The following is a 48,571-nucleotide window of genomic DNA, read 5'->3' on the forward strand; positions in this document are numbered from 1 at the left end:
CAGTCTTTCTGCATTTCACGGGGAGCTTCAGACCGCATATCATATGTCACAAACTCAACTGATATTCCTTTATGCGAGCCTTTTGGGAGGCGTGGCCATCGCCGCTGTCATCAGTGCATTAGCATATGATAAAGTCGGTCCGGGCATGCTCGGCATAACAGGCTCTGTTATACTGGTGTTCGTGAATTTCCAATGGATGACGGCAGATCATCATATACCGCTTATTCTATTTGCGGGGCTTTTCGTGATGCTGGCGGCCGGGACAGGGCTTATTGTGGCAGCCGGACTGATGGGAGCCGCGTTGGGCGGACCGCTTCCGGAACTGGTGAAACGCATGACGGCAGTTCAGTTTTTGAGGCTTTTCATTTATATGGGCGCACCTGTTTTAATAGGGTATTTTACGAAAAGAGATGCTTCCGGCACGCTTCGGGGCGCGCGCGGCACACAATCGCCGCATGACCTGCTGATGGGGACATACAGCGATTTGTTTCTTATTGCTTTCATCTTAAGCTTGCTTTTAGTGTGTTTATCATTTGTCATGAATGCGACCGGCATGGGACATAAGCTGGCGCATAAACCGCATGCCGTCCGTAAGCAGGCGGCTGAACAGTCTTCGCCGCAGGCTCCTGAACCGATCAGGCATCAGGTCATTCCCGATCATGAATACAGAAGTGCGGTCAGACAGTTTCAGCGTCATCATATAAGCAAAAACAGTATGTAACTATTTCTATCAGCAAACCCTTTTCCCGGTGAAAAGGGTTTGTTTTTTCCCATAATGGCAGAATGGTATATTGCATGTTTCATCCTTTTTTAATATAATTTGTTAGAATATTCATAATTTAATATCGAAATTTTAAGTAAAAAAGGAGGCATTACATGAAACTGTATCTATCTGTGGATATGGAAGGGATTTCCGGACTGCCTGATGAAACATTTGTCAATTCCCGCATGCACAATTATGAGCGCGGCAGGGTTCTGATGACCGAAGAAGCAAACTGGTGCATCGCAGAAGCGTTTAATAACGGATGCACGGAAGTGACCGTGAATGACAGCCACTCAAAGATGAATAATCTGCTCGCGGAAAAACTTCACCCTGAGGCAGAGCTGATTACGGGGGATGTCAAGCCGTTTTCCATGATGCAGGGGCTTGATGAATCGTATTCGGGCGTGATGTTTATCGGCTATCATGCGAGAGCGTCGATGCCGGGCGTGATGTCGCACAGCATGATATTCGGCGTCCGCCACTTTTACATAAATGATAAGCCGGTCGGTGAACTGGGGTTAAATGCCTATCTCGCCGGATTTTACGATGTCCCTGTCATCATGGCTGCCGGAGATGATTGCGCCGCAAAAGAAGCGGAGGAGCTGATCCCGAATGTGACGACTGCCGCCGTCAAACAAACCATTTCAAGAACTGCGGTCAAATGCCTGTCCCCTCAAAAAGCCGGACGGCTCCTGACGGAAAAAACAGCCTATGCGCTCAAAAATAAAGATAAGGTCAAACCGCTGACTCCGCCTGAAAGACCTGTATTAGGCATTGAATTTGCCAACTACGGACAGGCTGAATGGGCCCATTTAATGCCGGGCACAGAAATCATCCCGGGAACGACAATCGTTCAATTTCAGGCAAAAGACATGCCGGAAGCCTATCAGGCCATGCTCGTCATGACAGAACTCGCCATGAGAACAACATTCTGTTAAAGGGGTGAACGGCATTGCTGCGGTATTTTATTAAACGTTTTATCGCCATGATTATGACCGTCCTCGTCATTACCACTCTGACATTTGTCATGATGAAAGTAATCCCCGGCTCGCCTTTTAACGAAGAGCGGGGCACAAACGAAGCGGTCCAGCGAAATCTCGAATCCTACTACCATCTGAACGAACCTCTTATCACTCAATACGCCATCTATCTAAAATCCATTCTTACCTTTGATTTCGGTCCTTCAATTAAAAAACCGTCAGACAGTGTAAACGCTATGCTTGAACGCGGGTTTCCGGTCTCATTTGAGCTTGGGATAACGGCGATCATCATCGCTGTTATTTCCGGACTCGCGCTCGGCATAATGGCCGCTCTCAGGCGCGGCGGCTTTCTCGATTATGCGGCCATGAGCCTTGCGGTGCTCGGGATTTCCATTCCAAATTTTATTATGGCTACGCTGCTGATTCAGCAATTTGCGGTTCATCTGAAATGGTTTCCGGCAGCTACCTGGACGAGTCCCGTTCACATGGTCCTGCCGACTGTTGCGCTTGCCGTCGGTCCCATGGCCATTATCGCGAGGCTGACAAGATCAAGCATGGCCGAAGTGCTGACTCAGGATTACATCCGCACGGCAAAAGCAAAGGGGCTTTCTCCCGTCAAAATTGTGATCAAACACGCATTGAAAAATGCTCTTATGCCTGTTGTGACAGTACTCGGGACGCTTGCCGCAAGTATTTTAACGGGCAGTTTCGTCATCGAGAAAATTTTTGCCATACCGGGAATGGGCAAATATTTCGTAGAAAGCATCAATCAGCGTGATTACCCGGTCATCATGGGAACGACCGTATTTTACAGTGTGATTCTGATCGTCCTGCTGTTTCTGGTTGATTTGGCATACGGCCTGTTAGACCCGCGCATAAAACTTCATAAGAAAGGGTGATCCTGATGAATCTCCCGCAAGAAACGGTAAAACACACAGAAGTGCCTGATGACTGGTTTCAGCCGGGCGCGGAAAGAAAGGGTGAAACCGAGTCGGTCAAGCGTCCGAGCCTGTCTTACAGTCAGGATGCGTGGCGGCGGCTTAAAAAGAACAAATTGGCGATGGCCGGGCTTGTGATATTATGCTGCCTGTTTCTATCGGCTGCGTTCGGTCCGCTGATATCACCGCACAGCGTGACAAGGCAGACGCTCGCCGAGCAGAATCTTCCGCCGTCTTTTTCACACTGGTTCGGAACCGATGAACTTGGCCGGGACGTGTTTACAAGAACGTGGTACGGAGCGAGGATCTCTTTATTTGTCGGTGTGATGGCGGCGCTGATCGACTTTTTGATCGGCGTCATCTACGGAGGCGTCGCCGGCTACAAAGGGGGCCGGACAGACAGCGCTATGATGAGAATCATCGAGGTTCTCTACGGATTGCCGTATCTGCTCGTTGTCATTTTGTTAATGGTGCTGATGGGGCCGGGGCTCAGTTCCATTATCGTCGCTCTGACCGTGACGGGATGGGTCGGCATGGCGCGGATTGTCAGAGGGCAGGTGCTGAGGATGAAGCATGATGAACACGTATTGGCTTCGAAAACGTTTGGAGCGAAAACATTTCGGATCATTAAGAAAAATCTGCTGCCGAATACGATGGGAGCCATTATTGTCCAAATGACGCTTACGGTGCCGGCGGCGATTTTTGCGGAATCATTTTTAAGTTTTCTCGGACTCGGCATTCAGGCGCCGTTTGCAAGCTGGGGAGTCATGGCAAACGACGGGCTGCCGGCGATTTTATCAGGCCATTGGTGGCGGCTGTTTTTCCCCGCTTTTTTCATTTCCTTGACGATGTACGCGTTTAACGTACTTGGAGACGGCTTGCAGGACGCGTTAGACCCGAAACTGAGGAGGTAGGAAAAATGGCGCAGCAAGTTCTTTCCGTTCAAAATCTGCATGTTACTTTTTCAACATACGGAGGCACTGTAAAAGCCGTCAGAGGCGTCAGCTTCGATTTATATAAAGGTGAAACGTTTGCGATCGTCGGTGAATCGGGCTGCGGAAAAAGCGTGACGTCACAAGCCGTGATGGGTCTTCTTCCGAAACATTCGGCAAAGATTGAATCCGGAAGCATACAATTTAAACAGAAAGACCTTTGCCAAATGTCGGATCGGGAAATGCGGGGAATCCGGGGGCGCGATATTTCTATGATCTTTCAGGACCCGATGACGGCGCTCAATCCGACTTTGACCATAGGGAATCAGCTCTCAGAAGCGCTGTTGGAACACCGCGCCATGGCAAGAAAACAAGCTGAATCCGAAGTTCTCGCCATGCTGGATCTGGTCGGTATCCCGGACTCGAAATCCCGCCTGAAGCAGTACCCCCACCAATTAAGCGGGGGCATGCGGCAGCGGATCGTGATTGCGATGGCTCTGATCTGCGAGCCGGAAATTATGATCGCCGATGAACCGACAACGGCTCTTGATGTAACGATTCAAGCACAAATCCTTGAATTATTTAAGAAGATTCAAAGAAAAACAGGCGTGTCTATTATTCTGATCACACACGATCTCGGCGTCGTCGCTCAGACCGCCGACAGAGTCGCCGTCATGTATGCGGGGAAAATCGCCGAAATCGGCACGAGGCATGATATTTTTTACCGTCCGGCTCATCCATACACAAAGGGGCTGCTTCGTTCAGTGCCGCGGCTGGATATGGAGGATAGTGAGCTGTCGCCGATTGACGGGACGCCGCCTGATTTATTCGATCCGCCGCCGGGCTGCCCGTTTGCCGCCCGCTGCCCGGACAGGATGATCGTCTGTGAAAAGGTATACCCGGCAACAACCGTGAAATCCAAAAGCCATATCGTCAACTGCTGGCTTCAGGATCACCGTGCAGAGCGGCTGAAGCAGCAGCTGACGGCAGCAGAGGAAAAAGGGGGATTGAAATGAAAAAGAGATGGGCGATCGGTGTGATTGCTGTTGTTTCGTTTGCTCTGATGGGCTGTACAGCCAATGAACAGGCGGGGACAGAACCCGGCAAAGCAAAAGAACAGGGGGGTGAAACGGTGCTGCGGCTCAATAACGAAAATGAGCCGACCTCACTTGATCCGCCGATCGGATTTAATAATGTTTCCTGGCAGCCGCTGAATAACATCATGGAAGGATTGACGAGGCTCGGAAAAGATAATAAGCCCGAACCGGCCATGGCGGAAAGCTGGAAGGTGTCCGCTGATAAGCTGACATATACCTTCAATATCCGGGATAACGCCGAATGGACAAATGGCGATCCCGTTACGGCGGAAGACTTCGTGTACGCCTGGAAACGGATGCTCGATCCGAAAACGGGCGCATCTTCCGCTTTTCTCGGCTATATGATCAAAGGCGGGGAAGAATTTAACAGCGGAAAAGGCAAACAAGAAGACGTGAAAGTCACGGCAAAAGATAAAAAAACGCTTGTCGTCACACTGGCGGCACCGCAGGATTATTTTCTGAGCGTCGTGTCCAATCCGGCGTATTTCCCGATTAATGAGAAGGTCGCCAAGGCTGATCCGAAATGGTTCACTGAAGCAAAAACCTTTGTCGGCAACGGGCCGTTCAAACTGACGGAATGGAAGCATGACGACAGCATGACGATGGTCAAAAACGAGACGTATTGGGATAAAAAGACAGTAAAACTGGATAAAGTCACATGGGCGATGGTCAGTGACCGGAATACCGATTATCAGATGTTCCAGTCGGGGGATTTGGATACCGCCTTTGTGCCGGCAGAGCTGAGCGAGCAGCTGATGGGAGGGAAAAATGTCCGCACGTGGGATCAGGCCGGACTCTATTTCTATCGTTTTAACGTAAAAATGGAGCCGTTTCAAAATGAAAAGATCAGAAAAGCGTTCGCGGCAGCGATTGATCAGAAAGAAATCACGGATTATGTGACCAAAAACAGTGAAAAGCCGGCACATGCCTTTGTGTCCCCGGGATTTACTCAGCCTGACGGGAAAGATTTCCGCGAAGCGGGCGGCAGTTTATTAAATCCGGATGAATCAGAAGCCAAAAAACTGCTGGAAAAAGGCATGGCAGAAGAGCATTATGACAAGCTGCCCGCCGTTACATTGACATACAGCACAAAACCGGAGCATAAGAAAATAGCGGAAGCGATTCAGCAGAAGCTCAAAAGTGTGCTCGGTATAGACGTTAAGCTCGCCAATATGGAATGGAACGTCTTTTTAGAAGAGCAGAAAGGACTGAAGTTCCAGTTCTCTCAAAGCTCATTTTTACCGGATTACGCAGATCCGATCAGTTTTCTAGAGGCTTTCCAGACGGATAATTCCATGAACCGCACCGGCTGGGGCAGCGCGGCATACGACGGCTACATCAAGCAGGCAAAACAGGAAGCCGATGCCAAAAAACGTTTTGCGCTCATGCATAAAGCGGAAAAACTGCTCATGAACGAGGCTCCGATCATTCCGATTTACTTTTACAATCAGGTGCATCTGCAGAACAGCGGCGTGAAGGGCATTGTCCGGCACCCCGTCGGTTACATTGATCTGAAGTGGGCGGAAAAGTCCTGATCTTACAGCGGAAACATACGCCGCTCTTTTGCCGATAAAGGAGCGGCGTGTTTCACTTTTCAATCCGGAAAGGAGATTGAAAAAGTCATGAACCATAAACCGAAAGCACTGCAAAAAGGCGACACGGTCGGTGTGATTGCGCCCGCAAGCCCGCCTGAGAGCGGGACGCTGCAAACCGCGCTGCTGTTTTTAGAGAATGAGCTTGGCCTTCAAGTGAAACTCGGCCGGGCGCTGAAGACCCGTCACGGCTATTTGGCGGGAGAGGACCGGGCGCGCCTCGATGATCTCCATGACATGTTTAGTGATCAGAATGTCAAAGCGGTGATATGCGCGTGCGGAGGATTCGGCACGGGCCGCATTGCCGCCGACATCGATTTCGGCTTAATCCGCCGCAATCCGAAAATTTTCTGGGGATACAGTGATATCACGTTTTTACATACCGCCATTCATCAAAATACGGGGCTCGTCACATTTCACGGCCCGATGCTGAGCACGGATGTCGGGCTTGAAGATGCTGATCCCCTGACAAAAGCGTCGTATCATCAGCTTTTTACAGAAACGGAATTCACCTATACGGAGGACATCTCTCCCTTAGAGGTGCTGACAGGCGGAAGGGCCGAGGGAGAGCTTGCGGGAGGCAACTTGTCGCTCATTACGTCCACACTCGGCACGCCATTTGAAATTGATACAAAAGACAAATTGCTGTTTATCGAGGATATTGATGAGGAGCCGTATCAAATCGACAGAATGCTGAATCAATTAAAGATGGCCGGAAAACTGTCAGACGCAGCCGGAATCCTGGTCTGTGATTTTCACCAATGCGAACCGAAGCATAAAGAAAAGTCGCTTACTTTAGAGCAAGTGCTGAACGATTACATTGTCAAATCAGGGAAGCCCGCGCTCAAAGGCTTTAAAATCGGCCATTGTTCACCGAGCTTCGCCGTTCCGATCGGAGCCCGCGCGGTTATGGATACGGCGGCCAAAGCGGTAACGATTGAATCGGGGGTTTCCGGAAGGGAGTGATCAGGCGTGAGGATTACAGATATTCAAACGGGACGGATGTCCGTGCCGCTGAAAAAGCCGTTTAAGACCGCTTTACGCACGGTTTACAATGCTGAATCGGTCATTGTGAAGCTCACTTTTGACAACGGTCTGACCGGCTGGGGGGAGGCGCCGCCGACGGTTGTCATTACAGGCGACAGCGCGGACGGTATTGAAAGCGCCGTCCACGATGTGCTGAAGCCCGCTCTCTTGGGGCGGGGCATTTCCGGCATGGAAGCCGTTTTGTTTGATATCAGCCGGCTGTTGGAAAGAAATCAAAGCGCAAAAGCCGCGGTGGATATGGCTGTATATGACGGATGGGCGCAAATGCACGGACAGCCGCTTTACCGGCTTCTCGGCGGCTATCGGAATACACTGGAAACAGATTTTACCGTCAGCGTTAACTCTCCTGAGGAGATGGCGGGGGATGCAGACCGTTATGTGAACAAAGGATTTCATATTTTAAAAATAAAAGTCGGCATAGGTGACATATCAGACGATGTTGCCCGGATTCAGGCGATCAGATCACGTGTCGGCGGAAACGTCAAACTGAGATTGGACGCCAACCAAGGCTGGACTTCGAAAGAAGCCGTGACTGCGATCCGAAAGATGGAAGACGCCGGACTGGGCATTGAGCTTGTCGAGCAGCCTGTTCACAAAGACGATATCGCCGGGCTGAAGCAGGTCACCGATGCCGTAGACACGCCGATTATGGCGGATGAGAGCGTCTTTACCCCCCGTCAGGCCTTTCACGTGCTGCAGACGAGAAGCGCCGATTTAATTAATATTAAGCTGATGAAAGCGGGCGGCATAAAGCAGGCGGAAACAATCAATGCGATGGCGGAAACGTGCGGCGTGGAGTGCATGGTCGGCAGCATGATTGAGACCAAACTCGGCATCACCGCCGCGGCCCATTTTGCCGCGGGCAAACGGAATGTGACGAGGTTTGATTTTGATGCGCCGCTTATGCTGAAAGATGATTTGATTCAAGGCGGCATCATATACAGCGGCAGTCAGATTGCGATTCCCGACGAACCGGGTCTCGGCATTACCGGTGTGTCGATACAAGAGGGGGCGAAAAGATGAGAGCAGCCGTTACAGCGGCGGCAGCCAACGTATGGACGCTGCCGTCATCTCCCCGTTCGTATGATGCGCCGATGCTTGAAAACCCGCCGCAGATCAGAAAATGGTTAGCGTCTATGGGATATGAAGAGCGGCTGCAATTATGCACAGACAACCTTGTCCAAACGCAAGCGCTTTTCGGGGAAGAGGTGATCATTCTCAAAGAGGAAGGGGAATGGACTTTTGTCGCCGTTCCCGGCCAGCCTTCAAACAAGGATGTGCGCGGATATCCGGGGTGGATGAAAAAAAGCCAGCTTTCAAAAGACGGCTTTCATACATCTTCCCCCGCCGTATGGATTACCAAACCGACAGCTTTTTTATATCACACAAATGGCGAACCGGACTTGGAAGTAAGTTTCTTAACGCGTCTTCCGGCATCAGGACGTGAGAAAGGCTTTTTCCGGGTGGTGACGCCGCTCGGAGAAAGGTTCGTAAATGAAGCTGACGCAGACGAGTGCCGGCATACGGAAGGACGGGCGGCCGATGTCATCGAAACGGGCATGATGTTTCTCGGGCTTCCGTATTTATGGGGAGGACTGAGCGGTTTCGGGTTTGACTGTTCCGGGTTTATGTATTCGATATTTAAAGCAAACGGCTATACCCTTCCCCGTGATGCAACTGACCAAGCAAAAGCCGGATGCGGCGCGGCGGTAAACGATATCCTGCCGGCTGACCTTTTGTTTTTCGCCTATGAAGAAGGAAAAGGCGCGATCCACCATGTCGGTTTGGCGCTGGGAGACGGCCGAATGCTGCACTCCCCGAAAACGGGAAAAACAATCGAAGTGCTGTCTTTGGAAGGAACCGTCTATGAAAAAGAATTATGCACCGTACGCCGCTGTATAAGCGAAAAGGGGGAATAGAAAATGACGGCATCTCCGCTCCTTGAAGTCAGCGGGCTGAAAATGCATTTTGACGCAGGAAGAAAGAAAGCCGTAAAAGCAGTCGACGGTGTCAGCTTTCACATTAACAGAGGGGAAACATTCGGACTTGTCGGAGAATCGGGATGCGGTAAATCGACGCTCGGAAGGGTTATTCTCCGTCTGTATGACCCGACGGCCGGTTCGGTATCATATGAAGGGACGGATATACACCGTGCCGCGGCAGAACAGCGGTCGGTCTTCTTCCGCAAGCTGCAGATGATTTTCCAGGACCCTTACGCCTCGTTAAATCCGCGCCTGACCGTAAGGGAAATTATTATGGAGCCGATGGAAATCCACAATCTTTACAATACAAGAAAAGCCCGTCTGATGATGGCGGATGAACTGCTTGAAGCTGTCGGGCTCCATCCGGATTTCGGCAGCCGGTATCCCCACGAATTCAGCGGCGGACAGAGGCAGAGAATCGGGATTGCCAGAGCGCTCTCTCTGCATCCCGAATTTATCGTGGCGGATGAGCCGATTTCCGCGCTGGATGTGTCGGTACAGGCTCAGGTCGTCAACCTTTTAAAAAGGCTTCAGAAAGAGAAAGGGCTGACATTTTTATTTATCGCCCACGATTTATCAATGGTCAAGCATATCAGCGACCGGATCGGCGTGATGTATTTGGGCCGCATGATGGAAATTACAGAAAGCGCTGCGCTTTACCGGGAACCGCTTCACCCATATACGAAGGCGCTTTTATCCTCAATCCCGATTCCTGACCCGCTTCTTGAGGACAAGCGTGAACGGATTATTCTGAAAGGGGAGCTGCCGAGCCCCCTTAACCCGCCGAGCGGCTGTGTATTCAGGACGCGGTGTCCTGAAGCGATGGAGCTCTGCGGTAAGATAACGCCTGAGCTTGAAGAAGTGAAGGCGGGGCGTTTTGTCGCCTGCCATTTATACAAAAAAGAAAGCTGACAATATAAAGTCAGCTTTCTTTTTTAATTAAACCTGATGCAGAAATGACACGCAGACCGGATACGGAACCGGAATGTCAGATTGAAGCAGAGTCAATTTGCCCGTTTCCGTATCACGTTCAAACAAAACCAGATTTCCCGTTTCTTCGTTTGACGCGACAAGGAATGTCTCGGAAGGGTCAAACGCGAAATCACGCGGCCAGTTTCCTTCTGTCGGCACCCATTCAATAAGAGACAATTCGCCGGAATATTGGTTGATCTTAAAGATGGCGATGCTGTCATGTCCGCGGTTGGCGGCATAAAGAAATCTGCCGTCTTTAGATATGCGGATCGCGCTGCCTTGCGATTTGTCCGTAAAGCCTTCAGGCAAAGCGGAAATGACCTGCAGCTCTCTGAATTCACCTAAGGTCGGGTTGTATTCAAGCGCGATGACTTCATTACTGATTTCCGTCATGACATAGGCGTATTTTTCCGCCGGATGGAAAACGATGTGGCGCGGCCCTGAACCCGGTGCGAAAGAGTGAGTTTTCACCTCTGTGAGCGAACCGTTTTTCATTTGGTAAGTATAAAGCGTATCCGTCCCTAAATCGACGGCTGCAATGTAGTTATGCTCAGGTGTATAGCCTGCGAAATGGGTATGCGGTTTCTCTTGTCTTTCATGAGGACCTGTTCCCGTATGAGCGGCTTCGGCAGCCGGCTCCCGCAGACTTCCGTCTTCATTGACGGGAAAGGCGTGCACTTTTCCGCTGTGGTAATTAGCGGTTAACACATATTCATGTTTATCATCAATGCTGACGTGGCATGGAGACGGGCCTTCAATCAGCTGGTGGTTCACAAAAGTTAATTTCCCGCTGTTCTGATGAATCTGATAGGCTGCGACGCCGCCTTTTCCGTCTGCCTTTTCAATGGAATACAGCATGCTGTTATCAGAATTCGGAGTGACGTATGTCGGGTTGCCGAGCTTTGCTGCCAGCTTCGGACGGCTGAGCCGTTTCGCTTCTGTATCAAGTTCAAAACAATAAATGCCTTCGCTTCCGCCTTTTGTATATGTTCCCGCGTATCCTATGTACTTAGCCATTCGGTTTCCCCCTTTAGAGTCTTGTCTTCTCTATATTAACGTATCTTGAAGGAAACTGCCTTGTAAATGTTTAAGATGTTCTGACAAGCGGCAAGGTGCAGCAGCGGAAGGAACCGCCTGATTTAATAATTTCGGAAAACTCGGTTTCAATGACTGTATAACCTCTTTTTCTGAGCTCGCGGTTCGTATGACGGTGCTGCGGCAGGCTGATAATTGTCTGATTGCCGATTGACAAGATATTAGGACCGAGCGTGAATTGCTCTTCTTCAGGCACTTCTATCATCTCAAAACGTTCGGCGAGAAGATCAATTTCTTTCTGCCGCAAGCCATTTTTGCAGTATAGCGCCTCCGTTTCTGAGATCATATTAAATACACAGTCCAAATGTAAGAAATCCTCCTTGAGAGGGATCGGCACAACCGTCATCTCCGGCAGCGCCTCCTGCAGCTCCCGGACAGCCGCTTTATCCGTGCGCTTGCTCAGCCCGGCGTAAACGGTGCCGTCTGCGATCAAGATGTCGCCGCCTTCAATGTTCGCTTTTTTCAGTCGCGTATAGGGGATTTTCTTATTGTCAAGCAGGTTTTGAAACACTTTTTCTTCTCCCTGCCGGACTGAAGCCGCCATGTTTGAAATAAACGCCGTCTCGCCTAAGACAAATCCGATATCCCGGGTGAATACCTGCTCAGGCAATGCGGGATCGGCAGGCAGCAGGACGACTTCAATCTGATGAGATCTTAAAATGTCAATAAACTCACTATGCTGTTTGAGGGCAACGGGTATGTTAATATTTTCTTGTTTGAAATGTTTCTGCGTTCCGTTAATAATATCCTTGATGGCCATGTGTTCCGGCCGGCATAAGATGACTGTCTGCAAAGCATCAAACTCACTGCGGCAAGCCGATTTCCGCGTGGATTTGGGAATGGATACGTCCATGTGATATCCTCCTATCGGTATTTTGCGTTTATTATTCCCGGATGTGATGAATAATGAAACATTTATGAGAGAATATCTAACCAACTTAATATTTAAAATTTTAGACAAAACGGTCAAAGTATTGTTTAATAGGGTACAGATGAATGAGTCAAAACGACCAGACACCAAAGGGGAGTTTAAATAATATGAAGTTGCCAGAATCAAGATTTTGCAAAGAAACAAGGGTTGTTAAAACAAGCAGGGTTTTTCCGCTTGATACGAATAATCACAATACGCTGTTTGGCGGAAAGCTGATGAGCTACATTGATGATATCGCTTCAATTTCCGCGGCCCGCCACTGCCGGTGTGAAACAGTCACGGCCTCAATGGATTCTGTAGATTTTTTGCGCCCCATCGGCCAACAGGATTCCGTATGCCTTGAATCTTACGTCACATGGGTCGGCACATCGTCTATGGAGGTGTTTGTCAAAGTCATTAAAGAACATCTGATGACGGGCGAACGCGAGCTTGCGGCAACGTCGTTTCTGACCTTTGTCGCGCTTGATTCAAACGGGAAATCGGTACCCGTTCCGCGGATCGTGCCGGAAACCGAGGAAGAAATCATGCTTCACAATACGGCCGTTCAGCGCGCCGGAGAACGAAAAAACCGCTTAAAACACAGCAAGGCCCTGGCCGAGGCGCTCGGAACAGATAAACCTTGGTAATCATCAAACCGCTTTTTTAAAAAGCGGTTTTTTTATGCTGAGAAAGGACTTTTCCTGCCGGATCCATAATCTATTACAGGGAAAGGAGACGTGGCGTGCATGATGAAACATAAGTCTTCCGGCACCATCCTGACAACCGGGCGTATCCGTCTGCGGACTATGCGGGATGACGATGAAGAAAATTTGTACGGGCTGTTTACCGACAGAGAGGTCATGAAATATTATCCTTCTCTTAAAAGCAGACGGGAAACGAAGGAATGGATTGCCTGGAACAAACGATTGGCCGCAGGATACGGCGTCAGTCTTTGGATCGCAGAGGATAAAGAGACGGGCGCATTTCTCGGTCAATGCGGAATCGTTCCGCAGACGGTAAACGGAAACACTTTGATGGAAATCGGCTATATGTTTGCCCGCCGCCGCTGGGGCTGCGGCTATGCGACAGAGGCGGCGAACGCCTGTCTGGACTACGGTTTTCATACGCAGCAATACGGACGCATAGCGGCGCTGATTGATCCGGAAAACGCTGCCTCCGTCCGTGTCGCGGAAAAAATCGGTATGGTGCCCGGTGAGACCGTTACCAAATGGGAGAGGCAGCTGACGGTTTTTGACATCACATCTGACGTTGAACGTTTCGGCGAAATGTAGTATGATACGAACAGACATGTTTTCTAGGGTTCCGCATGTTCATACATGGCCTGGTCCGAGAGAAAACACATATGCGGACATATCCCGCATATGCACACGGAGGGAAAAAAGCCCGGGAGAGTCAATCTCATGTGAGACGACTATCCGGGCTTTTTTGTATTGTCCGGATACAGAAAGGGTGAAGAACATGAAATGGGGTTTAGTGGTCATAGCGGCCGTATTTGAAGTGGTATGGGTCACCGGCCTGAAACATGCTGATTCGGCACTGGCGTGGAGCGGCACGATTACGGGAATCATCATCAGTTTTTATCTATTAATCAAGGCGACAGACAGCCTGCCCGTAGGAACGGTATATGCGGTCTTTACCGGACTCGGGACAGCGGGCACCGTGCTCAGTGAAATCCTGCTTTTCAAAGAGCAGGCCGATCCGGTGAAAATCGTGCTGATCGGCGTTTTGCTGATCGGTGTCATCGGATTAAAGCTGGTCACACAGGATAAGCCTGAGACGAAGGAGGAGAAGGCGTAATGCATTGGATCAGCCTGATAGCCGCGGGTCTTTGTGAAATGCTCGGGGTCATTTTAATGAATCAATTTCAAAAAGAAAAGAAAGTCCAATGGATTCTTTTCATTATCGCCGGATTTGCGGCTTCTTTTTCCCTGCTTTCTTATGCGATGGAGACGATCGCGATGGGCACGGCCTATGCGATCTGGACCGGTATCGGCACGGCGGGCGGCGCATTAGCCGGCATTCTTTTCTACGGCGAGCAGAAGGATGCGAAGCGCATCTTTTTCATTGCGCTTATTTTATGCGCTGCCGTAGGGCTGAAAATTCTTTCGTAAATTGATTTTTATCAAATCTTCAGTATAATTTATTAGTAAGTTACGAATTATGAAGATACGAGGGATTAAAACAGATGAATTCATATATGACACAGCGGCTGAAAGAATACCGCCGCGGGAATGAGGAAAAAGGGCGCCTGCTTGTCAGCTGCCCCGACCAGCCGGGAATTGTATCGGCCGTGTCGGCGTTTTTGTTTGAACATGGTGCAAACATTATTGAATCAAATCAATACACGACTGACCCTGAAGGCGGACGGTTTTTTCTTAGGATCGAATTCGACTGCAAGGGCATTCGTGAGAAAAAAGAGGACTTACAGCAGGCGTTCGCCTCAATCGCCCAGACATTCGGCATGACATGGAGCCTGTCTCTGGCAAGTGAGCTGAAGCGGGTGGCGATCTTTGTATCGAAGGAGCTGCACTGCCTTCATGAACTGATTTGGGAATGGCAAAGCGGCAATATGATGGCCGAAATTGCGGTCGTCATCAGCAACCACGAAGAGGCCAAAGAAGTGGTCGAACCGCTGAATATTCCGTTCCATTACATGAAAGCTAACAAAGACATCCGCGCCGAAGTGGAGCGGCGCCAGCTTGAGCTGCTGGAGCGGTATAAGATTGATGTGATCGTTCTTGCCCGCTACATGCAGATTTTGACGTCTGATTTTGTATCTGCCCATCCGAATCGGATTATTAACATCCACCATTCATTTCTGCCGGCCTTTATCGGCGCTAACCCGTATAAACGGGCTTATGAGCGCGGAGTGAAATTAATCGGCGCGACCTCTCACTATGTGACGGACGATCTTGATGAAGGGCCTATTATTGAACAGGATATTGAACGCGTCGATCACAGAGATCACGCAGAGGATCTGAAGAATATCGGCAGAACGATTGAGCGGAGCGTGTTGGCAAGAGCCGTAAAATGGCATCTGGAAGACCGCGTCATCGTTCACGGAAACAAAACGATCGTATTTAATTAATGGCGGTCCGCCGGGGAGGCGGACTGTTTTTTATGGATGAAAATGTCTTGACAAGAACCTGTTTTCTTTGCATAATATAAAAAAATCATTGAGCGTTGAAGAGGATCAGTACGCAGAACTTTCTGTGACAGAGAGCAAAATGGCCCGCTGAAACATTTTGCCGCATGAAACCTGCCGAACCTGCCTTGGAGTCCTGAGGGGAAAACTCAGGCGCGATAACCTGGCGTTACAGGAAAGCGGGACGCGTGAAAAACGCGTTCAAACAAGGTGGTACCACGGAAAGCCCATTTCGTCCTTATTTTTCAGGACGGAATGGGCTTTTTTTATTGAAGAGAGCCGGTTTGGATTGATTGCCACGGAGGAGAAACGATGAAAAAACAAAGAATTGTTGTGAAAATCGGGAGCAGCTCGCTCACCAACAGTAACGGAAGCATTGATGAAGCAAAAATCAAGGAACATACGGAAGCCATTTCTTTATTAAAAGAAAACGGGCATGAAGTGATCCTCATTACCTCAGGCGCGGTGGCAGCGGGTTTTTCCGCTCTCGGCTATCCGTCGCGACCCGTTACGATAAAAGGAAAGCAGGCATCTGCCGCAGTCGGCCAGACGCTTTTAATGCAGCAATATATGGACCATTTAAAAAGATACGGTCTGACGCCGGCACAAATTTTATTAACAAGAAATGATTTCTCAAAAAGAGAGCGGTACAGAAATGCCTATGCCACTGTAATGGAACTGTTGGAGCGTGGCGTCGTGCCGATTATTAATGAGAATGATTCCACATCAGTCGAAGAGCTGACGTTCGGTGATAACGACATGCTGTCGGCGCTTGTAAGCGGTTTGATTCATGCAGACCAATTAATGATTCTCACAGACATTAACGGGCTGTACGATGCCAATCCGAATGAAAACCCGGACGCAAAGCGGTTCGACTATCTGAATGACATCACACCAGAATTGCTCGGATATGCCGGATCAGCAGGCTCAAAGGTCGGCACCGGAGGCATGAAGTCAAAACTTCTCGCCGCCCAGACCGCATTGTCGCTCGGGGTGAAGGTATTTATCGGAACCGGCTCCGGACGGGAAAAACTGATGGGAATTTTAGACGGAAAAGGCGACGGCACTTATATCGGCGATAAAGACCTGTCCTCAGTAAATAATACACGGCAATGGATCATGTTTCATTCTCCGATATCAGGGGAAATCATCATTGATGGGGGAGCGGAGCAGGCGATGATCCATAACGGGTCAAGTCTCCTCCCGGCCGGCGTCGCTGATGTCTGCGGCAGTTTTCCGAAAGGGGCCGTAGTGGAAGTCAAAGGGCCCGGCGGCATTATCGGCAAAGGGCAGACGCAGTACTCATCCGATGAAATTTTAGAAGCCAAAGGGAAGCGGAGCGACCAGCTTTCAGGAACGAAGCAGGTGGAAGTGATTCACAGAGATGATTGGGTGAATTTATTTGACGAGGGGGAACACAAATGAGTGAAGTATTGCAAAAAGCAGCCTTGGCAAAAGAAGCGGCTGCCGAAATGGTCATGAAAACGACGGCTGAAAAAAACGAAGCGCTTCAATGTATTGCAGACGGACTCAGAAACGAACGCCGGCTGATTTTAACAGAGAATCAGAAAGATATTGAAGCGGGACGGAACAGAGGACTGACACCTGACATTATTGACAGGCTGACTCTTGATGAAAAACGCCTGCTCGATATCGCGGACGCCGTGGAACTATTAATCGGTCTTGAAGATCCCGTCGGTGAATCGCTGGAGACCATTCAAAAAGAGAATGGATTATCCATTGAAAAAATCCGCGTGCCCCTTGGAGTAGTGGGCATGATCTATGAGGCCAGACCGAACGTTACCGTAGACGCGGCCACACTCTGCCTGAAAACCGGAAACGCGGTTGTGCTCAGAGGAAGTTCTTCCGCCATCCACAGCAACATAGCGCTTGTCAGTGTGATGAAACGCGCACTGGGGCTGTCAAAGCTTCCGATTGATGCCGTTCAGCTCATAGAAGATACAAGCAAAGAAACCGCCAAACAGCTCTTTACATTAAATGACGGGCTGGATGTATTGATCCCGCGCGGCGGTAAAAATTTAATTGATCTAGTGGTCAGGGAATCAACCGTACCCGTTTTAGAAACCGGAGCGGGCAATTGCCACGTGTACATAGATGAGTCAGCAGATCCTCAAATGGCAAGCGAGGTCGTCATCAATGCCAAAACACAGCGTCCTTCGGTCTGCAACGCGATTGAATCTCTTTTGATTCATGAAAAATGGGCCGAAGAACACGGACGAAAGCTGCTGAATCAGCTGACAGAAAAAGGGGTGGAGCTCCGAGGAGACCAGGTAATTTGCAAACTGGAGCCTCAAGCGAAACAAGCAGAAGAAGCCGATTGGGGAGCGGAGTACCTGGCGCCGATTCTCAGTGTGAAAACGGTGCAGGACGTACAGGAGGCGGTCCGCCACATTCAGCAGTACGGCACAAACCATTCAGAAGCCATTCTGACGGAGAACGCCGAGCATGCGGCTTACTTCCAGACCGCCGTTGACGCCGCCGCCGTGTATCATAATGCTTCAACCCGGTTTACGGACGGCTTTGAATTCGGATACGGAGCCGAAATCGGCATCAGCACGCAAAAGCTTCACGCGAGAGGGCCGATGGGGCTTCCGGCGTTAACATCTACAAAAATCATCATCAAAGGAAACGGACAAATCCGCGTATAATCTTTTAAGCTTATCCTTCAAAAAGGGTAGGCTTTTTTTATGCGGAAAGATTGACGGTTCTTATTATATTGTGTAAAATTAAATTGTACACAATATAATAGAGGTGAATTCACATGACAAAACCATTATTTACTGCAACCGTATCAGCCGCCGGCGGACGTGAAGGGAAAGTCACGTCTTCTGACGGAGTGCTGAATCTTGATGTTGCTATGCCGGGAACGCCAAGAGCAAAAAAGCTCGAACATGCCACAAACCCTGAACAGCTGTTTGCCGCAGGATATTCAGCCTGCTTTGACAGCGCTCTTCAGCTCGTAGCGAGAAAAGAGCGTCTGAGTATTGAAACAGAGGTCACTGCGCATGTCAGTCTGCTGAAAGATGAAGCAGACCAAGGATATAAACTAGGCGTTACGCTTGAGGTCAAAGCATCCGGCATTGATAAACAGGAGCTTGAAGCCCTTATCCAAAAAGCGCACGGTGTCTGCCCGTATTCAAAAGCGACAGCGGGAAATATTGAAGTGAAGCTTCTGGCAGCAGAATAAAAATAAGGATGCCCATTCGGGGCATCCTTATTTTTTGCCGTGCAGCGTATTCAAAACCTCATAAAGCGACTGTTTTAACTGCTTTAATTCCTCTTTTGACCGTCCCGTCTGTTCCAGCATGGCAATGGGGATATCCGCCGCTGTCTTCTGCAAGGCCCGTCCTTCATCTGTGAGCCTGATCGTCACGGATCGCTCGTCTACAGCCGACCGCTTTCTCATGATGATTCCGTGCTGCTCCATCCGTTTCAGCATCGGTGTCAGCGTTCCGGAATCCAGGTACAAAAGCTCACCCATCCGTTTCACATTCAGTTCTTCGTGCTCCCATAATAAAAGCAGCGCCAAATATTGGGGATAAGTTACGTTGAGCTTATCAAGCAGCGGTTTGTACCGTTTCGTCATTTCCCTTGAGCTTGCGTACAGCAAAAAACAAAGCTGATTCTCCAGTTTCATATGTTCAAAATCTTTTTCTGCCATTACTTCTTTCACCAACTCTTTGTTTGTTAACGTTACCCCTATTGTAGCCGAAAAACGGCCCATTTCCTATTCCTCATGTTTAAAAATATGAGCAGGGGCAATATATACAGTAAGTACAATGAGGAGGCTGATAATAATGGCATTATTTACTTCAAAAGCGACCGCAGTCGGCGGACGAGCAGGACATATTAAATCCGAAGACGGGGTGCTGGATTTTGACATCATCATGCCGAATGCAAAAAAAGACGGAGAAACCGGCACAAACCCTGAACAGCTCTTTGCGGCAGGATATGCTGCCTGCTTCGGGGGAGCGCTTGAGCTCGCCGCCCAAAAACAAAAAATCGACATGACCTCTGAAATTGAAGGACAGGTCAGCCTTTTAAAAGATGAGAGTGACGGAGGTTACAAAATCGGCGTAACGCTCGTCATTGATACAAAAGATCTTGACAAAGAAACGGCGGAGAAGCTAGTGCATGCCGCTCACGAGTTCTGTCCGTATTCAAAAGCAACAAGAGGAAATGTAGACGTCAAACTTGAATTAAAATAAATAACCGAACGAATATCCCGGATTTTATATCCGGGATATTTTATTAACGAAAACATCAGTAATGATCTCTTCTCTCCCGGAATAAGAATACGATATAGCACTTTTGCATAATAACACCAAGAGAAAAGAGGGAGAAATCGATGTCTCTTCCAAACATACCGAACATCACCCCCGACATTACACTCTCCAGATGTGAGACCCTGAACCTCCTTCTTTCATCCGTGGCTATGGAAGAAATCGGACTATCCCATATTCTGCAGGCGGAAGCGGAAAGGATTCAAATGTTTCTCGGCGCTTCCGGCGATCCCTCCTTGGAGGAATTGTCATCAATCAATAGAAGCACTGAACGGCTCCTGCGCACCGTCATGAAATCACAACTCCTTTTGCAGACGAAGCTTGAGGACATTATCTTCTTACAGGATTCTGAAGCCTGTATGGACCAGGACGACCCAAGCAATCCGAGTAATCCGGGCGATCCTGATGACCCGTGGAATCCGGATGATCCAAGTAATCCGAGTGATCCGGGCGATCCTGATGACCCGTGGAATCCGGACGACCCGAGCAATCCGAGTGATCCGGGCGATCCTGATGACCCGTGGAATCCAGACGATCCCAGTGATCCGGAAGATCCGTGTGACGGCCTGTTTTACGGCCGCATTGGCTGCTGTGAGTGCGGGGATTGTGAGGACTGCGGTTGGAAGAAAAAAGGCGGGGAGCGTTCATAAAAAAAGAGACGGGTGAAGCATATGCCGTATCCAAGCATCTCAAAAGCGAAACAGGCATCTTTTGAAGCCATGCATTGTCTCACGATTGCGCTGTTACATATATTATCTGTGACCGTGGATAAAAGAAGGGGTTCAAATTACAAAGAAGAAATCAGGCTGTTCTCCGCATTGTGCCGCTGGCAGATGGAAACAGGCGGCCGTCTGTTTTTAATGATCAGCTTGGAAGAAGAGCAGAAGCAGATGTATGAGCGGCACTTTCTTGAAATGAAGACAGTTACGGAACGAACGAAAAAATTCATTTCTGAAAGCCCGCGCGAATTCCGGGCGCATCCGATTACGAAGCGGGCTGTCAGGCAGCTTCAGGAATGGAATACGGAAACTGCCGAACCTGCCGTCAGATGGGTGCGGCCTGTCATCATCACGATGAACGGCACTCCTGAACGGCCTTGGTTCAATCAACAACTCCAAAATCGGGAAAGGTGAGAAAATGAGCGGAAATGCTGAATGTAAACTGACTCTTTGCATGATTGTGAAAAACGAGGAGAGATACATCTCCCGTTGTTTATCAAGTGTACAAGACATCGCTGATGAGATCGTCATCGCAGACACCGGATCACAAGATAATACAAAAGATATATGCAAAAGCTTTCAGGCAAGAGTGTTTGATTTCGAATGGGAGAATGATTTCGCAAAGGCCAGAAATTACGCCCTGCAGCATGCCGAAGGAGATTGGATTTTAGTGCTTGACGCGGATGAAGAGCTCGATCAGGAGACGGGCCGTTTTTTAACTTCGCTGCTTCATGACGGATTACCGAGCCGGGGTCTTATGAAAATCATCAATTATACGGGGAAGCAGCTCGATGAAAACGAAGCGTTTGAAAGCATGCAGCCGAGACTGTTCCGCAATCATAAAGGCCTTCTGTATCAAGGCAGAATTCACGAGAATATCTCGGCTTCCAATGAGGAAGAAAACAATGCTTTTTTCACGCTCCCATGTGTGATTCATCACTACGGCTACTTGGAGCAGGAAGAAAAGATCAAGCAAAAACATAAACGGAATATCAGCATTTTAAATGAAGAGCTTTCAGAGGAAAATCCTGATCCGTGGCTTGTCTATCATTTGGCAAGTGAATGCTACAGAATCAAAGACTATGAAAAAGCATTACATCTTGTCAACGGCTCAATTTTTCAATTTTTAAGCGAAAAACGAATGCCTCCGTCTCTCCTGTATTATTTGAAATATACAATATTGCTTGAGCTCAAACGGTATGAAGAAGCCGAACAAGGGATTGAAAAAGTGCTCAAGCTATATCCTGATTACAGCAATCTTCATTATTATAAAGGCCTTGTATTATATCATTTGGAAAAGTACAGAGCGGCAATCAAAGCATTTGAAAACGGAACGCAGGTTGAAGGAGAAAACGCTGATCACTTCATTTTAAAAGGTGCCGCCGATTTCAGAGCCTTTTATTATATGGCGAAATGCCATGCTGCATTAAACCATGATATGACGGCCATCGCTTACGCCAAAAAATCGGTGAAGTTCAATCCTCAATTTAAACCCGCGAAAGAACTTCTGTCTCAATTAAAAAAGGATCAGCGGACAAACGCCTGATCCTTTTTTTGCATGTTCCATTAAGATAATCGAATAATGTTTAAAGCTGCACCGGTGCTTCCTCCAAGCAATGTGGCCGCACCCAATAATCCGAACAGCTGAAGCTGGATGGTGCTGCCTGCTGGCAAAGTCACAATAAAGGAGTTATTAAAGTTTGCCAAAGACGCGACCGGGGCGATAATCGAACTTGCAGGAGGAGTGCCGTTGATTAAAATACGCGAACTTACAAGCAAGCCGGCCGTTAAATTAATATGGTAGGAAATATAGTACCGTCCCGCCGGAGCAACGGTAAATATGGTATTTGCGGCATTAGCCGTAATATCTGCCGAAAGGTTTTGTTCATTCGGTAAGGAAATGGTCGTGCCGCCGACAATAACTGCGACAACACCGCCGCCCGTATTGCTCGCATAGCCGGAAGTTGCTGTCAGACTTGTTCCAGTGCTTCCGGTCGGCCCGGTACCGCCAGTAGCGCCAGTGCTTCCAGTCGGTCCGGTGTCGCCAGTAACGCCGGTGCTTCCGATCGGTCCAGTAGCGCCAGTAGCGCCGGTGATCCCGGTCGGCCCGGTACCGCCAGTAGCACCGGTAATTCCAGTCGGTCCTGTGTCGCCAGTAGCGCCGGTGATTCCGGTCGGTCCGGTAGCGCCAGTAGCGCCGGTGATTCCCGCCGCAGCTAAAAGTGTATAGTCAGCTGAGGCTCCAGGGGTTCCCGCCGGGCTGTTTACGTTTGCGACGTAAGAGCTTCCGTTATACAAGACAACCTGTCCGGTTGTGTAAGTGGGAGCAATCAGCGGATTAAAAGCAACAATCCCTTGAAGGCCCGCACCGGTGACCCCCGTCGGTCCGATCGATCCGGTTGGCCCCGTCGCTCCGGCCGGTCCGATTGCTCCCGTAGGTCCCGTCGGCCCCGTAGCACCAGTCGGTCCCGCCAGTGTAGGGATATTTGAGATACTGTCCAATTTTGAACCGAGAAGAAGCTCCTGTTTCATTAAGCTGTCAAGCGTATCACGGACGCTCTCATTCAGGTTAAGAATATCCGCAAGACTTGACGGGGGCCCTGTTAATCCGGGAATCGTTCCGAGCGCGTATTGGATTTTTTCCCCTTCCGCATTCAGAATATGTGCCATTCCCAGCTCTTCCATAGCAATTGACGAAAGAAGAAGGTTAATGGTATCGTCTCTGGAAAGTGTAACGACAGGGGTGATATTGGGCAAATTAGGCTGTGACACAATGTCCCTCCTTATGAGTTGGCTGAAAATCATTTTATTACGAACAAAGTTCCCCGAAATGAGCGTAAGCAGTACTGTATCAGTATATTCACTGATTCTGTCCAAGTTTCTGAATGGATTCCCTTTATAAACCAATTGAGCGGGTTATACCACTGTTTTTGATTTCATCATATATGAAGGAAATACTTTAAATATAGAGAAAATACATCGCACAGCATTCGCAAATCGGTCAAAATGACAGCGGGACATGTGATCGTCTATAAAGCGATGGCTATATATCTTGTGCGTTTCCTGCAAAAACTCTCTTTTTCATTTCAAGTTTTCTGTATAAAAGGGCGAGTAGCATGGATGGGATCGTACAAACAATCATTCCGATAAAGGCATACCGGGGTTCAATTTCATATAAAAAACCTCCGAAAATAGTAAATACCGCAGTGCTCCAGCTGAGAGCAAGCGCTGAATATATGCCTTGGGCTTTCGGGATTTGCGCGGGTGAAATATTTTTAATTAAGTATTTCATAAATGCATAGTGTCCCATCGCGAATGAACAGGCATGCAGCGTCTGCGCAATACAGAAAATGATGACATGCGGAAATGCAAATACGAGTATCCAGCGTACGGTAGCACCAAGCGCCGCCAAGGCGAGCAAAGAGCCTGCTGTAAATTGATGAAAGTATCGGTCAGCGATTGCAAAGAAGATAATCTCCGCGATAACGGCGATGTTGATAATGATTCCGATGGCATATGCGGGGGCATCGATTTCCTGCAAAAAGAGATAACCGTAATTGTAGTAAGATGCATGTGCCGCCTGCAGTAAGATAACGATTGCGAGCACCAGACCGAAATATTTGATGCGGAATAAGGCAAACATGCCCTCTTTTCTTGCGCGGTCTGTTTCCGGCCGTTTTGAAAGAACAGCTGGCGCATGCATAAAGCTGAGGCATGCGAATATCAGGGTGCCCAAAAGCAGTGCCCATAAAATCGCTTGATCTCCGAATATACCTGTAAAGACGGACAGGATGACGCCGGCTGAAACAAAACCCGCGGACCCCCACTGTCGGCTTGTCCCATAGGCCTTTAATTCGTTATGCTGTACAAGGACGCCGCAAGCGCTGTCTAAAGCAGGCATTAAAGCAGGGTAAAACACATGCAGCACTAATGTGACAAGAAGCAGGCTTTGAAAAGAATCAGCGGGAATATAACATAAAAGTGCGAGAAGCGTCCCGATTCTGGCGCCGTTTAATAAGGCTTTGCTGCTGAATTTTCCTGATAAATAAGGGAAGAATAATAATGTGGAAATCCCTCTTGCCGCCAAGCCCAGGCTCATAATGAAACTGGCTTCGGATACGGAAACCCCTTTTATATGCACCATCCATCCCGTCCAATAGGGCAGAAAAACACCCCATGTCATAAAAAAACTAAAAAAATGCAGACTCATCCAGCGATATGCTTTCATTCCCGTTCCTCCTTTAATTGGCATGTTATCATGTAAAGACATAAAGACAATATGAGATATCTCATATTTTTGGGGTGGACGATGGAAGTTTATAAAGGCGAGAAAAAGCGGCATCAGTTAGAAAAACACTCAATCGCGCATTTATTCTCTTTCCCCGCTGAAGAGTTTATGGAAGTGCGCGAATATGAGCGGGACGAATGGATTATTCAAGAGGGCAGGAGGCCTGACTTCCTGTTTTACGTGATTGAAGGAAAAGCGAAAATATATGTAACCCACCAAAACGGGAAAGTTTCTTTAATTAATTTTATCAACAAAGATGATTACATCGGAGAGATGGAACTATTACATGAAGTGTATTACACAAAAGGAATTCAAGCCTCAGTGAAGACTGTTTGTTTTGCTCTGCCTATTTACCGCTGCCGCGCGCAATTGCTGCAAGATGCGAAATTCCTGCGTGAATTGGCTAAGTTTTTAAGTGCTAAGGCAACGCTTATGGCTTCGAAATATTCACAAAGTCTGGCGTTCCCGCTTGAAAACCGGCTGGCCGATTTTATTTTGCAGACGGCTTATGAAGGGGTTTATAAAGAGAAGCACGTAACGGTCTGTGATTATTTGGGTGTATCTTACCGTCATCTCTTGCATGTGCTGACGCAATTCTGCCAAAAAGGGTATTTGCAAAAAGAAGGGCGGTGCTATCAAATTAAGCAGCATGATTCACTAAGTGAACTTGCGAAGGCGCTGAAGAATAAGTAGCACGCCCAGAAAAAACAGCCACCCGCGATTTGCGGATGGCTGTTTTTTTATACAAGCTGAGCTTGTTTTTTTCGTGCCTGTTTCGCGGCGTCGACCATATTTTTTAATGCCGCAACGGTTTCTTCCTGCTGTCTTGTTTTCAGTCCGCAGTCCGGGTTTACCCAGAAGCGGTCAGTCGGACACACTTCAAGCGCGTCATCAATAATTTGATAGATTTCTTCAGTTGCCGGCACACGCGGGCTGTGAATGTCGTATACACCGAGTCCGAGGCCTTTCACGTAAGGATGTTCTTTCAAATATTCTAAAAATCCTCCGTGGCTTCTGCTGTGTTCGATTGTAATGACATCCGCGTCAAGATCATTGATCGTATCTACGATATCTTCAAAGTTGCTGTAACACATATGCGTATGAATCTGCGTCTCATTTTGCACAGAAGACGTCGTTAACCGGAATGCTTCTGCGGCCCAAGTTAAATATTCATCCCAATCCTGCGTTTTTAACGGCAGTCCTTCGCGGAGCGCGGGTTCATCCACTTGGATAATCTGAATACCGGCATCTTCAAGCGCTTTTACTTCTTTTCTGAGGGCAAGCCCGATCTGGAAGGCGATTTCTTTTCTTGAAATATCCACACGCGGGAATGACCAGTTTAAGATGGTGACAGGTCCCGTCAGCATGCCTTTCATGTGTTTTTCCGTCAGCGATTGGGCGTAGACCGTATCTTTTACCGTCATCGGTTCGATAAATTCGACATCTCCGAAAATGACAGGCGGACGTACGCAGCGTGAACCGTAAGACTGCACCCATGCATATTTCGTAAAGGCGAATCCGGCCAGTTTTTCACCGAAGTATTCGACCATGTCCGTCCGCTCGAATTCTCCGTGAACGAGCACGTCTAAGCCGATTTCTTCCTGAATGTCAACCCAGCGCTTCGTTTCCGCATTAATAAAGGCTTGGTACTGTTCATCCGTCCAATCTTTTTTCCGCCATTTTTGCCGTGCGCTCCGCACCTCGGCAGATTGAGGGAAGCTTCCGATTGTCGTCGTCGGCAGAAGAGGAAGACCGAGTGATTCATTCTGCAGCGCCAATCGTTCTTCAAAGCTTGCCGGACGGGAGAAATCTTTTTCCGTCAGCTGATTCAGCTCTTCTTTTTGAGCTGAGTTCGCTCCTGTTGCGAATGCTTTTAAAGCCTTAAGTGCCGCTTTTGATTCTTCGATCTGCTCACTGACGGCCGCTTTGCCGGACAGAAGCCCTTCTTTTAAGACGCCGAGTTCCGCCAGTTTTTCTTTAGCGTATGACAGGCCGTTCAGCAAATCCTTTTCAAGATGCTCGTCAGGGTGTTTCGCCACCGGCACGTGCAGAAGGCTGCTTGAAGGCTGAATCCATAACTCCTCAACATCAGCGTGGCTGAGGATATCCAGAGCTGCATCAAGGCGTTCTTCAACATCGATTTTCCAAATGTTGCGGCCGTCGACCACACCGGCTGCCAGCACTTTATCTTTCGGGAAGCCGTGCTTTTTCAGCTGATCAAGGTTTCTGCCTTTATCATGCACGAAGTCAAGCCCGATTCCCTGTACGGGATAAGAAACGAGTTCTTCATATGCATCAACCGAATCGAAGTATGTCTGCAGGAGGACATTCAGCCCTGAAAGCTCTTTTGTAATAGATTCATAGAGTTCTTTTGCGGCACGGACGTCTTCAGAAGAAGCTGTCACAAGGGCCGGCTCATCGATCTGAACCCATTTTACGCCTTCAGCTTCAAGTTCTTTCAGCAGCTGAACATAAAGAGGAACAAGGCGTTTTTGAATCGCTTTCGCTTCTGATTCTTCGTATCCTTTCGCAAGCGTGACAAATGTATACGGACCGACGATGACAGGTTTCGTTTCCGCTCCGAATTCTTCTTTGATCCGGCGGTAGTCGTCAAGCTGTTTGTTTCTCGTCAGACGGAATTCAATGCTTTCGTCATATTCAGGAACGATGTAATGGTAGTTGGTATTAAACCATTTCGTCATTTCACTGGAAACGGCGTCTTTTACACCGCGGGCAATCGCAAAGTATGTATCAACGGGATCCGTGATGCTGCGGAATCTTTCCGGAATCCAGTTAAAGCTGACGGCTGTATCAAGCACATGGTCATAATGGGTGAAATCAGAGACCGGCACGATATCGATATGTTGGTCAAGCTGTGTTTTGACAGCTGATAAGAATAAACCGTCAAGTTCTTTAAGAAACGTTTCTTTGTCAGTGTTACCTTTCCAATAAGCCTCAAGCGTTTTTTTCCATTCTCTGTTCAAGCCGATTCTCGGAAAACCGAGGTTCGAAGTTTTGATTGTTGTCATTAAGTTTCCTCCTTTAAGTGAGATGTAACAAAAAAGCCTCTTTCTCATGAGAGAAAGAGGCTTTAACTTCAAAATGCAAGCCTCTCTTATCTCTCAGATCACGTCTGATGGAATTAGCACCGTGCCTTATGAGACAGTCGTCTCGGCGCAAAAATCACGCGCCCCATTTCACAATGGAATTACGGTCGGTTGCTGTTGGGGTCAAAAGGCCAATCCCTCGCCCAACTCTCGATAAGAGAAAATATTTCAATTTTTTTGAAAAGTTACATCATTTGTTGGTTATCTTATCAGCTTATTCAGATCACTGTCAATAGAAAATCTCACATTTTAAAAATTGGTGATGTGACAAGCTGATTAATCATTATATGAGAAAAATATCAGAAAGACAGCAGCTGTGCCTGTTCGGCTCTTTCCATCAGTACTTCAGGCGCGTCTAAATACAGAAATCCGTTCCCGGCCAATGTTTTGGCGATGTCCAAAGGAAGGGTCCGCCGCACGAGCTGGGCGTAGACTTCAGCCTCAGAAAGCGTCCGCTGAAACGCGTCCTGTTCAAGCCCTTTTATTAAGGCAAGCGCTCCGCTCACATGCGGGGCGGCCATTGAAGTGCCCGTCAGCTTCCCGTATTTATGGTTGGGAAGGGTGGAGAGAATATTTTCTCCCGGAGCCACCAGGTCAATCTCTTTATTAGCGTTTGAAAATTCAGACGATTTACGGGCGATTGAGACTGATCCGACTGCGATCACCTCGTTGTAAGCGGCCGGATACGACAGTTCCTCTGTACGCTCGTCTCCGTCGCCTTCGTTTCCTGCCGCGCAAACGACCAGAACACCGCTTTTTACCGCATTTGTGACGGCTTCTTTCAATTCAGGCACATCGCTTGGCCCGCCGAGTGACATGGAAATGATATCGGCCTTTTGTTCAACGGCGTAGTTGATGCCGTTAATGATCCATTCGTATTTGCCGCTGCCATTTTGACCGCCGAGAACTTTAACGATTAAAAGGCTTGCTTCCGGCGCGACACCCGAAATTCCGCCGTTTGAATCATTGGCGGCAATCGTTCCGGAAACGTGTGTCCCGTGTCCGTTATAATCGGAAATCGCGTCTTCTTTGCCTCCGTCATCATCGGTGAAGTTTTTCCCGCCGACAATTCGGTCTTTCAAATCAGGATGATTGATGTCGCAGCCTGTGTCAAGCACCGCGATTTTAATATCCTTGCCTTTAAACCCTTTTGCCCACAACTCTGGCGCCTTAATCACTTTAATCCCCTCTGGAAGCTCGTTCACCTCCATGATCTGTTCATCCGTGACATAAGGAATCAAATGCATTTCACCATTCATAAAAAAGCCCTCCTTTTTTATGCTTGCGAGTGGATACAAGGGTGTTGCTACTATTTTATGGCAGATCATGCCGGCCGGAAAGAGTCATTTGAAGCATTTTCATAAAAAAGGCGTAATCTATCGCACTAAAAAACTTCAAATAAATGGATAGTTTAACAGCTTTTATTTTCATTCATGATCCGCTGACGGTATAATTGGAAATGGGAAAGGAGAAGAGATATGAAGATAAGTGAAGCATTATACAACTATTTTTCAGAACAAGTGGATCAAATTGCGAAAGAGTGGATCGAAACGATGGAAGATTCGGATCCGAATTCGATTTATTCTTTGACAAATCCCGTCATCACAGAAGAACTGACGGAGCAGGATAAAGAATTTTACCGGCATATTAATAAAATGTATATCATGCCGAAAAAAGAATTTTTAGAAGAGTTCGAGCAGTGGGTGATTGAGCTTGCGAAAGACCAGAAGCATCTGGATACTCCCGTACAGTATGTGGTCCGTGAATTCATGAGAAACCGGAGACTATACATCAGTTATTATGATGCGTTTGCCGATAAACATGAATCTTCGTTTGCACAGGGAGAAAGGAAGAAATGGGAGAATTTAATTGTACAAGTATTTGATTTTACGATTTACACGTTTGTCGATCATGCCGAGCATAACTCAAAAATGCAGCTGAATGCGCAAAGAGAAATGATTTTGGAGTTAAGCTCGCCGGTTATCACGCTGAGCAAACGGACGGCGCTGCTGCCGCTTGTCGGCGATATTGACACGGAGCGCGCCAAATTCATTCTTGAAAATACGCTGAGCACATGTGCAAAACGGCTGATTGAACATCTGTTAATTGACCTGTCGGGTGTAGTGGTTGTCGATACGATGGTGGCGCATCAGATTTTTAAATTAGTTGAGGCGCTGAAATTGATCGGCGTCACGTCCACTTTATCCGGAATCAGGCCGGAAATCGCTCAAACCGCCGTACAGCTCGGCATTAATTTCTCAGATATTACGATCAAGTCCAATCTCGCTCAGGCTCTCAATTATCATCAATAACATACATAACAAAACAGGCTGCCGAATCACTCCGGCGGCCTGTTTTTATACAAACAACAATGAAATGAGCCAGCTTGCGCCGAATAACAGAAGCACGAGCAGGAAAAAGCACCAGTCGGCGCGGCGCACGGTAACAGTTCTGTAAAACGTGCGGTTTCGGCTCCCCGTAAAGCCTTTAGATTCCATCGCGATCGCCGTGCGTTCCGCCTTTCTGATTGCGCCTGCCAATAGCGGAATGGTGAAGCGCCTGAAGGCGGAGAGCTTTCCTTTCAGCCCGGAATCAGACGCCGCGCCCCTGATTCTGTGCGCCTGCCGGATGATCAGGATTTCATCTTTCAGAAGAGGGAGAAACCGGAACCCCGCGATAACGCCGTATGCAAGCTTGGGCGGCAGCTTACACTGCTGAATCAGACTGAGCATGAACAGAATCGGATCAGTTGTGAAAAGAAACATCATCGACAAAGCGGAAAAACATAAAATGCGAAAGGCGATAGAAATCCCAAGCGCCGCGTTATCACTGTTGACGGCAATCGGCCCGAGCTTAAACAGCAGGTTGCTTCCGGTTGTCGGGATGTTTCCGAATACGGCGGCTGTCCATAAAGAACCGAAGGCCAGAATGACAAATGGAATCGTGAACAGCAGCCATTTTTTCAGCGGCACACGCCCCGCCGAGAGGACGCCTCCCGCAATGATGATATAAAACAAAGCAGGGGTGTACGGATTATAAATAAACGACAGCATAATGACGCATAACAATACAGCCGCCGCCTTTATTGACGGGTTAACAGCCTCCAGCCGCAAGTTCATTTCTCCGCCTCCTGTCGTGTCTCATCCATTCATACCGCAGCGGCAAAGCCAAATGCGCCTGCTCGGCGATCCCGGTGTTATCAGAAAATAAAGCGTCGGGAGTTCCCCGGAATACCAGTTTCGTGCCGCAGAGCACAAGGATCGTGTCGGCATAATCTGAGACGAGTTCCATATCGTGTGTCACCATCAAAACAGCCGTTCCTTCCTTTTGAATCTCACGGAGCATTTGCATACACTCCCGCGCCGTTTTGGCATCCTGTCCGAAAGTCGGTTCATCAAGCATCAAAACGTTCACATTGTGCATAAGCATCGTTGCGACGCTGAGCCGGCGTTTTTGTCCTTGGCTTAAAGAAAACGGATGCTGTGAGGCATGGCGTCTCAGGCCGAATCGGGTTAACAGCTGAAGAGCTTTCTCCTTTGCGGCTCTGCTGCTTTCAAAACCGAATATCAGCTCTTGAATGACGGAATCTGTGACAAACTGGTGTTCAGGATTTTGGAAAACATATCCGATCAGCCGCCGCAGCTCTTTTTCAGAATAGGAATCAATCGGTCTGCCGTCTATTTTGATGTCTCCGCCCAGCGGACGGATGAGCTTGGCCGCGGCAGACAGGAGCGTGGATTTTCCTGTTCCGTTAGGACCGGCAATCGCGGTGATTGAACCTTTTTTTACGGAAAAGCTCACATCCTGAAAAATGACGTCTGCCCCTCTTGAGAATGACAGCTCGTGAACGCTCAGCGCGTCTTCTGCCGAAAGCGCGGCGGGCCGGGGTTCGGGCAGAGACGGTACAGATTCTTGAAACAGCTTTTCTTTACACAATGTAAAAGGAATGCTGACGTGCTCCTGCAATGAGATCACACGCGGAATCGGAATGCCGAGCTGCATCAGCTCTTCAATCTTTGTCTCAAAGATAACGTCCGTCTCTCCGTCCATCACCTTCTGACCCGTTTCGTCAAGGACAATCGTCCTATCCATCCACGGCGCCCAATGATCAAGCTGATGTTCGATAACGAGAAGGCCGAAGCCTTTTTTTGCTTGAAGATCTTTGATCAGCCGCACTAATTCACGTGCGGAATATGGATCAAGCTGTGCCGTCGGTTCGTCCAAAATAATGAGTTCCGGTTCCATCGCAATGATACAGGCAAGCGCCACTTTTTGTTTTGAACCGCCTGACAGCGAAGCGATCGTTCGCGTTTTCAGATGAGTGATCTCTAATTTTGCCAAAACGTCATCGATGATTGCGTCCATATCTTCTTTTGTATATTGCAAATTTTCCAGGCCGAAGGCGATTTCATCTTCAACCGTCAGCATGCAAAACTGCTGGTCCGGATCTTGAAACACGACGCCGATGGATCTGGCGGCGGGTTCTGTCAGATGTGAAAGAGGTGTTCCGTATAAAGAAACGGTTCCCGATTGAACCCCATCGCATGCTTCCGGGTACAGACCGTTTAAACAGAGAGCGAGCGAGCTTTTGCCGCATCCGCTCGGCCCGAGCAATAAAGCCCGCTCTCCTTTGCGGAGCTGAAAGGACACGTTTTGAAGAATCGGCTTTTCATCCTGATCATAAGAAAAGGTAAGACGGCCGGCCGATAGAAGGGGCTCAGATGCCTGCATCTTGGTTCACCTGTTTCTTTTTCTTCTTGAATTGTTTTCCGAGCGCCATGCCGTTCAGCACTCCTGTGTAAGCCAGCGCATCACTGATTGCTTTGCCGAGAAGGCCGGCAAGAAGCGCACCTGAGATCAGACGGATGAGAAGCATGACGGCTAATAAACCCGGATTCAAAACAGAGTATCCGGAAACGAACAAGTCATAAATGAAGCTCGTCACAGAAGACCCCATACCGGATAAAAGAAGCACGGGCAGGGTATACACCCGCCAGCGTGTCGCAAAAAAGACCGCTTCCGCACCGATTCCCTGTGCGATCCCGATCAGAATCACCATCGGTCCTGACGGATTTCCGAGTAAGCACTCCACAAACGCGGCGATGATTTCAGAAACAAGAGCCACTCCCGGTTTTTGAATAATGTACGCGGCAATCACCGAGACGATAAACCAGATACCGTAAATCGGTTCGTAGCTCATCCGGCCGAAAAATCCTGCCGCTATATTGCTTGCATGAGTTGATACTAAATAAATGACAGCAAATACAACACTGATGACGGACATGACGACAATTTCTCTCATTTTCCAATTTTTCATTCTGATCTCCTGCTTTCTTATCGGATAGTCGTATGTATGAAAGAGTTGATTTTACAGGCGGTTTATATTCAGTTTCATATTGCGGTGTCCTCCCCCGTTTTTTAATGAAAAATAAAAAACTGCATATCCGAGGGAATATGCAGCAGCAGAACGAAAACGCATGGGGAAAAACCCTGCGCTCCGGTCAATCTGCACTTCCCCACGCTGGTATTATCCAGATCGGGTTATAAGGGATCAAAACACGCCTGCCGCATGTTTTATCTCAGCCGATAACAGCACCCCTAGTGCGTTTCCTATACAGTTTTTTATGATGACATCATCATAGTTGATCATGTCTGATTTGTAAACAGCCTTTCTCCAACAGAGTTTGGAATCGGACCGGATGATCATTCATAAAGATAAGAAGAGCCCTTTTGATCAAAAGGAAACGGAGGACATCTATGTTTGTTCATACAGTGCAGTCTGGTGACTCGTTATTTTCCATCAGCAGAAAGTACGGATACCCTGTTGACAGCATCAGAAGCGTCAACGGGCTTGAGGAAACGAATATCGTTCCGGGGCAGGCGCTTTTAATCCCTCTTAATGAATATACGGTTCAGCCGAATGATACGTATGCCGTTATCGCAGGTAAGGCTTATGTGCCGCAGATGCAGCTGATGCAGGCAAACCCGGATATTCCGCCGAACCGGCTGCGGGCGGGTATGAAAGTGAAGATTCCTGATATCTCTAACTATCTTGCGGGAACCCTGCAATTTTATGTCATTCGGACGCCTGAAGCGGATAGAGAGCTAATTAATGATTTTGCGCCGTATTCTTCGGCGATTTCTTTGTTTGAATATCATTTTGGCCCGAATGGAGATATCATTAACGATTTAAACGACAGAACCGCAATAGAAACCACATGGCAGAACAGAGTGCGTCCGCTTGCCGTCATTACGAATCTGACAGAAGGGGGATTCAGTCCGGAATTAGCCCATCAAGTGCTGCAAAATCCGACGGCAAGAACGAATCTCGTCAACAATATCGTCTCCTTAACCGTAAGAAAGGGGTACGGCGGTGTAAATATCGATTTTGAACGGGTCAGAGAAGCTGACAGGGACCTCTTCACAGGATTTCTCCGGCAGTTAAAAACCCGGCTTTCAGAGCATCAGCTCGCGTTAACGATATCGGTTCCGGCGAAAACAAGTGATGCAGTGCCGTGGCTGAGGGGATATGATTACGGCGGAATCGGAACCGTCGTCGATTATATGTTCATTATGGCGTACGACTGGCACCACGCCGGCAGTGAGCCGGGACCCGTGGCGCCTTTGACAGAGGTCAGGCAAACGATCAATTTTGCCATCAGCAGGGTGCCGAGAAGAAAAGTGATTCTCGGTGTTCCGCTGTACGGGTATGATTGGGTGATTCCGTACCGTCCCGGAACGATCGGATCCGCCATCTCCAATCAGCGCGCCATGGAAACGGCAATGAAGCATCAATCAGTGATCCGTTATTCCCAGCAGGAGCGTTCCCCTTACTTCCGGTATACTGATGAAAATGGAAGAACGCATGAAGTGTGGTTTGAGGATGTGCGGAGCATGAGTGAAAAAATGGTTCTCGTTCGGGAGTTCGGACTGCAGGCGATCGGCGCGTGGCAATTAACGCTCGGTTTCAAACCGGGCCCGTGGCTGCTTAGGAACTTTTTCACGATCCGAAAAATATAGCTGCATGTCCCGCTCCGCAAGTGATTTTTTTCCTATGATAACGGGTCTTCTTTTGGACAATCTAAAATTGAACAGGAGGTCTGTCATATGAAGAAAAGGGAAGAGCAGTATATCAACGAGGCTGAGTATGTACCGCATCCGACAAAAGAAGGGGAGTACGCGCTCATGCTGCATGAATCCTATCATTTCCTTTCAGAAGAGGATGAAAGCGATTTGCCGGAATAAGGGCTTTATGCCTTTATTCCGATTATTTTATAGGCATGTGCTGAAATCACAAATTTAAGGTTGACACATTCCTTTTTTTTCTGTAATCTCAGTGTGTCAATTCAAATAAGAACTTCGTTAGGTGAGGCTCCTGTATGGAGATACGCTGCTGCCCAAAAATGTCCAAAGACGCCAATGGGTCAACAGGAATCATCGACATAAGGTGATTCTTAACGCAGCTGGATGGCTGTCCTATGCCATACAGTGCTAAAGCTCTACGATTGGAGGCCCCGCACGTTTATTTGCCGTGCTTGTTTTCGCCTTCATATCAGAAGGTTTTTTTTATGCCTCAAAACGTACACGACTGAGCATGATAAGGAGGTGCGGAGTATGGATTCTCCCCATTCGAGTATGTCAGAAGAAGTACCCATATACAGCCAGATAACCAGTGACGACATGATGAGGAGACAAACCGCCGCACTTCCCTTGACGGACGGCGCGTCTCCGTAAAGGAGGTACGAGTCCCGATGGTCCAAAACATGACCTATGACGAACTCATATTACGCATTATCATTTTATTGCGGGACGGAAAAATAAAAGAATTCCGAAACATGATAGATGAGCTTCAGCCCTATGACATGGCATTTTTGTTTAAAGAAATGCCGGAAAAGCACCGGGCCCGCTATCTGTCATATATGACGGTTGATGACATCACCGACATGATCGGAGAGCTGGAGCGGGAATTTCAGCTTGCCGTTTTGCATAAAGTCGGTAAAACGAAAGCCACTCTCGCAATGAATAAAATGGATAACGACGATCTCGCCGCATTGCTGGAAGAGATGGATGAAGAACTGAAAGAACAGCTTTTATCCAGCATGGAGGCTGAGGAATCAAAGGCCGTGCAGCTTTTGATGAACTATCCGCAAGAATCGGCGGGACGGATGATGACGAACCGCTTCGTCTGGATTCCGCAGCATTATACAGTAAAAGATGCGGTTGTGAAGCTGAAAAGCTTTGCAGAAATCGCAGAATCAATAAATTATTTGTACGTAATTAATGACAGCAAGCAGCTTGTCGGAGTGCTCTCTTACAGAGATTTAATTCTCGGCGAGCCTGAGGATAAAGTGCAGGATCTCATGTTTACGCGTGTCATCTCGGCCGGGGTGCTCCAAGACCAGGAAGAAGTCGCCCGGCTGATCCAGCGGTATGACTTTTTAGCCATTCCGATCGTGGAAGAAAATCATGTGCTTGTCGGTATTGTCACTGTCGATGATATTATTGACGTCGTGATTAAAGAAGCCGATGAAGATTACGAAAAATTCGCAGCCTCCGGTAAGGCGATTACATTTGATACGAAAGCGTACGTTGCGGCGTACCGCCGTTTGCCGTGGCTCATTCTGCTTTTGTTTATCGGATTGATTTCCGGAAGCATTCTGAATTATTTTGAAGATACATTGCAAAAAGTCGTCGCCCTCGCGTTTTTCATGCCAATGATTGCGGGAACGACGGGTAATACAGGCACACAGTCACTCGCCGTCGTCATCAGAGGACTGGCTAAAGAAGAAATGAATAAAAAAACCATCTTTAAACTGATTTTCCGTGAATTAAGAACCGGTATCTACATCGGCATCGTCTGTGCGATCGCGATTACGATTGTCGCAACCGTCTGGCAGAAAGACTTAACGCTCGGTTTTGTCGTCGGTTCATCGCTGCTTGCAACGTTGATTATCGGTACGATGGCCGGAACGATCGTCCCTATTATTCTTCATAAACTGAACATTGACCCGGCGATTGCATCAGGACCGCTGATTACGACGCTGAACGATATTTTGTCCTTATTAATTTATTTCGGCATTGCAACTGCATTTCTTCATGCTTTATAAAAAAAGTCCGTCTCACAGGAGGCGGACTTTTTTGATCAGCGGTTTTTATACTTAAAATGAGCATTAAGCTGTCCTTCCAGCATTTTTTTGCGGAGCTGCGGGTCGTTTTTGAGAGCCTGTTCTTTTTTTCGCATGTCTTTTAAAATCTCAGCCGTCTGCACGCCGTCTTCCCGCTTGTTGGCAATATCCATCAGCCGCTCAACGTCCGCGAAGGAATACTTTCTCGTTCCCCGTGATGAACGCTGCGGATAGATTAATTTCCGTTCTTCATAGTATCTGATCTGTCTGACTGACAATCCGGTTAATTCGCTTACAATGCCGATCGAGATTACTTTTTTATCTTTGTAAGATTGTTCGTCTGTCGTCATTTTTCCACCCCTGGATGTCTTTTACTCATATTATATAAGAAAAAAAGAGAAAAAACCTGACGCTTGTCAGGTTTTCTGACGCGGAATAGAAAATTTTAGAAAAAAAGCGGCAGAAAAATTGACAAGGTTAATGCATGGTCCTGTGCCCCGTTTTATGCTTACTGTACAGACACAATGAGGAGGAAGGATAGGAATGGAGAAAGAAAAAGCGGTTTCGCTGGCAAAAGAAATCATTGAATTAGATATGAAACGTGATGAAATGCTGGAGGCGTTCATGCAGATTGCCGGGGAACACGCTTTTCCGCTGCTCAGAGCCGTTCAGAACGGACTTTACCGAAAAACATCATAATCTACAGAAGTTTTACAATGGCTTTATACGTCTTTGATATAAAAGCGTTATTCTGATCATAGAATAACGGAAAACAAAGGAGGCTGCCATGAGTCGTTTGCTTCAAAATGCATTGGACAAAGAGAGAAACCATTATTCCAAAAAGCTTCTGCAGATCGGAGTCTATACGAAAGAAATACTCAATTCCATGACAATTACGGAGCTGAGAAAGGAATACGCGTATTTTTTTCGGAACATTCCCTATAAAGAACGGAACCCTTATACAAATTAAATGATGTATAAGGGTATTTTTTTATATAAAAAAGAAGGAATTCTGAAAAACGGCACGAATAGAATATAAAACAAAGAACGACTCTTATGAATTGTAAGGGTTTACATTATTTTTTTATAAAAATCTTAAATACGGGGTAGATATGATGAGATTATCATTTAACGAAGAAGAAGTGATGCGTTCGATGAATTTGTACAAAGTTTTTGCAAGGGCTTTCAAGAGTGTGTCTGAACACAGCATCCGCGACAGTAAAGAACACGGTTTTAATCCGACTGAATTTGCCGTTTTGGAGCTGCTCTATACGAGAGGACCGCAAAAGCTTCAGCAAATCGGGTCGCGTCTTTTGCTTGTCAGCGGGAATGTTACCTATGTCATCGACAAGCTTGAAAGAAACGGGTTTTTGGTCAGAGAACAAGACCCTAAGGACAAACGGTCTGTTTACGCCCATTTAACTGATAAAGGAAACGAGTATTTGGATAAAATTTATCCGATTCATTCATTGAGAATTGCGAGAGCGTTTTCAGGACTTATGCCTGAGGAACAGGAACAGCTGATAGCCTTACTGAAAAAAGCGGGAATTCACAGCCAGCATTTGCTTTTCCGTTAAAAGAAAGCGGATACAGACACTCTTCTTCACGAAGAGTGTTTTTTTCTGTTCCGGACAGTAGAGCCTGAAGCGGTTTTTGCATAAGCTGATACAGGTCGGCATCATTATTTACCAATCATAATGTGACATGCCCCATGCCAAAATATGAGGGTGCTTTGAATATAAAGAAGGTGAACATGTGAGAAGCTGTCTGCTGTCTATATGGTACTTACTTGATCCGCTTTATTTCTTCTTTACCCGGCTGACGCTGATTGATAAACGGCAATCGAATGTATTCCGCGTCCGTTTGACTAGATATAAAGGAAAAGATGTCATCCTGAGCGACGGAACCAGAATTAAAAAAAACGACGTGTTAGTTAAGATTCATCTTCATAATGTCAAACTCCTGAAAGAGCTGCAGCCTATTGAAAGCGCGGTCAGAAGGGGGATTATGCTATATCAGAAGGTATATCAATCCATGCCTCATTTAGCGGATTATATTAACCAGCATAAACGGAAAGACGAGATTAAGGGAGTCGTCGGCATTACAATGCTTCATAAAGGAGCGGCGAGACTCGGTTTTGATGTGATAAAACCGTCCAGCGGCTGCTACAGGCTGTTTAAGAAAGCGGCCCATATTCCCATTTTATACTTTACTGCAAAACAGCTCACCCTCAGAAACATTCCTTACTCCTGCTATTTATTTATTTCCAAAGAAAAATTGATGTGCACGTATCAGACTGAAAAGAGCTGACAAAAAGCGTCAGCTCTTTCTCTTGATTTGCTCAAGCACGATTGAAAGCGGGCCGTCCTGCGGATTCCGGTAAAAATCATAAAACGGATCTCCCTCTGTCCTGACGCGGTTCACTACTGTATCGATCGTATAATCATCAGGTGTTAAAGAGGAGTTGACTTCGCTCCAATAAAGGGGAGCCGCAACCGTTCCCAATTCGTTGCCCCGGGTCGAATAGGGGGCGATAATGGTTTTCCCTTCGGCATGCTGCAAGTAATCTAGGTAGAGCCTGCCGTTTCGGTTTTTGATAAACCGCTCTGTCGTAAAAAGATCCGGCCGCGTCCTGACGCAATAATCGGCGATGAGCATTGTGAACGCACGGGTTTCTTCATAGGTGAATGCTTCCGGTGAAAGCGGGATGTAGAGCTGAATGCCTTTATTTCCGGAGAGCTTCGGGAATGACGTAATGCTGAATGAGTCAAACAGCTGTTTCAGCACATGCGCAGCCTCCACTGCCATAGGAAAATCATTCCTTGACGGAGGATCAAGATCAATGACGATTTCTGCGGGCCTTTCAGAATGCACTGTCTGAAACGGAACGTGAAATTCAAGCGCCAGCTGATTAGCCAGCCATAAAAGTGACGGTATGCTGCTGCATACGATGTGCTCGTGGCTCCCGTCAAACACGCTTGAGACAAAGTCCGGCGTGTAGTCCGGTTTGTTTTTTTGAAAAAAAGATTCGCCAGGCGCGCCGTGCGGATAACGGATCACCGTGACGGCCCGATCTTTAAGAAAGGGCATAAGAAAATCGCTCATTTTCACCATATAACTAAGGAAATCTGCTTTCGTTTTTTCACGTTTTTTAAAAACAATCTTATCCAGGCTTGTGAACTGCAGCTTCGGCGGCAGCGTTTTAGAGCGGAGGATAAGCTGCTGATACGTGCATTCCGTCCAATCCATTTCAAACTGAAAAGACACAAAAGATACTTCACGCAGCGTGTCCTGCAATATGGTTAAATACTGCACGGTCATGCAGATAGAAGGCTCAAGTGTATACTCGCCGCTTTTTTGTTTTTTTCCGTGGGTCTCCATAATGGTTCTGACGGCGTTTTTTTCTTCCGCCTGCATGCCGTGGGAAACGGACGCGATCGGGACGGCGGTGCCGTCTTTTAAAACAGAGGCCGTTATATACCCGTTCTTCGGATTAAACCCGGTTAATAGCACATGTGCCGTTTTCATATGTTTATACTTTTGCCAGTCGGGAGACCGTTTATTTTCCGCCCAGCCGCTGGAAGCCCTTTTTGCTACGATACCTTCTCCGTCATGGCGGACGACCTTGTCCCAAAGCGCATCAAATTCAGTGTGTTCCGGAATGTATTGAATCGCTTCTTCCGCTAAGTGATGAGGGCAGGCGGGAAGATTTGCTTCTTTAAGCAGTTTGGAAAGGGCGCGTTTCCGTTTCACATACGGTAATGAGACGGTGCCGGCGCCTTCCAGAACGAGGAGATCAAATGCCAGAAAGCGGCACGGCCGTCTATCAGCGGTGCGTTCAATTGCTTCCGTCCGTTTTAAACGTCCGCGGATTTGAAGATGCTCAAAGTCCGCTCTGTACGGATTGATTAAATAGACAAGCTCTCCGTCAAGCGTAATGGGGAACCTGTCTTTCATGTGCTGAAAACACCGGGCCGCAAAAACCGTGATTTCCGGAAATTGATTCGTCAGCGTCTGTCCGTTTCTGCTGGTTAATGTAACGCCGCTTTCGTCTATGCGGAGAAGACAGCGGAATCCGTCATACTTTACCTCATAGCGCCACTCACTGCCTTCAGGCGGTACAGAGGTCAAAATCGGCTGCATCGTCAGCACCATGATTAAGACGTTCCGGCTTTTTGTCTGGTCGTCTTCTGCTTTTTGCCTCCGCCGCCTGCTGACGCGGCGTCTTTTGGCCGCGCCGGTGCAGCCTGTTCGCGATCCGGCCGCTTCGTCCGGTCAATGCTTGCCTGAAGCGCGCTGACAAGATCGATGACATCTTCGCGCGGGCCGGCAGCAGCCGGTGTCACGCCCGCTTCTTCATGTTCGAGCTTATCGTTAATTTTAGCGAGAAGGGCTTTCCGGTACGTATCTTCGTATTGTTCCGGGTCAAACTCGGTTGTCAGCTCATTAATTAACGTAATCGCCGTCTGCAGCTCTTTTTCATTAACGGCTGTCTGCTCGGGAACGCCCGGCACATGTCCGGCATTTCTGACTTCATCCGGATAATGAATGGATTCCATCACGATGCAGTTGTCATACACGCGAAGAATCGCAAGCTGCTGTTTAGAGCGGATCGTAATGGAGGCAATCCCGATTTTACCCGTCGTCCTCAGCGCTTCCCGCAGAAGTGTATAGGCTTTTGTGCCGTTATCTCCCGGCCCGACATAATACGACCGGTTAAAATAAATCGGATCAATTTCCTGCAGCTGGACAAAGTCAACAATCTCAACCGCTTTTTCTTCATGTTCCTGTTTTACGTCTTTCAAGTCTTCGTCTGTCATAATGACGTATTTCCCTTTTACATACTCATAGCCTTTCACGATTTCATCAGGTTCCAGACTCTTTTCACATCCGGTGCAGATTTTTTCGTATTTAATCGGCGCATGGTCTTCTTTATGAAGACTGCGGAATTTTATATCTTTATCTTCAGTGGCCGCGAAGAGCTTGACCGGGATATTGACGAGGCCGAAACTGATCGAACCCTTCCACATCGTGTGCATGAATAAAAACTCCTTTTTGTCTTTATTGTGGATAAACGGGTCCGTTCCATGTGTAGCAACTTATGGGTGATGCGGCGCTTCATGGAGCGTATGCTGTTCCATTTCCTCAGGCGGAAATGGTCGGCTGAAAAGGAAATGAATTCTTTATTTACAATTAGTGAATCGGTAAGTTCTTTAAAGCGCTGAAGTCCCTGAAAACCATCAGTGGTAATCAAAAAGATTATACAAAATCATTCCCCGGGAAATGCCCCGCATTCCCATGTAGTGACTGAGAAAATTTCCCGCTCCCATATGAACTGAATCCGCGGTCAGCCGCCGCTTACCGCGAAGGGTAATTTTTCCGGAGAACTTAAGTGATATAACCGCCGCCAGACAAGCAATCAGGAGACAGGCGGGACGTTGTATTGCGCATGTCATTCCCTCCCGCTATACCGATCTGAAACGACTCACATTTATAACGGGCATGTCTAAAAGATATTTCAGACTCAAGGTTTTGTGTTAAAATCATTCTTAAGTTTCGGAATATAGACGTAAGCCGGGAGTGATAGATCATCGAAGATTTCATCATATCAATAATTGAAGCGTTTAAAAGCTTATCTTACGCCGGAATTTTTTTGGCGCTCAGTATAGAATTCATCCCGGCGGAAATTGTTCTTCCGCTTGCGGGCTATTGGGTCTCAAAAGGGGATATGACGCTTGCCGGGACCGTGTTTGCCGGTTCGCTCGGCGGTGTTTCAGGTCCGCTTGTCTTATATGGAATCGGCAGGCTGGGCGGTCGGCCGTTTTTGCTGAAATATGGAAAGTATATATGGATAAAACCCGAATCCCTGCAGAAATCAGATGATTTCTTTCAGAAGCACGGAGGTTTGGTCGCGTTCAGCGGCCGTTTTATACCGGGGGTCAGGACGCTGATTTCTTTACCGTGCGGCATTGCGAAGATGAATGTCTGGGTGTTCTCTCTATATACATATGCAGCGATGCTGCCGATTACATTTGCTTACGTATACCTCGGAATGAAACTCGGGGAAAATTGGAAAAGCGTCGGTTCCATTCTCGATCAATATATGCTGCCGCTCGGTATATTCATTGTGTTGCTTCTCATTCTTTGGATGTTTTTAAAGAGAAGAAAACAGCGGGCCAAAACAGAAAAAATTTCTCAATTTGTTAAAAAAGTTAAGCGTTGACAAATGATGAAACAGGCTTTATCATGAGCGTATAAACAAATATTTCTTGAAATCCCAAAGGGGAGTAGCGTCCGGATATTCCGGAAACAAAGTCGTCAATTCATGGATCATATCCATCGGCTTTGTTGGCATGCCAATCATTCATGTCTAGCAAGACCTTTGCCTTATATCGGCAAAGGTCTTTTTTGCGTAAAAAACCGCCGGTATAAGCTCGGATGATAGAAAAAAGAAACGGAGGGAATGGATTGGACTTTGCATTATTATTGGAGTATGGATGGGTTCTTCTCGTTTTAATCGGGCTGGAAGGGATTTTGGCGGCGGATAACGCGCTGGTGATGGCTGTGATGGTGAAGCATCTTCCTGAAAAACAAAGGAAGAAGGCTTTATTTTACGGATTGGCGGGCGCATTTATTTTGCGTTTCGGGTCGCTGTTCGCCATTTCTTTTCTGGTGAATGTTTGGCAGGTCCAGGCCGTCGGCGCTTTATATCTGTTTTACATTGCGGTCAGCCATTTGCTGAAGCGGTATGTATTTAAAGATAACGCCGGTCAAAAAATGCAGAAAGAAAGCGGGTTTTGGCAGACAGTCTTGAAAGTGGAGCTCGCGGACATCGCTTTTGCCGTTGACTCCATTTTAGCGGCGGTCGCGCTTGCCGTAACGCTCCCGGGAACTCAGCTTCCTGCCATCGGCGGCTTGGACGGCGGTCAGTTTCTCGTTATTTTAGCCGGCGGCGTAATCGGTTTAATCATTATGCGTTTTGCTGCATCAATGTTCGTATCCTTACTAAAAACCAAGCCGGGCCTTGAAACGGCGGCATTTGTGATTGTCGGATGGGTAGGCGTGAAGCTCGCTCTTTATACATTGGCCCATGAGGAACTCGGTATCATTCCGGCAGATGTCATCCATTCGGCGGCCTGGAAAATCATTTTCTGGGCGGTTCTGGCTACCATTGCGGTTTGCGGATGGTTTATGTCAGGAGCAAAACAAATAGAGTCTGGCGCGGAATCGGAAAAAAGAGAACACGCGTAAAATGATCAAAAAGGGAGTCTGGCTTTTTAAAAAGCAGGTTCCCTTTTTTGTTTGAAACGCTTACATTTAAGACATATGATAACAATTTTATAACAGCATTGTTACAAAAAACACAGAGAAAACCCCCTTAATTCTGCATGGGGGCACGAAATCATGTATAGTACGTCTTATTGGCTTGTCATAATTGAGACAAATGAAATCGATTTCTCTTTTTCTTCCTTTGCGAATCCCTACTAAATTAGCTATGATTATGAGTAGTTATAGGGAGGAACTGAGGTGAAACCAGTGCTTAGCCTTTTGTTTAAATTGGGAAAAAAGAAGCAAACGCTTGAAACATCTGTTGAAAAAATACAAAAAGGCGACAAAGATCTGCAGAACGATTTAATACAGCAATATAAGCCTTTTATCGCGAAGACGGTTTCATCCGTTTGTAAACGATATATAGATGAAAAAGACGACGAATTCAGCATCGGGCTGATCGCGTTTAACGAAGCCATTGAAAAATATTCGGCTGAAAAAGGTAATTCGCTGCTTGCATTTGCAGAGCTGATTATAAAAAGAAAAGTGATAGATTATATCAGAAAAGAAGCAAGAACCGCTCAGCATATCAATATGGATGTGCAGGAAGGCGACGACCAGGAATCTTCGCAGAGCCTTATCGAAGCGGAGCTTTCCATTGATGAATACCGCAAACAGATAGAACAGGAACAGCGCCGGGAAGAAATTCTTTTTTTTCAGAAGCAGCTGAAAGAATACGGCCTGTCTTTTAAAGAGCTGCTGGAACAATCGCCGAAGCATACAGATGCGAGGCAGAATGCGATTAAGGTAGCCTACACGCTTGTTGAAAATGAAGAGCTGGCGTCCATTTTGCACCAGAAAAAACAGCTTCCTGTCAAGCAGCTGGAGCAGCTCGTGTCGGTCAGCAGAAAAACGATCGAACGGAACCGAAAATATATCATCGCCATGAGTATTATTATTACCGGTGATTATATTTATTTAAAAGATTATCTTAAAGGGGTGTTGCACTCATGAGAAGAGGGATCATAGTAGAGAAAAATAAAAAATTCGTCACGTTGCTAACCCCTGACGGACAATTTTTAAAAACAAAAAATGATCACCGCACTTGTGAAATCGGAGAGGAAATTACGTTCGAAGGCGAAACGCGTATGGGAAGAAGGGCCAGCTTTTTTGATTTTCTGAAACTGCGCCCTTTTAAATTGGGAGTATTTACGATGACTGCTATTATTTTGTTTATTTTAATTTTGCTCCCGGTTTTTTCTGATAACAAAGCTTACGCGTATATGACGCTTGACATTAATCCCAGCATTGAAATGGCTTTAAACAGCAAATATGAAGTCATTGAACTGACACCGCTGAACCATGACGCCAAACAGGTCATCAGTGACATCGGAGATTGGAAAAGCAGCGATTTTAAGGAAGTCATCAGTAATATTATTACCGATTGCAGCAAGCATGGATATGTAAAGGAATCAAAAGAGATTTTAATTTCCACGGTTTATGAAAATACAGATGACAATACATATAAAAAAGGCGTTAAAAAACAGCTGGACGACATGACTGAAAAATATAAGGGCACCTACCAGGTCCAATCGCTTGAATCTGATATGGAAACAAGAGAAAAAGCAAAACAGGAAGGGATGTCAACAGGCAGCTACATAAGAAGAAACGAAAAGAAAACAGAAGAAAAACAGCCTGAAAAGCAGACCGACGGCAATGAAACAGATCAAAAAGATACCGAAACAGACGCTGATCAAAGCGAGCAGCCGGACACAGACAAGCCGGCGGTTGATGAAAAGACAGCTCCTGATGAAGAAAAGGCAGCAGAGAAGCCGGGAAACAATGAAACAACGCCCGGTACGGAAGAAGCGAAGCCGGACAGTCAGGACGGCAATCAGCAAACCGAAAAAAATGCAGCTTCCGGATCAGAGGAAAACACACAGAAGGAACAAGATGGGGAAACAGAGCAGCCCCCAACACAAAATCCTCAGGAAAACGGAAATGACAAAGAGCCTAAGCAAAAGTATTACAATCATTACTGGAATCATGATCGCAATGAACATTGGGAATCCTATCGGCATCATGAAGATTCGTCAGACCGAAGGAATCCGAACGGCTACCGGCACGGAAAGGAGAATGCCGATAAATATCAAAATTCGCCGAGAAGTCCCGGCGAATAAGCTGCATTATTGATTTTTCCCGTTTAATTGTGATTGAGCCTGCTGTACAAGACGTTTTGTCATTTCCCCGCCTACAGAGCCGTTTGCGCGTGCTGCTGTATCAGAGCTAAGGTTCACGCCGAATTCTTGAGCCACTTCGTATTTAAATTGGTCAAGTGCCTGCTCAGCCCCTGGAACTAAGAGTTTATTTCTGCTCGCCATCTTTTTCATCTCCTTTTCTCTGGCAAGATGTGTTTTCGCGTTTTAGTTTCAAACGGAACGGTATTGATTATGCTGGCAATTGTTGTACAACAAAAAAACCCCGGCGCAGACACCGGGGCGAAGAAGCGTTATGAATTATAATAAATGGCTGGTCATTTTGTAGGCTGAGGCTTGAATATGGAAAGTCAAAACGGAGAGCACCGTGACGGCGATTATGGATCTGATATTGTTCCATTGTCCGCTTCCGAGTTCTTTAAAGCAGCCTTTGAGCTTGTCCGTCTGCTCTTCGACGAGCTCCTGCAGGCTCGTTTCCTTCATCGGCGGGTTTGCCTTATGATGAAGATAATCAATCACTTGGGCGCAGCTTTCATAGTAGCTGATCGGGCTGATGACGTCGTCTGATCTGTCTGTGATCGTGTTAAAAGCGATTTTTAATATGCCGCGTATATGTTCGAAGTCATAAATTGATTTTAAATCACGTACAATGAGAAGGATGACAGCTTGTTCAATTGTATATTTTTTGCCGAGTAAGGGGTGGCCGATTAAATCTTTAATATCGCGCTTCACCCAGTTTTGGACGGCGGTTGATTTTAAAGACGTCAGCTCGCACAGATTTCCCAGCTCGACAATCTCGTTAGTTGAAAGCCCGTACTCCTTTTTCTCTTTTTTTCGTTCGAATCTCGTCAGAAATTCAGGGATATGCAGACGGCTTTCCGCTTCATCCAAGGTCATATCCGCTGATTGCAATAAGATTTGGAGAGGGGTTGCGTCTCCTTGGCCTTTTAGCGCGTAAAGAAGCCGGACCATATCAGTTCGGGTCAGTTTAAACGTGTTCATGGTTCACCTCTGATTGATTACGTGTTCACTTTTTTTAATATCACTGAGAATTACATTAACATCATACGTCGAAATTGTTGCATTTTCAAACAGATCATTTATAATTTAAGTAAATAAGTTCTTTTGATCTTAAAAAAGACGGAGGTAATTATGGCGAAAAGAATATTTCTGTTTATTTTAACGAACCTTTTGGTCATTACGACAATCGGAATTGTGCTTACGATTATTACAAGCGTTACCGGTGTCGGCTCGTATATACAAAATGGCCGCATTGATCTGATGGCATTGCTCGTGTTCAGTCTTGTCGTCGGTTTTGTCGGTTCTTTTATTTCACTCGGAATGTCCAGATGGATGGCCAAAACGATGATGGGCGTCCGGGTGTTAAATCCGAAGAAACAGTCGCTCAACTATGAAGAACAGCAATTGGTTGACCGCGTGCACAGATTGTCCCGTGCCGCAGGGATGACGAAAATGCCTGAAGTCGGCATTTATCATTCCCCGGAGGTCAATGCTTTTGCGACCGGACCTTCTAAGCGCCGTTCGCTTGTCGCGGTTTCTTCAGGTTTATTGCAGCAGATGGATGATGCTGCGGTGGAAGGGGTCCTTGCCCATGAAGTCGCACACATCACAAACGGTGATATGGTCACGATGACGCTGCTGCAGGGAATCGTCAATACGTTCGTCGTATTCCTTTCCCGAATCGCGGCATGGGTTGCAAGCCGCTTTGTCAAAGAAGACCTCGCGCCGGTCGTTCATTTTATCGCGATGATCGTGTTTCAGATTATCTTTTCCATTCTCGGCAGTCTTGTCGTCTTCGCCTACTCGCGCCATAGAGAGTTTCACGCTGACCGCGGCGGTGCAGACCTTGCCGGCAAGGATAAAATGATTCACGCCCTGCGTACGCTGAAGTCTTATACAGGACATGTGAATGAAGAGGACCAGACGGCGGTGCAGACGTTAAAAATTAACGGCAAGAAGCATTCGTCACTGTTCTCCACACACCCTGATCTCGATGAGCGCATCCGCAGGCTGGAAGCAAAATAATCAACAAAACCTCTGACAATCGT

The 48,571-nt window shown here is 47.4% G+C and carries 51 protein-coding genes, 4 riboswitches and 1 other annotated feature (1 of these 56 running past the window's edge); of the genes, 36 read left to right on the forward strand and 15 right to left on the reverse strand.

Features of this window, described 5'->3' with window-relative positions; genetic code table 11:
- From V7728_RS16695 to V7728_RS16740, 10 genes are all read left to right on the forward strand, one after another.
- Positions 1-721: the final stretch of an MFS transporter gene (locus tag V7728_RS16695; protein WP_099566675.1), read on the forward strand. It extends 839 nt beyond the left edge of the window; the window shows 721 of its 1,560 coding nt (coding positions 840-1,560); its start codon lies off the left edge, out of view; it ends in the stop codon at positions 719-721.
- Between the two features lie 155 nt (positions 722-876).
- A complete protein-coding gene (locus V7728_RS16700; RefSeq protein WP_007407248.1) occupies positions 877-1,701 on the forward strand; it encodes a M55 family metallopeptidase in 825 nt (274 codons plus the stop codon).
- Positions 1,702-1,715: 14 nt separating this feature from the next.
- Complete coding sequence (locus V7728_RS16705; RefSeq protein WP_007610853.1) at positions 1,716-2,642, forward strand: ABC transporter permease; 927 nt, start codon at positions 1,716-1,718, stop codon at positions 2,640-2,642.
- A gap of 5 nt (positions 2,643-2,647) precedes the next feature.
- Positions 2,648-3,595, forward strand: coding sequence for an ABC transporter permease (locus V7728_RS16710; protein WP_025284618.1), 948 nt, complete (start codon positions 2,648-2,650; stop codon positions 3,593-3,595).
- 5 nt (positions 3,596-3,600) lie between these two features.
- A complete protein-coding gene (locus tag V7728_RS16715) occupies positions 3,601-4,629 on the forward strand; it encodes an ABC transporter ATP-binding protein (protein ID WP_076423982.1) in 1,029 nt (342 codons plus the stop codon).
- Complete coding sequence (locus V7728_RS16720; RefSeq protein ID WP_012117375.1) at positions 4,626-6,245, forward strand: peptide ABC transporter substrate-binding protein; 1,620 nt, start codon at positions 4,626-4,628, stop codon at positions 6,243-6,245. The genes V7728_RS16715 and V7728_RS16720 overlap by 4 nt, the downstream gene beginning before the upstream one ends.
- Before the next feature lie 87 nt (positions 6,246-6,332).
- On the forward strand, positions 6,333-7,268 hold the full coding sequence (locus V7728_RS16725; RefSeq protein WP_007407244.1) for a S66 peptidase family protein: 936 nt from the start codon (positions 6,333-6,335) through the stop codon (positions 7,266-7,268).
- A gap of 36 nt (positions 7,269-7,304) precedes the next feature.
- The gene (locus V7728_RS16730) at positions 7,305-8,372 is read left to right on the forward strand and encodes a dipeptide epimerase (protein ID WP_442893527.1); all 1,068 of its coding nucleotides are present in this window, start codon (positions 7,305-7,307) and stop codon (positions 8,370-8,372) included.
- Positions 8,369-9,268, forward strand: coding sequence for a C40 family peptidase (locus V7728_RS16735; protein WP_015239704.1), 900 nt, complete (start codon positions 8,369-8,371; stop codon positions 9,266-9,268). The genes V7728_RS16730 and V7728_RS16735 overlap by 4 nt, the downstream gene beginning before the upstream one ends.
- A 3-nt stretch (positions 9,269-9,271) precedes the next feature.
- Positions 9,272-10,243, forward strand: a complete 972-nt coding sequence (locus V7728_RS16740) for an ABC transporter ATP-binding protein (protein WP_012117379.1) — start codon at positions 9,272-9,274, stop codon at positions 10,241-10,243.
- Between the two features lie 27 nt (positions 10,244-10,270).
- On the opposite strand, the gene V7728_RS16745 is transcribed toward V7728_RS16740, so the two are convergent.
- Positions 10,271-11,320, reverse strand: coding sequence for a lactonase family protein (locus V7728_RS16745; protein WP_099566676.1), 1,050 nt, complete (start codon positions 11,318-11,320; stop codon positions 10,271-10,273).
- A 70-nt stretch (positions 11,321-11,390) separates the two neighbouring features.
- Positions 11,391-12,251, reverse strand: a complete 861-nt coding sequence (locus tag V7728_RS16750) for a dimethylarginine dimethylaminohydrolase family protein (RefSeq protein ID WP_099566677.1) — start codon at positions 12,249-12,251, stop codon at positions 11,391-11,393.
- 185 nt (positions 12,252-12,436) lie between these two features.
- Between V7728_RS16750 and V7728_RS16755 the strand changes: the two genes are divergently transcribed.
- The 8 genes from V7728_RS16755 to V7728_RS16790 all read left to right on the forward strand — a co-directional run bounded on the left by V7728_RS16755 (position 12,437) and on the right by V7728_RS16790 (position 18,682).
- Positions 12,437-12,955, forward strand: a complete 519-nt coding sequence (locus V7728_RS16755; protein ID WP_003154772.1) for an acyl-CoA thioesterase — start codon at positions 12,437-12,439, stop codon at positions 12,953-12,955.
- Positions 12,956-13,054: 99 nt separating this feature from the next.
- Positions 13,055-13,600, forward strand: coding sequence for a GNAT family N-acetyltransferase (locus V7728_RS16760; protein WP_007407237.1), 546 nt, complete (start codon positions 13,055-13,057; stop codon positions 13,598-13,600).
- Between the two features lie 12 nt (positions 13,601-13,612).
- A riboswitch (guanidine-I (ykkC/yxkD leader) is annotated at positions 13,613-13,721 on the forward strand.
- A gap of 66 nt (positions 13,722-13,787) precedes the next feature.
- Positions 13,788-14,126 carry a DMT family transporter gene (locus V7728_RS16765; protein ID WP_007407236.1) on the forward strand — a complete coding sequence of 113 codons (339 nt, stop codon included), beginning with the start codon at positions 13,788-13,790 and terminating at the stop codon, positions 14,124-14,126.
- A complete protein-coding gene (locus V7728_RS16770) occupies positions 14,126-14,440 on the forward strand; it encodes a DMT family transporter (RefSeq protein ID WP_043021255.1) in 315 nt (104 codons plus the stop codon). Before V7728_RS16765 ends, V7728_RS16770 begins: the two co-directional genes overlap by 1 nt.
- Before the next feature lie 74 nt (positions 14,441-14,514).
- Complete coding sequence (gene purU / locus V7728_RS16775) at positions 14,515-15,417, forward strand: formyltetrahydrofolate deformylase (RefSeq protein ID WP_007407234.1); 903 nt, start codon at positions 14,515-14,517, stop codon at positions 15,415-15,417.
- Positions 15,418-15,503: 86 nt separating this feature from the next.
- Positions 15,504-15,717: a binding site (T-box leader), on the forward strand.
- A gap of 69 nt (positions 15,718-15,786) precedes the next feature.
- On the forward strand, positions 15,787-16,899 hold the full coding sequence (proB, locus tag V7728_RS16780; protein ID WP_099566678.1) for a glutamate 5-kinase: 1,113 nt from the start codon (positions 15,787-15,789) through the stop codon (positions 16,897-16,899).
- Complete coding sequence (proA, locus tag V7728_RS16785; protein WP_025284624.1) at positions 16,896-18,143, forward strand: glutamate-5-semialdehyde dehydrogenase; 1,248 nt, start codon at positions 16,896-16,898, stop codon at positions 18,141-18,143. The genes proB and proA overlap by 4 nt, the downstream gene beginning before the upstream one ends.
- Positions 18,144-18,256: 113 nt before the next feature.
- A complete protein-coding gene (locus tag V7728_RS16790; RefSeq protein WP_007610880.1) occupies positions 18,257-18,682 on the forward strand; it encodes an organic hydroperoxide resistance protein in 426 nt (141 codons plus the stop codon).
- 27 nt (positions 18,683-18,709) lie between these two features.
- Here the strand turns inward: V7728_RS16790 and V7728_RS16795 are convergent, their stop codons facing one another.
- Positions 18,710-19,219 (reverse strand): MarR family winged helix-turn-helix transcriptional regulator, encoded by a 510-nt coding sequence (locus V7728_RS16795; protein ID WP_099566679.1) that lies wholly within the window; start codon positions 19,217-19,219, stop codon positions 18,710-18,712.
- Between the two features lie 73 nt (positions 19,220-19,292).
- Between V7728_RS16795 and V7728_RS16800 the strand changes: the two genes are divergently transcribed.
- The 4 genes from V7728_RS16800 (at position 19,293) to V7728_RS16815 (ending at position 22,043) form a co-directional block, all read left to right on the forward strand.
- The gene (locus V7728_RS16800; RefSeq protein ID WP_003154758.1) at positions 19,293-19,703 is read left to right on the forward strand and encodes an organic hydroperoxide resistance protein; all 411 of its coding nucleotides are present in this window, start codon (positions 19,293-19,295) and stop codon (positions 19,701-19,703) included.
- A 140-nt stretch (positions 19,704-19,843) separates the two neighbouring features.
- Positions 19,844-20,428: a hypothetical protein gene (locus V7728_RS16805; protein WP_012117387.1), complete on the forward strand. Its 585-nt coding sequence runs from the start codon at positions 19,844-19,846 to the stop codon at positions 20,426-20,428.
- Positions 20,429-20,449: 21 nt separating this feature from the next.
- Positions 20,450-20,911, forward strand: a complete 462-nt coding sequence (locus V7728_RS16810; RefSeq protein WP_059367131.1) for a hypothetical protein — start codon at positions 20,450-20,452, stop codon at positions 20,909-20,911.
- 4 nt (positions 20,912-20,915) lie between these two features.
- Positions 20,916-22,043 carry a glycosyltransferase gene (locus V7728_RS16815; protein WP_025284627.1) on the forward strand — a complete coding sequence of 376 codons (1,128 nt, stop codon included), beginning with the start codon at positions 20,916-20,918 and terminating at the stop codon, positions 22,041-22,043.
- Positions 22,044-22,063: 20 nt separating this feature from the next.
- On the opposite strand, the gene V7728_RS16820 is transcribed toward V7728_RS16815, so the two are convergent.
- Complete coding sequence (locus V7728_RS16820) at positions 22,064-23,269, reverse strand: BclA C-terminal domain-containing protein (protein ID WP_099566680.1); 1,206 nt, start codon at positions 23,267-23,269, stop codon at positions 22,064-22,066.
- 271 nt (positions 23,270-23,540) lie between these two features.
- Positions 23,541-24,725 (reverse strand): MFS transporter, encoded by a 1,185-nt coding sequence (locus tag V7728_RS16825; RefSeq protein WP_012117391.1) that lies wholly within the window; start codon positions 24,723-24,725, stop codon positions 23,541-23,543.
- A gap of 81 nt (positions 24,726-24,806) precedes the next feature.
- On the opposite strand from V7728_RS16825, the gene yeiL reads away from it, so the two are divergent.
- Positions 24,807-25,478 (forward strand): transcriptional regulator YeiL, encoded by a 672-nt coding sequence (yeiL, locus tag V7728_RS16830; RefSeq protein ID WP_099566681.1) that lies wholly within the window; start codon positions 24,807-24,809, stop codon positions 25,476-25,478.
- 47 nt (positions 25,479-25,525) lie between these two features.
- Here yeiL and metE read toward each other — a convergent pair whose 3' ends face one another.
- Together metE and V7728_RS16840 are read right to left on the reverse strand one after the other, a co-directional pair.
- Positions 25,526-27,814: a 5-methyltetrahydropteroyltriglutamate--homocysteine S-methyltransferase gene (gene metE / locus V7728_RS16835; RefSeq protein WP_099566682.1), complete on the reverse strand. Its 2,289-nt coding sequence runs from the start codon at positions 27,812-27,814 to the stop codon at positions 25,526-25,528.
- An 83-nt stretch (positions 27,815-27,897) separates the two neighbouring features.
- Positions 27,898-28,052, reverse strand: a riboswitch (SAM riboswitch).
- Between the two features lie 139 nt (positions 28,053-28,191).
- Positions 28,192-29,151, reverse strand: a complete 960-nt coding sequence (locus V7728_RS16840; protein WP_007407222.1) for a S8 family peptidase — start codon at positions 29,149-29,151, stop codon at positions 28,192-28,194.
- 219 nt (positions 29,152-29,370) lie between these two features.
- Here V7728_RS16840 and V7728_RS16845 point away from each other — a divergent pair, with 219 nt between their 5' ends.
- Positions 29,371-30,204: an STAS domain-containing protein gene (locus tag V7728_RS16845; RefSeq protein WP_007407221.1), complete on the forward strand. Its 834-nt coding sequence runs from the start codon at positions 29,371-29,373 to the stop codon at positions 30,202-30,204.
- A gap of 45 nt (positions 30,205-30,249) precedes the next feature.
- Here the strand turns inward: V7728_RS16845 and V7728_RS16850 are convergent, their stop codons facing one another.
- Genes V7728_RS16850 through V7728_RS16860 form a run of 3 tightly spaced genes read right to left on the reverse strand, consistent with a single transcriptional unit; the run spans position 30,250 to position 33,209 of the window.
- A complete protein-coding gene (locus V7728_RS16850) occupies positions 30,250-31,011 on the reverse strand; it encodes an energy-coupling factor transporter transmembrane component T family protein (protein WP_012117396.1) in 762 nt (253 codons plus the stop codon).
- Positions 30,986-32,623 (reverse strand): ABC transporter ATP-binding protein, encoded by a 1,638-nt coding sequence (locus V7728_RS16855; RefSeq protein WP_099566683.1) that lies wholly within the window; start codon positions 32,621-32,623, stop codon positions 30,986-30,988. The genes V7728_RS16850 and V7728_RS16855 overlap by 26 nt, the downstream gene beginning before the upstream one ends.
- Positions 32,610-33,209 carry an ECF transporter S component gene (locus V7728_RS16860; protein WP_076424005.1) on the reverse strand — a complete coding sequence of 200 codons (600 nt, stop codon included), beginning with the start codon at positions 33,207-33,209 and terminating at the stop codon, positions 32,610-32,612. The genes V7728_RS16855 and V7728_RS16860 overlap by 14 nt, the downstream gene beginning before the upstream one ends.
- A 179-nt stretch (positions 33,210-33,388) precedes the next feature.
- Positions 33,389-33,502, reverse strand: a riboswitch (TPP riboswitch).
- Between the two features lie 147 nt (positions 33,503-33,649).
- Here V7728_RS16860 and V7728_RS16865 point away from each other — a divergent pair.
- The 3 genes from V7728_RS16865 to mgtE all read left to right on the forward strand — a co-directional run bounded on the left by V7728_RS16865 (position 33,650) and on the right by mgtE (position 36,999).
- Positions 33,650-34,912, forward strand: a complete 1,263-nt coding sequence (locus V7728_RS16865) for a glycoside hydrolase family 18 protein (protein WP_015239721.1) — start codon at positions 33,650-33,652, stop codon at positions 34,910-34,912.
- An 87-nt stretch (positions 34,913-34,999) separates the two neighbouring features.
- Positions 35,000-35,137 (forward strand): transcriptional regulator SplA domain-containing protein, encoded by a 138-nt coding sequence (locus tag V7728_RS16870; RefSeq protein ID WP_003154740.1) that lies wholly within the window; start codon positions 35,000-35,002, stop codon positions 35,135-35,137.
- A gap of 106 nt (positions 35,138-35,243) precedes the next feature.
- Positions 35,244-35,409, forward strand: a riboswitch (M-box (ykoK) riboswitch).
- A gap of 234 nt (positions 35,410-35,643) precedes the next feature.
- Complete coding sequence (gene mgtE, locus V7728_RS16875) at positions 35,644-36,999, forward strand: magnesium transporter (RefSeq protein ID WP_012117400.1); 1,356 nt, start codon at positions 35,644-35,646, stop codon at positions 36,997-36,999.
- Between the two features lie 35 nt (positions 37,000-37,034).
- On the opposite strand, the gene tnrA is transcribed toward mgtE, so the two are convergent.
- Positions 37,035-37,367, reverse strand: a complete 333-nt coding sequence (gene tnrA, locus V7728_RS16880; RefSeq protein ID WP_003154734.1) for a MerR family transcriptional regulator TnrA — start codon at positions 37,365-37,367, stop codon at positions 37,035-37,037.
- 193 nt (positions 37,368-37,560) lie between these two features.
- Between tnrA and V7728_RS16885 the strand changes: the two genes are divergently transcribed.
- The 4 genes from V7728_RS16885 to V7728_RS16900 all read left to right on the forward strand — a co-directional run bounded on the left by V7728_RS16885 (position 37,561) and on the right by V7728_RS16900 (position 39,327).
- Positions 37,561-37,716 (forward strand): hypothetical protein, encoded by a 156-nt coding sequence (locus V7728_RS16885; protein ID WP_099566684.1) that lies wholly within the window; start codon positions 37,561-37,563, stop codon positions 37,714-37,716.
- An 88-nt stretch (positions 37,717-37,804) separates the two neighbouring features.
- Entirely contained in the window at positions 37,805-37,987 is a 183-nt protein-coding gene (locus V7728_RS16890; protein ID WP_003154731.1) for a Fur-regulated basic protein FbpA, read from the forward strand.
- Between the two features lie 142 nt (positions 37,988-38,129).
- The gene (locus V7728_RS16895; protein WP_007610911.1) at positions 38,130-38,594 is read left to right on the forward strand and encodes a MarR family winged helix-turn-helix transcriptional regulator; all 465 of its coding nucleotides are present in this window, start codon (positions 38,130-38,132) and stop codon (positions 38,592-38,594) included.
- A 178-nt stretch (positions 38,595-38,772) separates the two neighbouring features.
- Positions 38,773-39,327, forward strand: a complete 555-nt coding sequence (locus V7728_RS16900) for a YkoP family protein (protein WP_099566685.1) — start codon at positions 38,773-38,775, stop codon at positions 39,325-39,327.
- 9 nt (positions 39,328-39,336) lie between these two features.
- Here V7728_RS16900 and V7728_RS16905 read toward each other — a convergent pair whose 3' ends face one another.
- Entirely contained in the window at positions 39,337-41,172 is a 1,836-nt protein-coding gene (locus tag V7728_RS16905) for a DNA ligase D (protein WP_099566686.1), read from the reverse strand.
- Positions 41,173-41,174: 2 nt separating this feature from the next.
- Positions 41,175-42,056 (reverse strand): non-homologous end joining protein Ku, encoded by an 882-nt coding sequence (gene ku, locus V7728_RS16910; RefSeq protein ID WP_015239724.1) that lies wholly within the window; start codon positions 42,054-42,056, stop codon positions 41,175-41,177.
- A gap of 548 nt (positions 42,057-42,604) precedes the next feature.
- Between ku and V7728_RS16915 the strand changes: the two genes are divergently transcribed.
- The 4 genes from V7728_RS16915 (at position 42,605) to V7728_RS16930 (ending at position 46,466) form a co-directional block, all read left to right on the forward strand.
- Positions 42,605-43,240, forward strand: a complete 636-nt coding sequence (locus V7728_RS16915; protein ID WP_369878818.1) for a DedA family protein — start codon at positions 42,605-42,607, stop codon at positions 43,238-43,240.
- A gap of 245 nt (positions 43,241-43,485) precedes the next feature.
- Complete coding sequence (locus V7728_RS16920) at positions 43,486-44,268, forward strand: TerC family protein (protein WP_099566687.1); 783 nt, start codon at positions 43,486-43,488, stop codon at positions 44,266-44,268.
- A gap of 276 nt (positions 44,269-44,544) precedes the next feature.
- Entirely contained in the window at positions 44,545-45,300 is a 756-nt protein-coding gene (gene sigI / locus V7728_RS16925; protein ID WP_003154719.1) for an RNA polymerase sigma factor SigI, read from the forward strand.
- A complete protein-coding gene (locus V7728_RS16930) occupies positions 45,297-46,466 on the forward strand; it encodes an anti-sigma-I factor RsgI family protein (protein WP_099566688.1) in 1,170 nt (389 codons plus the stop codon). Before sigI ends, V7728_RS16930 begins: the two co-directional genes overlap by 4 nt.
- 6 nt (positions 46,467-46,472) lie before the next feature.
- On the opposite strand, the gene V7728_RS16935 is transcribed toward V7728_RS16930, so the two are convergent.
- Together V7728_RS16935 and V7728_RS16940 are read right to left on the reverse strand one after the other, a co-directional pair.
- On the reverse strand, positions 46,473-46,667 hold the full coding sequence (locus V7728_RS16935; RefSeq protein ID WP_003154717.1) for an alpha/beta-type small acid-soluble spore protein: 195 nt from the start codon (positions 46,665-46,667) through the stop codon (positions 46,473-46,475).
- A 135-nt stretch (positions 46,668-46,802) separates the two neighbouring features.
- Positions 46,803-47,504 carry a DUF1836 domain-containing protein gene (locus V7728_RS16940; RefSeq protein ID WP_007407208.1) on the reverse strand — a complete coding sequence of 234 codons (702 nt, stop codon included), beginning with the start codon at positions 47,502-47,504 and terminating at the stop codon, positions 46,803-46,805.
- A gap of 150 nt (positions 47,505-47,654) precedes the next feature.
- Here V7728_RS16940 and htpX point away from each other — a divergent pair, with 150 nt between their 5' ends.
- On the forward strand, positions 47,655-48,548 hold the full coding sequence (htpX, locus tag V7728_RS16945) for a protease HtpX (RefSeq protein WP_020955720.1): 894 nt from the start codon (positions 47,655-47,657) through the stop codon (positions 48,546-48,548).
- Positions 48,549-48,571 lie beyond the last annotated feature (23 nt).

This window comes from Bacillus sp. JHAA (genome assembly GCF_036961585.1).
GTDB classification, from domain to species: Bacteria; Bacillota; Bacilli; order Bacillales; family Bacillaceae; genus Bacillus; species Bacillus velezensis.

Excerpts from the sequence above, each read along its gene's own strand:
- V7728_RS16700 (WP_007407248.1), top strand. The coding sequence starts at position 877 with ATGAAACTGTATCTATCTGTGGATATGGAAGGGATTTCCGGACTGCCT.
- V7728_RS16710 (WP_025284618.1), top strand. The coding sequence starts at position 2,648 with ATGAATCTCCCGCAAGAAACGGTAAAACACACAGAAGTGCCTGATGAC.
- V7728_RS16715 (WP_076423982.1), top strand. The coding sequence starts at position 3,601 with ATGGCGCAGCAAGTTCTTTCCGTTCAAAATCTGCATGTTACTTTTTCA.
- V7728_RS16720 (WP_012117375.1), top strand. The coding sequence starts at position 4,626 with ATGAAAAAGAGATGGGCGATCGGTGTGATTGCTGTTGTTTCGTTTGCT.
- V7728_RS16725 (WP_007407244.1), top strand. The coding sequence starts at position 6,333 with ATGAACCATAAACCGAAAGCACTGCAAAAAGGCGACACGGTCGGTGTG.
- V7728_RS16730 (WP_442893527.1), top strand. The coding sequence starts at position 7,305 with ATGTCCGTGCCGCTGAAAAAGCCGTTTAAGACCGCTTTACGCACGGTT.
- V7728_RS16735 (WP_015239704.1), top strand. The coding sequence starts at position 8,369 with ATGAGAGCAGCCGTTACAGCGGCGGCAGCCAACGTATGGACGCTGCCG.
- V7728_RS16740 (WP_012117379.1), top strand. The coding sequence starts at position 9,272 with ATGACGGCATCTCCGCTCCTTGAAGTCAGCGGGCTGAAAATGCATTTT.
- V7728_RS16745 (WP_099566676.1), bottom strand. The coding sequence starts at position 11,320 with ATGGCTAAGTACATAGGATACGCGGGAACATATACAAAAGGCGGAAGC.
- V7728_RS16750 (WP_099566677.1), bottom strand. The coding sequence starts at position 12,251 with ATGGACGTATCCATTCCCAAATCCACGCGGAAATCGGCTTGCCGCAGT.
- V7728_RS16755 (WP_003154772.1), top strand. The coding sequence starts at position 12,437 with ATGAAGTTGCCAGAATCAAGATTTTGCAAAGAAACAAGGGTTGTTAAA.
- V7728_RS16760 (WP_007407237.1), top strand. The coding sequence starts at position 13,055 with ATGATGAAACATAAGTCTTCCGGCACCATCCTGACAACCGGGCGTATC.
- V7728_RS16765 (WP_007407236.1), top strand. The coding sequence starts at position 13,788 with ATGAAATGGGGTTTAGTGGTCATAGCGGCCGTATTTGAAGTGGTATGG.
- V7728_RS16770 (WP_043021255.1), top strand. The coding sequence starts at position 14,126 with ATGCATTGGATCAGCCTGATAGCCGCGGGTCTTTGTGAAATGCTCGGG.
- purU (WP_007407234.1), top strand. The coding sequence starts at position 14,515 with ATGAATTCATATATGACACAGCGGCTGAAAGAATACCGCCGCGGGAAT.
- proB (WP_099566678.1), top strand. The coding sequence starts at position 15,787 with ATGAAAAAACAAAGAATTGTTGTGAAAATCGGGAGCAGCTCGCTCACC.
- proA (WP_025284624.1), top strand. The coding sequence starts at position 16,896 with ATGAGTGAAGTATTGCAAAAAGCAGCCTTGGCAAAAGAAGCGGCTGCC.
- V7728_RS16790 (WP_007610880.1), top strand. The coding sequence starts at position 18,257 with ATGACAAAACCATTATTTACTGCAACCGTATCAGCCGCCGGCGGACGT.
- V7728_RS16795 (WP_099566679.1), bottom strand. The coding sequence starts at position 19,219 with ATGGGCCGTTTTTCGGCTACAATAGGGGTAACGTTAACAAACAAAGAG.
- V7728_RS16800 (WP_003154758.1), top strand. The coding sequence starts at position 19,293 with ATGGCATTATTTACTTCAAAAGCGACCGCAGTCGGCGGACGAGCAGGA.
- V7728_RS16805 (WP_012117387.1), top strand. The coding sequence starts at position 19,844 with ATGTCTCTTCCAAACATACCGAACATCACCCCCGACATTACACTCTCC.
- V7728_RS16810 (WP_059367131.1), top strand. The coding sequence starts at position 20,450 with ATGCCGTATCCAAGCATCTCAAAAGCGAAACAGGCATCTTTTGAAGCC.
- V7728_RS16815 (WP_025284627.1), top strand. The coding sequence starts at position 20,916 with ATGAGCGGAAATGCTGAATGTAAACTGACTCTTTGCATGATTGTGAAA.
- V7728_RS16825 (WP_012117391.1), bottom strand. The coding sequence starts at position 24,725 with ATGAAAGCATATCGCTGGATGAGTCTGCATTTTTTTAGTTTTTTTATG.
- yeiL (WP_099566681.1), top strand. The coding sequence starts at position 24,807 with ATGGAAGTTTATAAAGGCGAGAAAAAGCGGCATCAGTTAGAAAAACAC.
- metE (WP_099566682.1), bottom strand. The coding sequence starts at position 27,814 with ATGACAACAATCAAAACTTCGAACCTCGGTTTTCCGAGAATCGGCTTG.
- V7728_RS16840 (WP_007407222.1), bottom strand. The coding sequence starts at position 29,151 with ATGAATGGTGAAATGCATTTGATTCCTTATGTCACGGATGAACAGATC.
- V7728_RS16845 (WP_007407221.1), top strand. The coding sequence starts at position 29,371 with ATGAAGATAAGTGAAGCATTATACAACTATTTTTCAGAACAAGTGGAT.
- V7728_RS16850 (WP_012117396.1), bottom strand. The coding sequence starts at position 31,011 with ATGAACTTGCGGCTGGAGGCTGTTAACCCGTCAATAAAGGCGGCGGCT.
- V7728_RS16855 (WP_099566683.1), bottom strand. The coding sequence starts at position 32,623 with ATGCAGGCATCTGAGCCCCTTCTATCGGCCGGCCGTCTTACCTTTTCT.
- V7728_RS16860 (WP_076424005.1), bottom strand. The coding sequence starts at position 33,209 with ATGAAAAATTGGAAAATGAGAGAAATTGTCGTCATGTCCGTCATCAGT.
- V7728_RS16865 (WP_015239721.1), top strand. The coding sequence starts at position 33,650 with ATGTTTGTTCATACAGTGCAGTCTGGTGACTCGTTATTTTCCATCAGC.
- V7728_RS16870 (WP_003154740.1), top strand. The coding sequence starts at position 35,000 with ATGAAGAAAAGGGAAGAGCAGTATATCAACGAGGCTGAGTATGTACCG.
- mgtE (WP_012117400.1), top strand. The coding sequence starts at position 35,644 with ATGGTCCAAAACATGACCTATGACGAACTCATATTACGCATTATCATT.
- tnrA (WP_003154734.1), bottom strand. The coding sequence starts at position 37,367 with ATGACGACAGACGAACAATCTTACAAAGATAAAAAAGTAATCTCGATC.
- V7728_RS16885 (WP_099566684.1), top strand. The coding sequence starts at position 37,561 with ATGGAGAAAGAAAAAGCGGTTTCGCTGGCAAAAGAAATCATTGAATTA.
- V7728_RS16890 (WP_003154731.1), top strand. The coding sequence starts at position 37,805 with ATGAGTCGTTTGCTTCAAAATGCATTGGACAAAGAGAGAAACCATTAT.
- V7728_RS16895 (WP_007610911.1), top strand. The coding sequence starts at position 38,130 with ATGATGAGATTATCATTTAACGAAGAAGAAGTGATGCGTTCGATGAAT.
- V7728_RS16905 (WP_099566686.1), bottom strand. The coding sequence starts at position 41,172 with ATGGTGCTGACGATGCAGCCGATTTTGACCTCTGTACCGCCTGAAGGC.
- ku (WP_015239724.1), bottom strand. The coding sequence starts at position 42,056 with ATGCACACGATGTGGAAGGGTTCGATCAGTTTCGGCCTCGTCAATATC.
- V7728_RS16930 (WP_099566688.1), top strand. The coding sequence starts at position 45,297 with ATGAGAAGAGGGATCATAGTAGAGAAAAATAAAAAATTCGTCACGTTG.
- V7728_RS16935 (WP_003154717.1), bottom strand. The coding sequence starts at position 46,667 with ATGGCGAGCAGAAATAAACTCTTAGTTCCAGGGGCTGAGCAGGCACTT.
- V7728_RS16940 (WP_007407208.1), bottom strand. The coding sequence starts at position 47,504 with ATGAACACGTTTAAACTGACCCGAACTGATATGGTCCGGCTTCTTTAC.
- htpX (WP_020955720.1), top strand. The coding sequence starts at position 47,655 with ATGGCGAAAAGAATATTTCTGTTTATTTTAACGAACCTTTTGGTCATT.